This is a genomic window from Rhodohalobacter sp. (genome assembly GCF_034521535.1).
Classification (GTDB): Bacteria; Bacteroidota; Rhodothermia; order Balneolales; family Balneolaceae; genus Rhodohalobacter.
In genome coordinates this window covers 115344-173014 of sequence record NZ_JAXHMF010000001.1, presented here as the reverse complement: position 1 = coordinate 173014, position 57671 = coordinate 115344, and the positions used below count along the sequence as shown (strand labels likewise).

The 57671-nt window shown below is 41.3% G+C and carries 59 protein-coding genes, 1 tRNA gene and 1 pseudogene (2 of these 61 cut by a window edge); 21 read left to right on the top strand and 40 right to left on the bottom strand.

Translation table 11 applies throughout. From position 1 onward, the window contains the following. The 5 genes from nosZ to U5K35_RS00845 all read right to left on the bottom strand — a co-directional run. Window positions 1-562, bottom strand: partial view of a Sec-dependent nitrous-oxide reductase gene (nosZ, locus tag U5K35_RS00865; protein WP_322569579.1) — the 5' portion only. 1421 nt of this gene lie to the left of the window's left edge; only the first 562 of its 1983 coding nucleotides appear in the window; the start codon lies at window positions 560-562; its stop codon lies off the left edge, out of view. Window positions 563-582: 20 nt separating this feature from the next. Continuing rightward, a complete protein-coding gene (locus U5K35_RS00860; protein WP_322569578.1) occupies window positions 583-1068 on the bottom strand; it encodes a cytochrome c in 486 nt (161 codons plus the stop codon). 57 nt (window positions 1069-1125) lie between these two features. Then, on the bottom strand, window positions 1126-1590 hold the full coding sequence (locus U5K35_RS00855; protein WP_322569577.1) for an Rrf2 family transcriptional regulator: 465 nt from the start codon (window positions 1588-1590) through the stop codon (window positions 1126-1128). 333 nt (window positions 1591-1923) lie between these two features. Then, entirely contained in the window at window positions 1924-4500 is a 2577-nt protein-coding gene (locus U5K35_RS00850; protein ID WP_322569576.1) for a M14 family metallopeptidase, read from the bottom strand. Between the two features lie 488 nt (window positions 4501-4988). Next, a complete protein-coding gene (locus U5K35_RS00845; protein ID WP_322569575.1) occupies window positions 4989-6116 on the bottom strand; it encodes a hypothetical protein in 1128 nt (375 codons plus the stop codon). Window positions 6117-6326: 210 nt separating this feature from the next. Between U5K35_RS00845 and U5K35_RS00840 the strand changes: the two genes are divergently transcribed. Next, window positions 6327-9233 (top strand): hypothetical protein, encoded by a 2907-nt coding sequence (locus U5K35_RS00840; RefSeq protein WP_322569574.1) that lies wholly within the window; start codon window positions 6327-6329, stop codon window positions 9231-9233. Between the two features lie 8 nt (window positions 9234-9241). Here the strand turns inward: U5K35_RS00840 and U5K35_RS00835 are convergent, their stop codons facing one another. From U5K35_RS00835 to U5K35_RS00825, 3 genes are all read right to left on the bottom strand, one after another. Further along, window positions 9242-10345 carry an App1 family protein gene (locus tag U5K35_RS00835; RefSeq protein ID WP_322569573.1) on the bottom strand — a complete coding sequence of 368 codons (1104 nt, stop codon included), beginning with the start codon at window positions 10343-10345 and terminating at the stop codon, window positions 9242-9244. A gap of 58 nt (window positions 10346-10403) precedes the next feature. After that, on the bottom strand, window positions 10404-10985 hold the full coding sequence (locus U5K35_RS00830) for a hypothetical protein (protein ID WP_322569572.1): 582 nt from the start codon (window positions 10983-10985) through the stop codon (window positions 10404-10406). A 320-nt stretch (window positions 10986-11305) separates the two neighbouring features. Next, complete coding sequence (locus tag U5K35_RS00825) at window positions 11306-11938, bottom strand: hypothetical protein (RefSeq protein ID WP_322569571.1); 633 nt, start codon at window positions 11936-11938, stop codon at window positions 11306-11308. Window positions 11939-12232: 294 nt separating this feature from the next. On the opposite strand from U5K35_RS00825, the gene U5K35_RS00820 reads away from it, so the two are divergent. Next, on the top strand, window positions 12233-12451 hold the full coding sequence (locus U5K35_RS00820; RefSeq protein WP_322569570.1) for a hypothetical protein: 219 nt from the start codon (window positions 12233-12235) through the stop codon (window positions 12449-12451). Window positions 12452-12456: 5 nt separating this feature from the next. Here the strand turns inward: U5K35_RS00820 and queA are convergent, their stop codons facing one another. The 11 genes from queA to rpmB all read right to left on the bottom strand — a co-directional run bounded on the left by queA (window position 12457) and on the right by rpmB (window position 21878). Further along, the gene (gene queA, locus U5K35_RS00815) at window positions 12457-13458 is read right to left on the bottom strand and encodes a tRNA preQ1(34) S-adenosylmethionine ribosyltransferase-isomerase QueA (protein WP_322569569.1); all 1002 of its coding nucleotides are present in this window, start codon (window positions 13456-13458) and stop codon (window positions 12457-12459) included. 33 nt (window positions 13459-13491) lie between these two features. Further along, a complete protein-coding gene (gene dxs / locus U5K35_RS00810) occupies window positions 13492-15441 on the bottom strand; it encodes a 1-deoxy-D-xylulose-5-phosphate synthase (protein ID WP_322569568.1) in 1950 nt (649 codons plus the stop codon). A gap of 8 nt (window positions 15442-15449) precedes the next feature. Next, window positions 15450-15665 (bottom strand): exodeoxyribonuclease VII small subunit, encoded by a 216-nt coding sequence (gene xseB, locus U5K35_RS00805; RefSeq protein ID WP_322569567.1) that lies wholly within the window; start codon window positions 15663-15665, stop codon window positions 15450-15452. Window positions 15666-15949: 284 nt separating this feature from the next. Further along, a complete protein-coding gene (locus tag U5K35_RS00800) occupies window positions 15950-18370 on the bottom strand; it encodes a DNA internalization-related competence protein ComEC/Rec2 (RefSeq protein WP_322569566.1) in 2421 nt (806 codons plus the stop codon). A 51-nt stretch (window positions 18371-18421) separates the two neighbouring features. Beyond that, the gene (locus U5K35_RS00795; protein WP_322569565.1) at window positions 18422-18874 is read right to left on the bottom strand and encodes a MarR family transcriptional regulator; all 453 of its coding nucleotides are present in this window, start codon (window positions 18872-18874) and stop codon (window positions 18422-18424) included. A 62-nt stretch (window positions 18875-18936) separates the two neighbouring features. After that, window positions 18937-20151, bottom strand: a complete 1215-nt coding sequence (tyrS, locus tag U5K35_RS00790) for a tyrosine--tRNA ligase (RefSeq protein ID WP_322569564.1) — start codon at window positions 20149-20151, stop codon at window positions 18937-18939. Further along, complete coding sequence (locus tag U5K35_RS00785; RefSeq protein ID WP_322569563.1) at window positions 20148-20711, bottom strand: CvpA family protein; 564 nt, start codon at window positions 20709-20711, stop codon at window positions 20148-20150. Before U5K35_RS00785 ends, tyrS begins: the two co-directional genes overlap by 4 nt. Window positions 20712-20717: 6 nt before the next feature. Continuing rightward, window positions 20718-21176 carry a GatB/YqeY domain-containing protein gene (locus U5K35_RS00780; protein ID WP_322569562.1) on the bottom strand — a complete coding sequence of 153 codons (459 nt, stop codon included), beginning with the start codon at window positions 21174-21176 and terminating at the stop codon, window positions 20718-20720. Between the two features lie 109 nt (window positions 21177-21285). Then, window positions 21286-21456 carry a DUF4295 family protein gene (locus U5K35_RS00775; protein WP_322569561.1) on the bottom strand — a complete coding sequence of 57 codons (171 nt, stop codon included), beginning with the start codon at window positions 21454-21456 and terminating at the stop codon, window positions 21286-21288. An 8-nt stretch (window positions 21457-21464) separates the two neighbouring features. Beyond that, window positions 21465-21629, bottom strand: coding sequence for a 50S ribosomal protein L33 (gene rpmG / locus U5K35_RS00770; RefSeq protein WP_101074391.1), 165 nt, complete (start codon window positions 21627-21629; stop codon window positions 21465-21467). A 3-nt stretch (window positions 21630-21632) separates the two neighbouring features. Beyond that, on the bottom strand, window positions 21633-21878 hold the full coding sequence (gene rpmB, locus U5K35_RS00765) for a 50S ribosomal protein L28 (protein ID WP_069131487.1): 246 nt from the start codon (window positions 21876-21878) through the stop codon (window positions 21633-21635). A gap of 267 nt (window positions 21879-22145) precedes the next feature. Between rpmB and gyrB the strand changes: the two genes are divergently transcribed. Together gyrB and gyrA are read left to right on the top strand one after the other, a co-directional pair. Continuing rightward, window positions 22146-24086 carry a DNA topoisomerase (ATP-hydrolyzing) subunit B gene (gyrB, locus tag U5K35_RS00760; RefSeq protein WP_322569560.1) on the top strand — a complete coding sequence of 647 codons (1941 nt, stop codon included), beginning with the start codon at window positions 22146-22148 and terminating at the stop codon, window positions 24084-24086. Between the two features lie 28 nt (window positions 24087-24114). Continuing rightward, the gene (gyrA, locus tag U5K35_RS00755) at window positions 24115-26589 is read left to right on the top strand and encodes a DNA gyrase subunit A (RefSeq protein ID WP_322569559.1); all 2475 of its coding nucleotides are present in this window, start codon (window positions 24115-24117) and stop codon (window positions 26587-26589) included. Window positions 26590-26685: 96 nt separating this feature from the next. Here the strand turns inward: gyrA and U5K35_RS00750 are convergent, their stop codons facing one another. From U5K35_RS00750 to mnmG, 3 genes are all read right to left on the bottom strand, one after another. Further along, a complete protein-coding gene (locus tag U5K35_RS00750) occupies window positions 26686-27645 on the bottom strand; it encodes a YafY family protein (RefSeq protein WP_322569558.1) in 960 nt (319 codons plus the stop codon). Window positions 27646-27748: 103 nt separating this feature from the next. Then, the gene (locus tag U5K35_RS00745; RefSeq protein ID WP_322569557.1) at window positions 27749-28381 is read right to left on the bottom strand and encodes a 16S rRNA (guanine(527)-N(7))-methyltransferase RsmG; all 633 of its coding nucleotides are present in this window, start codon (window positions 28379-28381) and stop codon (window positions 27749-27751) included. 14 nt (window positions 28382-28395) lie between these two features. Beyond that, on the bottom strand, window positions 28396-30285 hold the full coding sequence (mnmG, locus tag U5K35_RS00740) for a tRNA uridine-5-carboxymethylaminomethyl(34) synthesis enzyme MnmG (protein WP_322569556.1): 1890 nt from the start codon (window positions 30283-30285) through the stop codon (window positions 28396-28398). Window positions 30286-30443: 158 nt separating this feature from the next. Between mnmG and U5K35_RS00735 the strand changes: the two genes are divergently transcribed. From U5K35_RS00735 to U5K35_RS00720, 4 genes are all read left to right on the top strand, one after another. Further along, the gene (locus tag U5K35_RS00735; RefSeq protein WP_322569555.1) at window positions 30444-31766 is read left to right on the top strand and encodes a R2-like ligand-binding oxidase; all 1323 of its coding nucleotides are present in this window, start codon (window positions 30444-30446) and stop codon (window positions 31764-31766) included. A gap of 130 nt (window positions 31767-31896) precedes the next feature. Beyond that, on the top strand, window positions 31897-32574 hold the full coding sequence (locus U5K35_RS00730; protein WP_322569554.1) for a response regulator transcription factor: 678 nt from the start codon (window positions 31897-31899) through the stop codon (window positions 32572-32574). Beyond that, window positions 32571-33845 carry a HAMP domain-containing sensor histidine kinase gene (locus U5K35_RS00725; protein ID WP_322569553.1) on the top strand — a complete coding sequence of 425 codons (1275 nt, stop codon included), beginning with the start codon at window positions 32571-32573 and terminating at the stop codon, window positions 33843-33845. The genes U5K35_RS00730 and U5K35_RS00725 overlap by 4 nt, the downstream gene beginning before the upstream one ends. A 303-nt stretch (window positions 33846-34148) precedes the next feature. Beyond that, window positions 34149-34598, top strand: coding sequence for a PepSY-like domain-containing protein (locus U5K35_RS00720; RefSeq protein ID WP_322569552.1), 450 nt, complete (start codon window positions 34149-34151; stop codon window positions 34596-34598). 255 nt (window positions 34599-34853) lie between these two features. Here U5K35_RS00720 and U5K35_RS00715 read toward each other — a convergent pair whose 3' ends face one another. The 7 genes from U5K35_RS00715 to U5K35_RS00685 all read right to left on the bottom strand — a co-directional run bounded on the left by U5K35_RS00715 (window position 34854) and on the right by U5K35_RS00685 (window position 38313). After that, window positions 34854-35576: a Panacea domain-containing protein gene (locus U5K35_RS00715; protein WP_322569551.1), complete on the bottom strand. Its 723-nt coding sequence runs from the start codon at window positions 35574-35576 to the stop codon at window positions 34854-34856. Then, a complete protein-coding gene (locus U5K35_RS00710) occupies window positions 35542-35841 on the bottom strand; it encodes a hypothetical protein (RefSeq protein ID WP_322569550.1) in 300 nt (99 codons plus the stop codon). The genes U5K35_RS00715 and U5K35_RS00710 overlap by 35 nt, the downstream gene beginning before the upstream one ends. Window positions 35842-35851: 10 nt before the next feature. After that, a complete protein-coding gene (locus U5K35_RS00705; RefSeq protein WP_322569549.1) occupies window positions 35852-36205 on the bottom strand; it encodes a hypothetical protein in 354 nt (117 codons plus the stop codon). Window positions 36206-36612: 407 nt separating this feature from the next. After that, window positions 36613-36888, bottom strand: a complete 276-nt coding sequence (locus tag U5K35_RS00700) for a GIY-YIG nuclease family protein (protein ID WP_322569548.1) — start codon at window positions 36886-36888, stop codon at window positions 36613-36615. A gap of 123 nt (window positions 36889-37011) precedes the next feature. Next, the gene (locus U5K35_RS00695; RefSeq protein ID WP_322569547.1) at window positions 37012-37287 is read right to left on the bottom strand and encodes a GIY-YIG nuclease family protein; all 276 of its coding nucleotides are present in this window, start codon (window positions 37285-37287) and stop codon (window positions 37012-37014) included. Between the two features lie 63 nt (window positions 37288-37350). Beyond that, a tRNA-Asp gene (locus U5K35_RS00690) sits at window positions 37351-37424 on the bottom strand. A gap of 352 nt (window positions 37425-37776) precedes the next feature. Next, entirely contained in the window at window positions 37777-38313 is a 537-nt protein-coding gene (locus tag U5K35_RS00685) for a glutathione peroxidase (protein ID WP_322569546.1), read from the bottom strand. Window positions 38314-38383: 70 nt separating this feature from the next. On the opposite strand from U5K35_RS00685, the gene U5K35_RS00680 reads away from it, so the two are divergent. Genes U5K35_RS00680 through U5K35_RS00670 form a run of 3 tightly spaced genes read left to right on the top strand, consistent with a single transcriptional unit; the run spans window position 38384 to window position 40166 of the window. Then, entirely contained in the window at window positions 38384-39109 is a 726-nt protein-coding gene (locus tag U5K35_RS00680) for a hypothetical protein (RefSeq protein ID WP_322569545.1), read from the top strand. After that, window positions 39109-39411: a hypothetical protein gene (locus U5K35_RS00675; protein ID WP_322569544.1), complete on the top strand. Its 303-nt coding sequence runs from the start codon at window positions 39109-39111 to the stop codon at window positions 39409-39411. Before U5K35_RS00680 ends, U5K35_RS00675 begins: the two co-directional genes overlap by 1 nt. Continuing rightward, the gene (locus U5K35_RS00670; protein ID WP_322569543.1) at window positions 39408-40166 is read left to right on the top strand and encodes an MBL fold metallo-hydrolase; all 759 of its coding nucleotides are present in this window, start codon (window positions 39408-39410) and stop codon (window positions 40164-40166) included. The genes U5K35_RS00675 and U5K35_RS00670 overlap by 4 nt, the downstream gene beginning before the upstream one ends. Here U5K35_RS00670 and U5K35_RS00665 read toward each other — a convergent pair whose 3' ends face one another. The 7 genes from U5K35_RS00665 to U5K35_RS00635 form a co-directional block, all read right to left on the bottom strand. Then, the gene (locus U5K35_RS00665) at window positions 40167-41243 is read right to left on the bottom strand and encodes a mannose-1-phosphate guanylyltransferase (RefSeq protein ID WP_322569542.1); all 1077 of its coding nucleotides are present in this window, start codon (window positions 41241-41243) and stop codon (window positions 40167-40169) included. Between the two features lie 60 nt (window positions 41244-41303). Beyond that, complete coding sequence (locus tag U5K35_RS00660) at window positions 41304-42365, bottom strand: sensor histidine kinase (protein ID WP_322569541.1); 1062 nt, start codon at window positions 42363-42365, stop codon at window positions 41304-41306. 12 nt (window positions 42366-42377) lie between these two features. Then, window positions 42378-43055, bottom strand: a complete 678-nt coding sequence (locus U5K35_RS00655; protein ID WP_322569540.1) for a response regulator transcription factor — start codon at window positions 43053-43055, stop codon at window positions 42378-42380. 84 nt (window positions 43056-43139) lie between these two features. Then, window positions 43140-43733, bottom strand: a complete 594-nt coding sequence (ruvA, locus tag U5K35_RS00650; protein ID WP_322569539.1) for a Holliday junction branch migration protein RuvA — start codon at window positions 43731-43733, stop codon at window positions 43140-43142. Between the two features lie 36 nt (window positions 43734-43769). Next, window positions 43770-44348 (bottom strand): crossover junction endodeoxyribonuclease RuvC, encoded by a 579-nt coding sequence (ruvC, locus tag U5K35_RS00645; RefSeq protein WP_322569538.1) that lies wholly within the window; start codon window positions 44346-44348, stop codon window positions 43770-43772. Between the two features lie 74 nt (window positions 44349-44422). Continuing rightward, window positions 44423-45259, bottom strand: coding sequence for an enoyl-ACP reductase (locus U5K35_RS00640; protein ID WP_322569537.1), 837 nt, complete (start codon window positions 45257-45259; stop codon window positions 44423-44425). A 583-nt stretch (window positions 45260-45842) separates the two neighbouring features. Continuing rightward, the gene (locus U5K35_RS00635) at window positions 45843-46715 is read right to left on the bottom strand and encodes a hypothetical protein (RefSeq protein ID WP_322569536.1); all 873 of its coding nucleotides are present in this window, start codon (window positions 46713-46715) and stop codon (window positions 45843-45845) included. A gap of 117 nt (window positions 46716-46832) precedes the next feature. Between U5K35_RS00635 and U5K35_RS00630 the strand changes: the two genes are divergently transcribed. From U5K35_RS00630 to U5K35_RS00600, 7 genes and pseudogenes are all read left to right on the top strand, one after another. Further along, window positions 46833-47636, top strand: a complete 804-nt coding sequence (locus U5K35_RS00630; protein ID WP_322569535.1) for a hypothetical protein — start codon at window positions 46833-46835, stop codon at window positions 47634-47636. 203 nt (window positions 47637-47839) lie between these two features. Beyond that, window positions 47840-49183, top strand: a complete 1344-nt coding sequence (gene ffh / locus U5K35_RS00625) for a signal recognition particle protein (protein ID WP_322569534.1) — start codon at window positions 47840-47842, stop codon at window positions 49181-49183. Between the two features lie 47 nt (window positions 49184-49230). Continuing rightward, on the top strand, window positions 49231-50280 hold the full coding sequence (rpsP, locus tag U5K35_RS19465) for a 30S ribosomal protein S16 (protein ID WP_416221568.1): 1050 nt from the start codon (window positions 49231-49233) through the stop codon (window positions 50278-50280). A gap of 15 nt (window positions 50281-50295) precedes the next feature. Then, a complete protein-coding gene (gene rimM, locus U5K35_RS00615) occupies window positions 50296-50841 on the top strand; it encodes a ribosome maturation factor RimM (protein ID WP_322569533.1) in 546 nt (181 codons plus the stop codon). Continuing rightward, window positions 50841-51536 (top strand): tRNA (guanosine(37)-N1)-methyltransferase TrmD, encoded by a 696-nt coding sequence (gene trmD, locus U5K35_RS00610; RefSeq protein ID WP_322569532.1) that lies wholly within the window; start codon window positions 50841-50843, stop codon window positions 51534-51536. Before rimM ends, trmD begins: the two co-directional genes overlap by 1 nt. Window positions 51537-51560: 24 nt before the next feature. Then, on the top strand, window positions 51561-51929 hold the full coding sequence (gene rplS / locus U5K35_RS00605; RefSeq protein ID WP_416221567.1) for a 50S ribosomal protein L19: 369 nt from the start codon (window positions 51561-51563) through the stop codon (window positions 51927-51929). 128 nt (window positions 51930-52057) lie between these two features. Next, window positions 52058-52613, top strand: a pseudogene (locus U5K35_RS00600) (adenylate kinase). Window positions 52614-52663: 50 nt separating this feature from the next. Here the strand turns inward: U5K35_RS00600 and U5K35_RS00595 are convergent. After that, the gene (locus U5K35_RS00595) at window positions 52664-53566 is read right to left on the bottom strand and encodes an alkaline phosphatase family protein (RefSeq protein WP_322569530.1); all 903 of its coding nucleotides are present in this window, start codon (window positions 53564-53566) and stop codon (window positions 52664-52666) included. Continuing rightward, the gene (gene dtd, locus U5K35_RS00590; protein ID WP_322569529.1) at window positions 53567-54007 is read right to left on the bottom strand and encodes a D-aminoacyl-tRNA deacylase; all 441 of its coding nucleotides are present in this window, start codon (window positions 54005-54007) and stop codon (window positions 53567-53569) included. A 463-nt stretch (window positions 54008-54470) separates the two neighbouring features. On the opposite strand from dtd, the gene purM reads away from it, so the two are divergent. The 3 genes from purM to U5K35_RS00575 are packed head-to-tail and all read left to right on the top strand — an operon-like array spanning window position 54471 to window position 56353. After that, window positions 54471-55475, top strand: coding sequence for a phosphoribosylformylglycinamidine cyclo-ligase (gene purM / locus U5K35_RS00585; RefSeq protein ID WP_322569528.1), 1005 nt, complete (start codon window positions 54471-54473; stop codon window positions 55473-55475). A 42-nt stretch (window positions 55476-55517) separates the two neighbouring features. Then, window positions 55518-55868: a hypothetical protein gene (locus tag U5K35_RS00580; RefSeq protein ID WP_322569527.1), complete on the top strand. Its 351-nt coding sequence runs from the start codon at window positions 55518-55520 to the stop codon at window positions 55866-55868. Further along, window positions 55868-56353, top strand: a complete 486-nt coding sequence (locus U5K35_RS00575; RefSeq protein WP_322569526.1) for a DoxX family protein — start codon at window positions 55868-55870, stop codon at window positions 56351-56353. Before U5K35_RS00580 ends, U5K35_RS00575 begins: the two co-directional genes overlap by 1 nt. On the opposite strand, the gene U5K35_RS00570 is transcribed toward U5K35_RS00575, so the two are convergent. Then, window positions 56350-57120: a hypothetical protein gene (locus U5K35_RS00570; protein WP_322569525.1), complete on the bottom strand. Its 771-nt coding sequence runs from the start codon at window positions 57118-57120 to the stop codon at window positions 56350-56352. The genes U5K35_RS00575 and U5K35_RS00570 overlap by 4 nt on opposite strands. Before the next feature lie 170 nt (window positions 57121-57290). After that, window positions 57291-57671, bottom strand: the 3' end of a protein-coding gene (locus U5K35_RS00565; RefSeq protein ID WP_322569524.1) for a purine-nucleoside phosphorylase. It continues 450 nt past the right edge of the window; the window shows 381 of its 831 coding nt (coding positions 451-831); the start codon falls outside the window, past its right edge; it ends in the stop codon at window positions 57291-57293.

Below are 57671 nucleotides of genomic sequence, written 5' to 3'. Positions count from 1 at the left end.
TCTCGTCCATCGGAATACTGAAACGAGTTGCAGCAGACACATATTCGGTATTAACCGTAACAAACGAGGATGCGTGGTTACCGGCTGAGTTCGGAATTTCAATGATCTCTGCCGTCTGGAAGTTCGTCAGATCTATGCGGGCAATACGGGGTGTATTATTTGCATTCATAAACACCCATCGTCCATCAAGTTCACCATTGGTTTGTGATCCTTCAGGGTGGTGAGCATCATCCCATGGAATATATCCATGGCTAGTCATAAGCATCGGTTTTGTTTCCTCATTATAACCATAACCATTTACAGCCGACTGCGTGAATACCGGAATGGTATAAAGGTGGCGACCCGATGGTAGTCCGTAAACGGGCATCTGTCCGCTATATCCGCCGGAAAACATTCCATAATATTCGTCATACTCTCCCGGAGCTACATATACTTTTTGCGCGGCATCGCTCGAGCCCGCCAAATTCTGCTGCGAAGGGCACCCATAAAAGGTGAACGCAAGTACAGCAATCAGTGGAACTGACCACCACACAAATCTTGATTTTTTCTTATTTGGTTCCATAGTTTGTATTGGTTTAGGTGTTATTGATTGGTTTCTTCTTCGTTTGGCATTTCAATGGTTCTGAAATATTCTACAATAGCTCTTGCCTGCTCAATCGATACGTTTTGATAGGGCATGGGAGACATATATTCCTGCATCATTTTCTTCCCTTCGGGATGTTTCTTAGTCATCTCGTCAGGGTTCATAATCATATTCATCGCATAGGTCGCAGACCGTCGGTCAAGTATTTCCCCTGAAGCAGGGCCAATATATCGCTCGGTTGGTTTATGGCATGCGGTGCATTTGGCTTCGAATACTTTCTTGCCTTCGGCTGCCAGTTCGGGATCTAGTTCACCAAGTTCAACCACCTCAGTTACCGGCCCAATACCATGCTCCAGCTCAAAATCACTCAGCCCTTCTTCTTGCTGATTCTCTGATGAAGCTTGTGATTCCTCTCCGGATCCACCTCCTGAACAGGCTGCAAAAATTAGAGTGAACGAGAAAAGTAATGTCAGTGATAATTTCATGGGTTTTAGTATTAAGTTAGAAGACTATTTTATCCTAATTATTGTTAAATTTTTTATTTATTCGTTATAAAGAAATTTTTCGAAACCGCCTTTTGCGGTTAATCGTAAATTCTCTTCTTTACCTTTCATGGCCAGTTCGGTTATTGTGGTACTTTCCATCATCTCCTTAATATTATCCCGGGTTTCCGCCCACTGATCGTGAAATGGACATGGTTTTTCAACCCCACAACCCGGCAACCCAAGTGCGCACTCTGTAAAGAGAGCCGGACCGTCTATCGCCATAACGATATCCATAAATGTAATTTCATCTCCAGATCTCTTTAAGCGAACACCTCCATTTGGCCCTTTAAAAGATTCCAAAATATCATCCGCTGTCAGCTGTTGTAAGATTTTTGTTAAGAAATGGAAAGAGATCTCCAAATCGTCACTCATCTTTCTTATGGGAGTAAAGTCATCAGTTTTTTTTGAAGCCAGGTAAAGAGACGCCCGTAAGCCGTAGATACAAGATTTTGAAAGCAGCATTATGATCCTAAAAGTAATTAAGAGTATTTAATCTTAAACTACGGCTGAGCAGCTTATTTGTCAAGTTATTTCGGAAGAATCTGTCTGAAATAACGCCAGTTCGAGATAAAGATGTCTCAATTAATGCAATACGTAACATTGAGCGCAATTTCGAGGGTGCTTTTTCCTGGGGATGGAGTCGAAATGTGTTTTCGACTTCGTTCCGACCAATAAAAGTCGAAACTGCGCTCAAACTGACGATCATCGTTAAAATTATATCGAACTCACGTTAAACAATAAAAAAGCCCGCACCCCAAAATTGAGGTACAGGCTTAAAGTGCTAAGAATCAATAACTAGTTTGCTGCAGAACGGCTAATTTGATCACCGAAAAACAGAGCGTTGGCAAACAGCTTATTGGTGCCAAACCAAAACGCCCTGAAATTAGGATTGTCAACAAAGCCAATTACACGGCCTGAACCGTAACTGCCTACCATGATGGATGCAGTATTCTTTATCAACTCACTATTCTCATCAGAAATATAACCGCTCACTAAAGGCTCATTAGTTAAATAGACCGGCGTAGCAGCCTGATTCTCTGTGATCTGAAGAAAGTTCGTGCTGTTTCTGAAGATGTGTATGCTATCATTTCGATAACCAAACAGCAGCGGATTCGTTATATCTACGTTGGCTTCAAAAATTGATCCACCGATACCTTGCGCCCCGCGGGCAGCAGAAAGATCTTCGTAGGCAATTCTCCTGTCGTCAGAAGATTCACTTTCCACAAGCTCGGCATTCAGTAACCCTTCGCTCATAGCCCAGTTTACGGCACTTTTCTGAACAATCAATGTTCCTCCGTTACTAACCCAGGATTTAATATCCGCTTTGGCATTTTCACTAAGATCACCGTATCCGCCATTGACTAAAATCAAACGATTGTAACGACTTAAGTCTGTTCGGCCCACTCTCTCTTTTTCAAGAACGGTAATTGGCATCTTATATCTTTGATCGAGCTGGTGCCAAACTTCGCCTGCCTCCAGATTGCTAACTCCGCTTCCTACCAAAATTGCCATGCTCGGTTTTTCCAGCGAATTAATATTAGGGCTTCCCAAATCTACACCACCGGTCGACAGCCCTGTTCGCAAACTGTATACATCAACACCGTCTTCTCGGGCTATGTTCTGCAAAGCTCTAAATATTTCCACTTCATCCACATCCTGTATGCCAAGCGGAATTATAATTGTACCGTAGTTAAACTCTTTGACTCCGGTAGATACAACCGTCTGAAATGTCTGAAAGGCCGCTTGAGTACGAACGCCCATGTTTTGCAGACGATAAAGAGCTCGCGGAGCGTAGTACTCATCCCACTCAAACGCATATGCGTAATTGCTTCTGCCGCCAACAAACTGTCCGGCCGGGATCTCCGGCGATTCTACCTTCTCACCCATAATATTATTGTTGAACTGACGCTGCGACAGTTCTGCATGAGGAATATTAAAGGCAGATGTGAGCGTCCAGGTTGACACATCATAAAAAAGACTGTCCGTAAATTCTGTTCGCTTCTCGAACATAGCCTCAAGAAACTTATACTCGGCCTGCTCCATCGGTATTACCCAAGCCTTGCCCCTTTCAAACTGCTGTCCATCCACTTCGAGATTTTGTGCCAGTTCATAAAGCTCAACATTGTGATGGTTCATAAGGTCGGCAAAATGGTAGTTTTTCCCGGAATCAAATCGGTCACCTACAACCATTGCTTTTACCGAGCTTCTCGAAGCTTCCTGCTGAACTTCCCTGTAAAACTCTCTCATGTTGTCGTGTAATTCCGTTCGAAGGCCGTTTGCCGCATTAACTGTAGATATGGAGGTTCTGAACTGATTCCGAACGGCAAAAGGAAAATCCACAACGCCGTGAATGCTTTCCTGAGCGTGTCCCCTTGAGCTTGCCTGTTCGAACAGTATACCTATGGTACCAAAGATATCCGGATAGGTAGATCCCTTTCCGTAGTAAAAATCATCAAACGACTCTTTCGTATAGTACAGACTTTGAATTTTATCAAGTTCATCCGCATGGTATTCCCCAATTGCAGAGGTTAAATCCTGGTTACGCTGCGGTGTAAGCGGGTGAGTTCTGGACGGGATTCCGGGCTGAAAGAAAAAAGTAGAGTTGGTTCCCATTTCATGGTGATCGGTCAAAACATTCGGTTTCCACTCGTGAAACATCTGAACTCTACCACGGCTCTCCGGATGGACAACCGGCATCCAGTCTCTGTTTAAATCAAACCAGTAGTGATTGGTTCTTCCTCCCGGCCAAACCTCATCAAACTCACGTGCTGCCGGATCTGTAACCGAGGTCGCACTTTTATGCATATTTACCCACGTTGAGAAGCGCTGCAGTCCATCGGGGTTGAAGGACGGATCCAGCAAAATGACGGTATTATTTAAAATTTCATCTATTTCAGAACCCTGTGCAGCAGCAAAGTGATATGCGCTTAACATGGAAGCATTCGATCCGCTGGCTTCATTGCCATGTACGCTATACCCCATATAGGTAACAACCGGCATGCTTTCCACATCCAGATTCCCGGATCGGGATGGATCTCTCAGCAAAGCATGATTTTCTTTAATCTGATCAATCGATGATTGATTATCGGGCGATGTAATAGTTAATAACAGCAATGGCCGATTTTCGTAAGTCCGTGCATACTCCTGAATGGTTACGCGATCAGATGATTCCGCAAGGGCATACATATACTGAACCAGCTTATCGTGAGTGATGTGCCACTCACCAACTTCGTGACCCACAACTTCTTTCGGGGTTGGAATGTCGGGGTTGTAGCTAACGTCTTCCGGCAGATAGTAATCCAGTTGAACCTGCGAAAACGCAATAGCAGGCACAATCAGGATAAGAGCAATAGATTGTAGTAGTGATTTCATGTGTAATGTTTATTGATTCAAAATGGCAAAGATTGCCAATATAGTAATCAATTAAGCGCACTCTTTGAAATCCCGGCTCCTTCTGAAACAACTTTTAACTCGGACTATTCACCAAGCCCAGAAAGCCTTCAAATTTGGGGAATGGGGTAAATTAAGTAAATAACCTGAGTTCGAGATAAAATCTCGATCTGAAAGTCCTTAAACATCATTTGTTCATAGAAATTAGTTAAATATTAGCCGCTGAAACACGAAAAAACAGAGATTATTCAGTGCCTTCCGTGTTTCCGTGGCTATCTTGCACTGAGAAACTGGTATAAGTCTTTTTTATGTAGAAGACATATCGAACTCACGTTAAATAACTAATTAACAATATTATGACGCCGAATAATATACTTCTTCGTGAATAATCCGGGTTAAAAGCTTCATAAAAAAAGCGGTATCGACTTTCGCCAATACCGCTCATTAAATATTAGGTTATGTTCAGAGATTTAGAATCTGAATTCAGCAGCTACCGTAGATCGCATTGGCATCTCTTCTTTTGGCAGCAGATAAACATTACTCCCGGTTTTCCGTCCGGTAATGGATAGCCAGTTCAGCAGTTCAATATCTCCATTTTTAGGCTTACTGCTGTAGTGAACCGTTTGCTCAGCCTCATCATAAACGCCCCATTTTTTCTCTTCGCGTGAAATGAATATCGTATGAGAACGACCCTGAATGGTAGCCTCAACTATATCGCCAAGGTTGTTGGATACTTTTCCATCGGCTTGTTCAGAAAATTTATCCAGTGAGTTGTACATATCCTTAAGGAAATGCTTTTGTATTACACTCCAGCCTTTATCCCGTATTTCCTGATCTGACAGCTCATCCGGATTGAACTCTACAACATCATCTACCAACCTGCCGTAATTGTTCACTTTTTTGTAGAGAGAAAGGTTGTCCTTCAAACCCATCATCACCAGCGGGTCATTTCTTTCGCGCATTACCTTTGTGACTTCTTTTTCAAATTCACGCAGAAATTGCTCAACGATAACCTTTTTGTCCTCTTCACTTGCGCCGTGCCCAAAATACATCGCCTGCTGAGATTTTGATCCCGTATGGAATTGGAGCTGTTTTTCCGGATCTACTTCAAGATAGTCCTCAACAGAAACCGAAACATCCGCAGGGGTTATATCTTCAACATCGTCGCGGGTGCACTTCAGAAGTTTAGCTTCCTGCCGACTAACGGCAACCACGCAAAAAGTACCGTCCATACTTAACATAGGAAGCAGAGGAGTAATTAAATGGTGATCATTTACATATACTTCACTATCCAATTTGTAGGGAAGTTTAAAAATATCCGATTCATCTTCACTGATATAAATTGCCAATCCCTTATCTGCATGCGCCCAAAACAGCGGCTTATCAAGCAGGTCGAAAGCTGATTTTAAATATTTTTCAGCATCAGATTCTTTTTTACCGTTCTCTTTCAAAATTGATACCGCTTCTGCCAATAGATTTTTTAATCGAATTGGGTCTTGTTTTGATTCTTCACCCGTTTTATGCGTTGGAAGAGTAATCGTCACCAAATCACTCCCATTTCTATTCACAAGCTTATTGATCTCTTTTTCACTTACCATCCTAACCTCATCTATTACTTTAGGTTATTTGTTACGACTGTTATAAAAACATAAAAAAATTTTGAATATAAAGGTTCCACGAACTCATCTGCCGTATACTATTTTCGCTATTTAAGCGATTAATATACTGTGGCCTCTACCAATCAACTTTTCTGTTTCTGAATGCTTTCAACTATATTTTATAACGTTTAGGCAACAATCTATTCATACATGAAAAATAGTCTTTTTGCGCTCATTCTGTTTAGTTTTTTCTTCACTGATTTAACTGCTCAGGTTTATTCAACTCAATATCGTTTACCCGGTTTGGAATGGCAGGAAATTCGTTCTGAACGTTTCAGGGTTATATACCCGGCAAACTACCGTGATGAAGCTATTCGATCACTCTCCATTCTTGAAGCGGAGTATGGTGACATAAAAAGTTATATCGGGGGTGAGCTGCAGGAGTTCCCATTTATTCTGAATCCTGAAAATGATCGTTCAAACGGATTTGTGACCCCCATTAACTTTCGCTCTGAAATTGAAATAGCGCCTATGCGAGGGAAAGCATTAAATCCGCAATCCGGCGACTGGCTTGAATCTGTTTTGCCACACGAGCTTGTGCATGCTCTGCACTTTAGCGTCAACCCACCGGCGCTCACGCGCGCGCTCGGCCTTTTTTCTCCGGACCTAAGAAGGTCTGTTCACGCTGCAGTTCCACTCGGTTTACATGAAGGAACTGCCGTGGAATACGAGAGCCACGGTACCATACCCAATTCCGGTCGCGGGAACTACCCCTACTTCACGCACCAGTTTAACAGTTTACTAAATACCTCAGACCAATGGTCGATGGGGCAACTCTTTCACACAACAGATTACACTCTTCCCTTCAACAGGCACTACGTGGGCGGGTATGAGTTTATTCACTGGCTGCAGGAAACCTATGGAGATAACACCGCAAGGGAATCCATTCGGTTTCACTACAAATATCCTTTTCTGGGATATGGTGTTGCCTTGAGATCAACCACAGGTAAATGGCCCTCAGCTCTTTACCGGGAATTTTCCGAATTTTCAATTGAAGCTGAAGAAAACAGAAGAGATGAACTGGCTGCATCAAATCCCGAACAGCCTGTTGAGTTAAATGGAAAATGCAGAAGAGCTAACCGCCCGCTCTGGATAAATGATAGTACGATTCTCTATTTCAGCCGATTTTGTAATAAACCTTCGGGGTTTTATACCTACAATTTGGACAACAATGAATCCACGCTGATTGAGGAGATCCAAATTACCGAAGATCATATTTTCAATTTCTCAAGTGACTCTACAAAAATATTCTATAGCCGGTACCATTCCGATGCCCGTTACGATAATGTGTTTCGGGGTGATCTTCATCAGTTTGACCTGGAAACTCAGCGCTCCACACGACTTACAAATAGAGAGAGACTTTTTTCACCCGTTCAAGCGGACAATGATCATCTCTATGCACTTCAAACAGAAGCGCATACTCAAAAACCGGTACTTGTAGACAAAGAATCCGGAGAGGTCGTCAAGGAGTTTGATAAGCCTGAAAACAGCACCGTCATCCAGATAGCCCCAAATCCAAACCAGCGGGATAGAATTGCTGTGATCGGCAGAATCAATAGCGTGCAAGGGGTTTGGTTTCAAAACAGCGATGAAACCACAAACTTGTTATCTGGCGATCCGGATCTTGTTTTTGATAACGGCTCTATTATCGACCTTCACTGGCATAGAAACGGTGATCAATTCCTTTTTGTAAGCGACCATTCCGGCGTGATGAATATCTATGAATATCATACCGGGCGAGCTGAAGTCAGGCAGATTACCCATGGGATAACAAACAGTTTTGAACCCTCCTATTCACCCGACGGGAATGCCATTGCATTTGTGAAGCAGGTTAGAAACGAATATCTGATTTCCACGCTGGCCTTAAACGAATCTCTGAATTACAATACGCTTGATAGTTCTGTTTTTTCGATGAATGAACGGATTTCCGAGAAGCTCAACCGACCACTCATGAACCGCGAGGTTAGTCCGGACACATCGTCCTGGAAGTTTGAAGAGTATCGAACCGGCGCAGGCTGGTTAAAACCTCGTTTATGGATTCCCGGTTATGAAAGAGAAAGCGGGTTTGATCGCATTTCAGTGAACGTTGAGAGTGTTGATCAGCTCAATCGCCAACGCTACAATATGGAGCTGTCGCACTACATGGACAGGCTCTGGTACGATTTGGAATACACTTACAAAGGCTTTTTCCCGGGCTTCAGAGTCAATGTTTATAACGATCCTAATCTCACTTCATTTAGAATCACTCAGAATGATGAACAATTTACCGTCCCTTTCCTGCAGCAATCCAGAGGAGCTTCTTTAAAAATTCCTTTCCGGTATTATCTGGAAAGGAATACCAGGTTTACATCTCTGCTCGTTGAACCCCAATTTTTTGTTAATCAGCTCAGGTTTTTAAACCCTAACAGTACTTCTCAGGCATATTCAGATTTTGGCACCCGCCATACCCTGGGACTGCGAACTGTTTTCAACTACAATATCAGACAGTTTATTCGGGATGTTCAACCCAATGCGGGATGGATATTCTTCACCGAATCGCGTTATGGGCTGAACCAAACTTCGCTGAATATTCAATCTGAACAGTTTAACGTCAATGCCAATTTAACCGACCGAAAGGGATTCAGAGGATACGTATCCACATTTTTAGCACCGCTATCCCGTTTTAACCAATCGCTTCGGTTAACGGCTCAGGTCATTACCCAAACAGATCTGCCCGTTTTCAACGTCTCCTCTCTCTATTCTGATAACTTTTCCGAGCTACCTCTTCCGGCGGTTAACAATGCCGGTATATTTAACACCCGTTATACAATCCCGGTTATTTACCCGGACGATGGCGGACTTCTGCTGCCCGCTTATCTCTCGAATATATATTTGGTTCTGTTTTCCCAAACGGTTGCGGATTTAGATCGCAGCAATTTGGCTAATGCGAGCCGAACCGTTTATGGCGCTGGTATTCGTTCAAAATTCAGGTTAAGCAACCTTCGTTTTGATATTGGGTTTTCTATAGGAGTAGAACCAAGACGCGGCAATATAACCTACCACTTCGGTTCTTTTTAAACGTAAGGCTATTTTGTAATCACGCTAGGTTGAATTGTAGGGGCAGGAATTACAGACATTCCCTCAAGACGTTCAGGACGGTTATTCCGATCATTGACCACATCTCTGATGATAATTTCTACAACCTGATCAGGAAAACGCCGTGATATCTCTCTGTAAACTTCCGGGTCTCGCTCTCCTGAATCCCCAACTAAAATAAATTCCCTCTCAGGAAAATGTCTGAATATTTGGCTTATCTGATCTATTTTTTGATTGTATGTTACATTTTCATTTGTAACCAGTTCGCTAAGCATCTTCCAGGTGCTTATACTCAATGGGTTTTTTGTAACCTGTTTCAAATGCATGCTACCCTCCGGAAACCCCGCACTCTCGCTAAAAAGAAAACTTTTTAACGGACGATACAATTGCCATGGTGAACCTGATACATAATGAAATACAGCCTCGTCCCATTTTCTGTACAACTCTGCCATTTGGGGAGCTGGTTTATACTCTTTAAAAAATGTATTTCTAATCACAACCCGCTCACCGGCAGGTAGTTGTGTAATTTTAACAGTATCATCGATATCAGATATTACTGATAACCCTTTCTTAGAAACCAACCTAATACGCCCGAACCCTGTATGCTCATCAGATACAGCATGAAAAGATAACCAACCATTTTTAGAGTTTTGACCATTTAACAACTCATTTGCCCTCTCTTTAGAAAGCCGTATTTCTCCAACCGTAAATCCATTGAGATTAGTTTTAAGGGGGTCCTCGTTTTCTTTTAAAGAGAATACTTTTTGATCGGGATCATTGTCAAAAATAAATTCAACAGTTTCACGTGACTCACTGTCTGCAATAAACTCCGAGATGCGCGATCTGAAAAGTTGCCTCTCATCTGCGTTTAAATCTTTAAATAAGTTTGCTAATCTAAGTGATAAATTTGTTGCTACTGATCTATTTTCCAACACATAGATTCGTAAAGGTATTACCCATTCTTCCCCATCCAAATAGCCATAGCTGTTATAAAAAATGACCTCTTCTTCAGTTGTTCCTTCTATGTCTGAATCTATTAAAAGATCAGATTCAACAATGAAACAGAAGAATAGAATTGAAATCAGAATATGCATTTACCCCATCACTATATTTTAAAAAGGAGGATTTTATTACAAAACCTCCCTCTTATTTTTATTGCTTTGTCAGCACTGCCCTGAATCTAGGCTCTTGATTTCTCTCTAAAGCGTACACCAATATTTCCTCTTCGGGATCATACTCCATCATCCAAACATTGTTTTCTGCTTCCGGTATAATTTCTGCCGTATACTCATCAGCGGGAAAATATTGTTGATATTCATTGCCGCTATCATTTGCGTAGCCGCCATACCCTGTCTGTGGTTCTTCCCCCTCTTCATACTCTTTGTCACCGATATGATCATGCGAAAGGTGCAGTCCGTCTTCTCGTTTTTCTAATATCCAGGTTGCGTGCCATGTATCTCCATCTCGCAGAAAATCTATCTTCACCTGTTCTTCTGTACAGGTCTCCACGGTTGCTCTCAGCTCTGTATCCACAAGGTCGTGATCCGGATCATCCGGAAATGTTGATTCTCCAATAAAGGTTTCTCCGCAAAGGCTAAACATATTTGCAAAAAATGCTTCCCGAGGCGTATCTGAAGGTAATTCCGGTGTCAGGTCAGTTTGACTTTCTCCATTGCCCCCACAAGCAGATAAAAACAGTGCAAGTGCCGATAATAGGTAAATATATTTCTTCATAGTCCTTTAATTTTGGTTAAGGTCTGCTTTTAAAACTCATTTTGAGCGGTTTAAATTCAGAAGTATTCTCTTTGGACTCAATATGCAATAAATGATTTTTCAAGTTTACTACAATGAAAACCTGGGTGGGCGTCATTAGGAATTCAAATAACCGACATCATCCGGTGCCCGCATTATCCCGGCCAAAAAGTAAAATCAAGAACGTCTAATGGTTCTATCACCAATCAATACAAAAAAAGCCGAAGAAGAAATTCTCCTTCGGCTTGCATAAAAAACACCCTCAAACTGTCAGCCTATTTTAGGGCGATATATTATCTAACTTATCGATTGGGACCAATCAAATGACCGGCAAAAAGCACATATCCGGGTTTTGCAGGCACCTCAAAACGGTCGCTATCAGGTGTAACAGTTAGTACAAAACTTACGCTTTCCTTTTTAGATCCTGCAACTTTTCTTCCCGCTTCTGCAACAGCTCTTTTCACACCATCCATTGAATTGAATAGGGTGTCAGGAAAAAAATAAGATTCTGATAAGAAAACTGAATCGGGGTAAAAGTTCGCGTCGGGAAATAAACGCTCGAATACTTGACCTAGTTCACTGATATTCATCAACCTTCCTAAATTGGCAGAACGTTCCGATGTTCGCATTCTCATGCCATGTTCCCCAACGATAGAACCTCGCTCATCGAGTACAAATACCGTTAATCTTGCACTACTAGGCAGGTCACCCAAATCTTCACCCGGTTTTAGGACGATAAAACGACCATTGCTACCAATCCAGCGTGCAAGCTCGTCTGCCGGAACACCCTTTTCACCGGCTCGTTCCTGCAACATTTTATAGTCATTTTGATTAAATGATAATTCATAGCGCACCCCCTCATCCTGCTGTGCTTTTAAATCCGTTAAACATATAAAGGTGAGTAGTATGGTAAGACTGAAACTTATTAGTTTCATGTTTCTCCTTGCTTTAGTTTAAATTATTTAATCAAATAGCCTGTTTATTGCTATCTATATCTATATGCGTGAATACGTTACCAATACCATCAAATAAATTTTTCTGGGTTATTCGGTTATTGAAATCATGTGGGATAGGATTTCTAAAAGGCAGGTAAATAACCATTCTAAGTGATAAGTTTGAACGGCATTTGAACAATAAACCCGTCAGAAAATTTGACTACCTTTCACCCAATAAAATAACTCTAGCACACCCCACAGTTATACTAATAACTAGAACACAGCTTTTTAAACATGAGCAAAGAAATAGACTCCTATAAACTGGGCAACATTCAGGTGGTCATTTCAGAAACAGATGATCCCAACAAATTCAATGTAGACTGTAATGACGGTACGTATCACTCAGAATTTACCGTTCGTAAGTATGAATATGAGAACTACAAACGGCACATGAACCAGAAAATAAAAAATGGTTACAAAGCTCAGTACGAGGAAGAGTCTACCGACAGTTAATTTAATTAGAGAAGAAGCATGGCGTCGCCAAAGGAGTAAAATCGGTACTTCTCTTGAATAGCGTGCTGATAAATTTTCTTCATTTCATCAAATCCAACAAAAGCAGAGATTAGCATCAGAAGTGTACTCTTGGGAAGATGAAAGTTTGTAATTAAATGATCGACCGTTTTAAAAGTATATCCCGGAGTGATAAAAATATCTGTTTCTCCGGAACAGGCTGTAAACTCTCCTTTCATTTTCTGAACAGACTCCAGCACCCTCACGCTGGTTGTGCCAACGGCTGTAATGCTTTTTGAACGGTTCAATGCTTGGGCCTGAGCTTCAGAAATCTGATACCACTCACTGTGCATGATGTGATCTTCGATCTTATCCGTCTTAACCGGCGCGAAAGTCCCCAGCCCCACGTGTAGTGTCACCTCCTTTTTTTCAATACCCTGATTTTCCAGCTTGCTGATTAGTTCCGGAGTAAAGTGAAGTCCGGCGGTCGGGGCTGCTTTGCTTCCTTCATCTTTGGCATATATGGTTTGATATCGATCTGCGAGTGATTCATCCCTCTCTATATATGGAGGAAACGGCGTGTGCTTATACTTTTCCGTAATGGGATCATCCAAAGACCGGCTTAATTCAATCGTTCGAATGCCGTCTTCTGCAATGTTCAGGGTTTTTGCACTCAATCCATCCGCAAGCTCAACTGTTTTACCCGGTTTGAATTTTTTCCCCGGCCGAACCATCGCCTCAACAACGCGATCATCTACGGCTTTGGTTACAAAAATCTCAATCTTGTCATCATTAAAAAGCAGGCGGCACTTTTCAACTTTGCTGTTGTTTACCACCAGCGAGGTATCGGCAGGTAGATATTTTCCAATATTGTAGAAGTAATCATCCCTGATAACACCGGTTTTACGATCAAAGATTAAAAGCCTGGAGTGGTCTCTTGGAATGGCGGGTTTTTGAGCAATAAGTTCTTCAGGCAGATGGTAGTCGAAGTCGTCGAGCGTGTAAGACAATGGAGTAGATATTTTTTCTGATCAATTAAACATTCAGAAACAAAGATAAGGATTTTGAATCAGGTAATTTTTATTCCCAGCAATATCTTTCACTGTTTTTATGATTCCATCCGGTCCTATGCCCACCTGGTCGTGCAACTCTCTTTGTGAACCGTGCTCAATGATTTCGTCCGGAACTCCCAAAATCTTCACCGGAATACCTACGCCCTTTTCAGCAACATATTCTGCTACCGCAGAGCCAAATCCACCAAGTTTTGTGCCATCTTCCAGTGTTATTATTTGATCATACGATTCGATTACAGAGTCGATCAAATCCGTATCGAGGGGTTTCGCGTATCGCATGTCATAGTGACCAATTTGAATATGATCTTCCTTCAGTCGTGCTGATGCTTCTTTCACATAATTTCCAATCGGGCCGAAACTCAATACAGCTACTGAATCTCCTTCTTCAATTTCCCGGCCTTTTCCTATTTCAACATCCTGAAATTCCTTCCGGGTTTTCATCCCGGTTGCCCTTCCTCTCGGGTATCGGATTGCCCAGGCGCCATCATTGTACTTTGAAGAGGAGTACATCATGTCACGGAGTTCCTGTTCATCCATCGGTGAAGATACAATCATGTTGGGTATGGCCCGCAGATACGAAATATCATAGAGTCCGTGGTGTGTGGGTCCGTCAGCTCCGACAAGCCCCGCCCTGTCGATACAGAAAACAACAGGCAGTTTCTGAATCGCCACATCATGAATAACCTGATCGTATGCCCGCTGCAAAAATGTAGAGTAGAGAGCCGCAAAGGCTTTCTTACCCTCTGTGGCTAGTCCCGCTGCAAATGTTACCGCATGCTGCTCAGCAATACCTACATCAAACGATCGGTCCGGATAGGCATTCATCATTGGCCAGAGACTCGAGCCGCTCGGCATTGCCGGCGTGATAGCTACAATATCTTTGTTATCATCAGCCAATTCGACCAAAGCGTCTCCAAATACGTCCTGATATTTCGGGGGGCGTTTATCCTTCGTTTTTGGTTTTGATAGGGGATTACCGGTTATCTTATCAAACGGACTGCTTTGGGCGTGCCATTTCGTTTGTTCACGTTCTGCAGGTGCAAACCCCTTCCCCTTCACGGTAACGATATGCAGTAATTTTGGTCCTGAAACAGTTTTCAGATCTTCTAAATGTCTTCGAAGTGCATCAACATTGTGTCCGTCTACGGGACCGTAGTATTTAAATCCCAGCGCCTGAAAAAGTGCTCCGGGTGTAATGGCGGCCGTCATAGCTTTTTCCAGCTTGGAAGCCACTTTTCGCATTTTTTCGCCGGCAGATTTAAAGTGTCCCAGCAGATCGTAAATTTCATCCCGCATCTTGTTGAACGTCTTGCTGGTGGTGATATCTGCCAAATATTCCTTCAGAGCACCAACATTGGGATCAATCGACATATTGTTATCATTCAAAACTACCAATATATCCGCCTTTTGAGCCCCGGCATTATTCAACGCTTCAAACGCCATACCGCCGGTCATAGCTCCATCACCAATTACTGCAACAGCCTTTTTACCCTCACTATTTAAATCTGAAGCAACGGCCATTCCTAATGCCGCTGAAATAGATGTACTCGAGTGGCCTACACCAAATGCATCGTATTCACTTTCGGATATTTTCGGAAAGCCGGATAGTCCGTTATACTTTCTGTTGGTGTGAAACTGCTCCCTTCTTCCGGTTAATATCTTATGGCCGTAAGCCTGATGCCCAACATCCCAAACCAGCTTATCCTTGGGTGTATCGTACACGTAATGCAAAGCTACCGTTAGCTCGACCACGCCCAGGCTGGCTCCAAAATGGCCACCATGTATAGATACCGAGTCGATGATATACTCTCTTAATTCATCACATACATCCTGAAGCTGTTTTGGAGAGAGCTTTTTCAGGTCATCTGGCGATGATATTTTTGCTAATAATGGGCCGGGAGTTGGCTTGTATGTTTCCATAATTACCGCTAATCATTCTCAGGGGCGCTTTTGGTCTGATCGATTTTTTCAATTTTTAACGCAGCGCTTTCCAATGTTTCTGAACATATTTTAGAAAGCTTCTGACCTTCTTCATACAAGGCCACAGACTCTTCGAGTGATATTTCCTTATCGTTGAGTTTTTCGACTATCGCTTCCAACTGTTTTAAAGCTTCTTCGAAACTCAGTCGTTCCTTATCTGACATAATTACTTATTCTTTAATTTTCTCACTTGATGAAATTACACCTTCGATCTCCAACGGTCAAACTTCTTTTTATGTGTTATTTCACAACTGTCCAAAATGATTAATGAATTTAAAAGAGGATGAAATACACCTAGTTCTTTTCTCGTAGATTTTCCGCGGGACTCAGCGGATTCATCTGCGTAAATCTGCGAGAATAAAAAAGAGGATTAGGATATCGTTTTAAACTATTTAAATAGAAACGAATATTTTCAAGGAATTCTAAAATATTTTGGACAGCTTTGGGGTTATTTCCATTCAACTTTCTGTAAATCTTTTCCATTTGTCTCAATAACAACGGCACCTTCTAAACTCGTATAGTAGTTCTCGTCACTAAAGTTGCTTGTGCGTGTCACTGCATCAAGATTGGGATGACGGAATCTGTTTCTGAATGCCAGCGATGCAACAGATATTTCAGGGTTTACTTTTTCCAGAAAGTTTTCTGTTGAGCTTGTTCGGCTGCCATGATGGCCCATTTTGTAGAGATCTGATTTTAAAAAATCTCCATAGACATTTACCAAGTCTGTCTCCTGCCCTTTTTCGGCATCTCCTGTTAATAAAACAGATCGATCGCCATACACCACTTTTACAACAACAGAATAATCATTTGGACTCGACGGTGTGGACATTTTTTCCATCGGTCCCAATATGTAAAAACGAAGGTTATCTTCTATTTCCAACTGCTCTCCGGCAAAAACATTTTTAACAGGTACACCCAACTCTTCAGCAGTCTTCATATAGCTACTGTAAAGCTGACTGTCATATTCGTAACTGCTTTGATAAATATTCGAGACATCAAATTCTTTCAGTACAGATTCTATTCCTCCAATATGATCGGCATGCGGATGTGATAGTATTATTGCGTCTATTCTATCCACACCGTTATGTTTCAAGTATGGTGTAATCGTTCTCGATCCACTGTCATATCCCGGACTCCATCGGCCAACATCCACTAAAATATGTCTATCGTGCGGTGTTTGAATATGTATGGCATCTCCCTGTCCGACATCCAGAAATGTTACCCTCAATGGATTTTGTTGAGATTTTTGAGTGATTTGTTCAACCAAAAACAGGTTAAACACGATTAGAACGCCAATTAACAATTTCCATCTCACTTCCGGTATTCTAATTGAGCCAAGAAACAGAATCGCCAACCCCCAAAACAGAAAGATCAGGAGCGACTCATTTGAAATTGACAAATAGCTCCACTCATTTCCTCCAATTCCTTTAGCCACGGTTTCAATCCAGATCAAACTCCATTCTACCGGAATTACCGTGTACGTTAAAACGGGATTCAGTGAAACAGGAAGCAGTGACATCAATAACCCTGCGGGTACTGTAATTGTCATAATTGGTATCACAAATGCATTTGCGATGGGTCCCGCTATTGAGAACTCGCCAAAGTAGTAGGTAAGAATTGGAAATAGTCCGGCCTGTACCACTACAGAAATAATCACAATTGTGGCAAATGCTCCAATTTTTCCATAGCGATATCGGCCGGGTATTATTCGCTGTGCTTCCGGCATCAGCAACAGTATTGTAAAGACCGCACCGAATGAAAGCTGAAATCCGACATCAAACAGTTGGTAGGGGTTTATCATGAGCAAAATGATGGCTGCACCTGCCGTCAAGTTTACAGAGTTACGAACCTTATTGAAGAGCTTTCCATAAGTAAGCAGCCATGCCATGAGTGATGCCCTGCTTACCGAAGCACTGAAACCCGTTAATCCTGAATAGCCCAATAACAGTACGGTCAATAGAATTAAACCTGCCCATTTTCCCCATCTTTTAGTCCATAAAAACGGGATAATAAACCAAATTGGAGCTACGATAAACCCAACATGCAAACCTGAAACCGCCATAATATGCGACAACCCTGATCTGGAGAAGTTTTGTCGTGTGTCTTCACTTATCTCCTCTTTATACCCCAAAAACAGAGCTTTTGCCATGGGTGCGGTCTGTGGACCAAAAAGCTCATCAATATTATTTTGAACATAGCCCCTTAATTTTATCCAGCTAAAAAACGTCTGTGCTTCTCTTTTTTCAATCAACTCCGTTATTTCACCGTGTGCTACTATTCGTTGACTGTGAAGCCAGCCTCCGTAATCAAAATCATGCGGATTTCTTCTCTCCGGAAATTCATATAGCCGAACTACTGCTCTGAACGAACTTCCTGTATGCAGATCTCTTGATTCAAATTGATCATCATACAATCTGATCCTGTAATTTTTGAACGATGATGCATCGTCTTCCAACCGGCTTTTATTTACTTCAGCCACATAAACCCTCTTACCGCTTGCTGTATATCCCTTTTCCTTTACGGTTCCTTCTATCTCTACGTCTTCCCAGGCATAGAGCTTCAAAAATTCTGCATCATCAATTGTTTTATGAAGATTATGGTTGGCCACTTTGAACGATAAAAAGGAAGCCAGAAATAGAATGAGCAGATAAAGAATAATTGAAAGACGAGATGAGAGGGTAATTTTAACCCTTCTCACTAAAAACTCTGTAACACCCCAAAACAGCAGAACTAAAGAGAATATCAGGGAAGAATAATACAGGTTTAGATTAGAAAAGTATCCGCAGGATATTCCCAACATCATCAAAATCATTACCCTTAGTGCAGGGTATGAGGCAGCGGGAAAACGGTATCTATCTGAGCCACTCATATCTGTAAGAAACAGGAAAGCGAACTTCCTTACAGATCTAGCAGCAACTCTTTAGCTATCTTCTTTAACTCCCAGTTTTTTACACAAACGGGCCAGCTCTTTTTTCTCTTTTTCTGTAAATACAGAGAACTCCTCTTTGATTTTTCCGAGGTGCTTGGGAAAAAACTCTTCAATAAATTTCTTTCCGGTTGGAGTAAGGTGTATCAGAACAGCACGGCGATCGTTGGGATCCTTTTTTCTTTTCACATAGCCCTGCTTCTCCAGATTATCCACAACCATGGTGATGTTTCCGCCACTCTTCAAGATTTTCTCACCTATTGAGCGCTGGTTCAGCGGCCCCAAATGGTGAAGTGCTTCCAGGGTACCGAATTGACTCTCCGTTAAATTTGCCTCCGCAAGATGCCGGTTCAGCCGGTTACTCAGCGAATCCGTTGCCCGCATAATCTTGATGAAGGCGTTCAGGGTATTTACTTCAGAATTTGATCCGGAAAAATGTGTTCCCATGGTTTATCGGGTTCGAAATAGGCCGGGTGAGTTTCAATCGGTTCCGGCTGCGTTTTTGTTATTTATTCTGCCTTTAATTTAGCAAAATTTCGCTTACCTACTTTCAGCGCAAATTCGTCGCCCGATTTAAAGGTGATTTCATGTCCCGGGCTCTTAATTTTATCATCATCCAAAGTAACTCCGCCCTGCTTCATCATCCGCTTGGTTTCACCGTTGCTGGATGTAAGATTGGCATCTGAAATAATATCTAAAAGCCTGTGGGTTGAACCGGCCTCAAAGGTAAGTTCGGGTGCATCATCGGGTACATTTTTGTTGATGACCGTCTGCTCAAAATATTTCCGGGCGTCTTTAGCAGCCTGTTCGCCATGGTACATTCGGGTGATGGTAAATGCCAGGTCGTGCTTCGTATTGCGGGGATCTTTCTCAATGCGTTCTTTAACCGAATCCAGTTCGTCTGTAGAGATGTCTGTAACCAGTTCGTAGTACGAATACATCAGGTCGTCCGGAATGGATAAAGACTTGCCGTACATGTCATTAGCGGGCTCATCAATTCCAATATAATTATCGTACGACTTACTCATTTTCATAGATCCATCCGTTCCAACAAGCAGCGGCATCATAAGACAAACCTGTGGATCCTGACCGTCATCTTTCTGCAAATCACGCCCGACCAGAAGGTTGAATTTCTGATCAGTTCCGCCAAGTTCCACATCAGACTTCAGATGCACAGAGTCCTGACCCTGCGCCAGCGGATAGAGAAATTCGTGCAGTGAAATCGACTCGTTGTTCTTATATCTCTTGGAGAAATCATCCCGTTCAATCATCCGGGCAACCGTCATTTTTGAACTGAGCAAAATTACATCCTGAAACTTCATGTCACCCAGCCAGTCTGAGTTATAAACGATCTCGGTTTTCTCACCGATCAGAATTTTTCCGGCCTGATCCAGGTAGGTTCTGGCGTTCTCTTTAATCTCCTCTTCTGTGAGTGACGGTCGGGTTTTGTTTTGGCCTGTTGGATCTCCAATCAGTGCAGTAAAATCACCGATTATGAGTATCACGTGGTGCCCCAGATCCTGAAACTGTCTCAGTTTTCTGAGAATTACGGAGTGGCCAAGATGTAAATCGGGTCGGGTGGGATCGCAGCCAAGTTTTATACGCAGAGGCTTGTTCTCCTTCCTCGATTTTTTCAGCTTTTCAATAAGATCGTCTTCAGGTACAATCTCTACTGTACCTCTTTTGATAACATTTAGTTGTTCTTCTACTGATGGAAAACTCATAAACTTAAATCTTCAAATATTGGTAATGATTTTATCGGATTATTTTCTTCGATTGTCTGATCAATCGTTTCAATAAAATTTTCAGCTCCCGGATAGACTGTTGACACTAAATCGAAAGCCATGGGAGCCATATAGATAACATAGGGGTAGGAAACGGATTCGTTTCTGCTCTCTTCTCCCGGCAGGTTTAAACCGGCCAATAACAAAAGTACACCACTCACTACTATTCCGGATTTTAATGCACCAAAAGCCAGGCCGGCTAGCCGGTTAATCATATTGAGCTTAATCACTTCAAGTAGCTTCTGTGTGACATATGCTATCGCCTGAACCGTTCCTACCGTTACCACAAATAAAAATATACCGGCGGCAACTACAGCATAATCGGGATTATCAAACAGAGGCCTGAACATGGGAGCTGCTTTATCCATGTATTTAAAGGTGATAAAAACGGCTAAAATTATACCCGCGATATTGAGCACTTCGTGAATAACTCCGCTCATAAAACCGCGATACGCAAAGTAGCCAATGGGTATCACGATAAAAAAATCGAGCAGGTTCATTTTTTTCTATTTGGATAGTTCCTCTTTGACAATTCGGCTTACATCCCCACCTTCCGCCTTGCCTTTCAGTTTAGACATCATAACGCCCATTACTTTACCCATATCGGCCATGGAAGTTGCCCCCATTTCTTCCATCTGTTTTCGAACCTCTTTTCTGATGGCATCTTCATCCATCATTTCAGGCAGGTACGTTTCAATAATGCTAAGTTCCTCTTTTTCTTTTTCAACAAGATCATCACGGCCGCCCTGCTCAAACTGATCGATAGACTCTTTTCGCTGTTTTGCCGCTTTCATCAGAACTTCAATCACCTGTTCATCAGTTATTGATGACTCACCGCCCTTTCGCTCACTGATCTCTTTTTCCAGAATTTTTGCTTTCATAGAGCGAAGCACGCGAAGCTTGTCAGCCTTCTGGGACTTCATAGCTTCCTTTAGATCGTTCATAATGGTCTCTTTAATACTCATAAAACGTTCTCATCTTTTTTAGAAGTTGAAACTACCGTCAAATGTAAGCAAAAAAAAAGGTTCCATCCGTTCGGGATGCAACCTTTTCTATAAAATCAATAATAAATCTTTACGATTTACTTTTACTGATAAAATCTTTTACGTCATTCTGGTCCATCATCGTTTCCCTGAACGCATACTTTCCACGCTCATTTTTAGTAGAGATGATAACCTTCGCCATTTTTCGCTGAGATTGTTTCAGCGCTTGAGCTTCTTCACCAAATGCTTGTCTTTTCGCCATGGTAGGGTTTATTTAATTTCTTTGTGGATTGTGTGCTTTCTAAGTACCGGGTTGTATTTTTTCAACTCCAGACGGTCTGTAGTATTCCGACGGTTCTTAGTCGTAACGTACCGCGAACTGCCCGGTTTTTCAGTACATTCCAAAATTACCTGAATGCGATTACCTTTCGCCATTGTTTATACCTCTTTTAAAAGTGTTCCTTTTTTTCTGGCCTCTTTCAAAACTGCAGAAATTCCCTTCTTGTTAATTGTACGGAGGGTTTTATTTGAAACCTTCAGTGTTACCCACCGATCTTCTTCAGGAATATAAAATCGCCGCTTTTTCAAATTCAAATGAAAACGGTGCTTTGTTTTGTTATTCGCTTTAGATGAGCGATAACCGTTCAGCGGCTTTTGTCCTGTAATATCGTCCTTGCGTGCCATAATTTGATTACTTAGCTGGTTTTTCGATAGACACCAAAATTAAGGGGAATTGATTTTAAATTCAATGCTTTTTTGCATATTATTTTTGTCTGCCTTTTTCAGACTAAACTCATCTCCACATCCGTCCTCCTTTATTCTCCAAAATCGCTCATTTTAAGGAGATATTACAAAAAGGCATATATACCCATTCCTTGTTTTGATTTTGCCCGATCTTGCGCTATTTTCCACCGTCTAAAAGGCTATTTTTAACCACACTCAACCCCATTTATGGCAAAGAAGAAAGGATCTGACTATAAAGCGTCTAATATTCAGGTATTAGAAGGTCTTGAAGCTGTTCGCAAACGCCCGTCTATGTATATCGGAGACACCGGCCAGCGCGGCCTTCACCATTTGATCAACGAAGTTGTTGACAACTCTATTGATGAGGCACTTGCAGGATATTGCGACCACATTAAGGTAATCATTCACAATGATGATTCAATTACCATTTCCGACAACGGACGTGGTATCCCTGTTGATACGCACTCCAAATTAAACATGCCTGCCGTTGAGGTTGTGCTAACCAAACTTCATGCAGGTGGTAAGTTTGATAAAGATTCATATAAAGTATCCGGTGGACTTCACGGTGTTGGTGTCAGTTGTGTAAATGCCCTTGCCATCGAGTTTAGCGCTGAAATTCATCGTGACGGTAAAATCTACCTGATGGAATTTGAGCGTGGTGCTACTAAAAAGCCACTGCAGGAAATCGGTAAAACAAAAGTTACCGGTACTACTATAAAGTTTAAACCAGATCCCGAGATATTTACTCAGACCACTGAGTTTAAGTTCAATATTATCGCGGATCGAATGCGAGAGCTCGCTTTTCTGAATCCGGAAATTTCCGTTGAAATTACTGACGAACGTGAGGAAGAAGACAGTGATACACATCATATTGAATTTCACTTTTCCGGCGGTGTTAAAGATTTTGTTCAATACCTGGATGAGTCTCGCGAGTCTTTGATGAATGAGCCGATGTATATTTCCGGTGAAGTCGAAAATGTACCGGTAGAACTGGCCATTCAGTATAACAACGGCTATTCCGAAAATGTGCACTCATACGTTAATAATATTAACACGCGCGAAGGCGGAACTCACATTTCAGGTTTTAGAAGAGCGCTAACCCGCTGTTTTAAAAACTATGCCGACAAAAACAACATCATCAAATCAAACAGTAAAATTCAGGTCTCCGGCGAAGATTTCCGGGAAGGCATGACCTGTGTTTTGAGTGTAAAAGTTGCCGAACCTCAGTTTGAGGGACAGACAAAAACTAAATTGGGTAACTCTGAGGTTCAAAGCGCCGTTGAAGTTATTGTTTATGAGAAACTCAATGACTATCTGGAGCAGAATCCCAAAACTGCCAAAAAGATTCTTAACAAAGTTATTGTAGCAGCTGAAGCACGTGAAGCTGCCCGCAAGGCTCGTCAGCTTATTCAACGAAAAAGTGTGATGAGTGGCGGCGGACTACCGGGAAAACTTGCGGATTGCTCCATCAAAGATCCTGCGCACAGTGAAGTTTACCTGGTTGAGGGTGACTCTGCGGGCGGATCTGCTAAAATGGGCCGAAACCGAAGTTTTCAGGCAATCCTCCCATTAAGAGGTAAAATCCTGAATGTTGAGAAAGCAAAAATCAACAAAATTCTCGAAAACAAAGAGATCCAGGCGATGATTACTGCACTCGGTACAGGTGTAGGTCACGAGGAGGAGTTTGAACTCGATAAGCTTCGCTATCACAAAATCATCATTATGACGGATGCGGATGTTGACGGATCTCATATTCGTACGCTGTTGCTCACCTTCTTCTACAGATATATGCATCCGCTCATCGAAAATGGATTTGTATATATTGCAACGCCACCTCTTTACAGAATCACATCCACACGTGGTCAAATCGACTACGCTTGGGATGATGACACCCGGGACAAAATGATTCGGGAATTGAAAAAGTCGAAGAAAAAATTCGACGTGTCACGATATAAAGGTCTAGGTGAGATGAACCCCGAACAGCTTTGGGAAACCACAATGGATCCCGAAACCCGTACGCTGCAACAGGTAACGGTAGAAAATGCTGCTGCTGCCGACAAAATGTTCTCCACATTAATGGGTGGCGATGTTGAACCTCGCCGGGAATTCATTGAAAGAAATTCCAAATACGCGCAACTCGATATCTAAGAAAATATTCATCTGATAAAACTGATTCATGGCTACAGAAAAAATTATACCTATTTCAATTGAAGATGAAATGAAATCATCCTACATCGATTATTCGATGTCTGTGATTGTTTCTCGAGCATTACCTGACGTGCGGGACGGTTTAAAACCTGTTCACCGTCGGATCCTTTACGGTATGAGTGATCTTGGGATGCTTCATAATCGGAATTTTAAAAAGAGTGCCCGTATTGTTGGTGAGGTTCTTGGTAAGTATCACCCGCACGGCGATTCTGCGGTATATGATTCCATTGTAAGGATGGTTCAGGAGTTTTCTCTCAGATACCCGCTCGTCAATGGTCAGGGTAACTTTGGCTCAATTGATGGTGATTCTGCCGCTGCGATGCGATATACCGAGGTTCGAATGCAGCGAATTGCTGAAGAACTTCTGGCAGACATCAACAAAGAGACGGTGGATTATCAAACAAACTTTGATGATACGCTCAATGAGCCTACAGTACTGCCGGCCATGTTACCCAACCTGCTTTTAAATGGTGCATCCGGTATCGCGGTTGGTATGGCTACAAACATGGCTCCTCATAACTTAACTGAAGTTATTGATGGAACCGTTGCCGTAATTGATAACCCCGATATTGAAATAGAAGAGCTGATGCAGCATATCACAGCTCCTGACTTTCCTACCGGCGGTATTATTTATGGATACGAGGGTGTGAAGGAAGCTTATACTACAGGTCGCGGCAAAATTACAATGCGCGCCCGTGCTAATGTAGAAGAGCTCAGAAATTCCAGGGAACAGATTGTAGTAACCGAAATTCCGTATCAGGTTAATAAAGCTACTCTGATTCAAAAAGTTGCCCAGCTCGTTGGTGATGAGAAGATTACAGAAATCTCTGAGATTCGTGATGAATCTGACCGCGAGGGAATGAGAATTGTAATTATTCTCAAACGAAGTGCTAATGCAGGAGTTGTACTTAATCAGCTTTACAAGTACACGCAGATGCAGCAAACGTTTGGAGTGATCAACCTTGCGCTCGTTAAGGGACGACCTAAAGTGATGTCGCTCAAAGAGTTAATTACTCGTTTTATTGAGCATCGCGTTGAGGTTATTATACGTCGTACGATTTATGATTTAGACCAGGCCGAAGCTCGCGCACACATTCTGGAAGGTCTTAAGATTGCACTCGATAATCTTGATGAAGTGATTAAGACTATTCGGGCATCAAAGAATCCACAGGAAGCGAATACAGAATTACGCAGAAAATTTGCCCTTACCGATATTCAGGCAAAAGCTATTCTGGATATGCGGCTTCAAAAACTGACCGGACTTGAGCGCGATAAGATTGATACAGAATATCAGGATATCGCATCTCAAATTTCTGATTACAGAGAAATTCTTTCTAATCGCGATGAACAAAATGCAATCATCAAAAAAGAGCTGCTTGAATTGAAAGACCGTTACGGTGATGAGAGACGAACACAGATTGTCTACTCTGCTGATGATTTCAATATTGAGGACATGATTGCCGATGAAGATGTGGTTGTTACCATCTCCAATAAAGGCTTCATTAAACGAATGCCGGTAAGCGGTTATCGCAGACAACGGCGCGGTGGCAAAGGAATGAAAGGTACCACCACCAAAGACGATGAATATGTAGAACATCTGTTTGTGGCCACAAATCACAATTACATTCTTTTCTTTACTGAAAAAGGAAACTGTTACTGGCTCAAGGTTTATGAAATTCCCGAAGGATCCAGACTGGCAAGAGGCCGGGCAATTGTCAACTTGATCGATATTGAGAAGGACGACTGTATAAAAACATTTGTACCCGTTAAGACACTTGATGATGAGGAGTACATAAAATCACACTCCATCATCATGTCCACAAAACAGGGACAGGTTAAAAAGACATCACTCGAAGCTTACAGCCGTCCGCGCCGTGATGGAATTATTGCTATTAACATTAAGGAAGGAGACAGCCTGCTTGAAGCTGCATTAACAAACGGGGAAAGCAATATTATTCTGGCCAATAAAAAAGGACGCGCCATACGTTTCCATGAAGAAGAAGCCAGGGAAATGGGTCGAAATACTTCAGGTGTTCGAGGTATGAATCTTGATAAAGATGATGAACTGGTAGACATGGTTGTTATCAAAAATACACATGAGGCAACGGTGTTGGCAATATCTGAAAACGGCTACGGAAAGCGATCTCTCGTTGATGATTACAGGGAGCAAAGTCGTGGCGGTAAAGGCGTGATTACATTGAAGGTAACGCCTAAAACCGGAAACCTGATCGCCCTTAAGGAAGTCTCAGACAAAGACGATCTGATGGTGATTACCGAGCGGGGTAAGATTATCCGAATGCAGTGTAAAGGGATCCGAACCATGGGCCGAAACACACAAGGTGTTCGAATCATGCGCCTCGACGAAGACGGAAAAATTGCAGCAGTCACAAGAGTTGTTAACGAGGAGGAAACTTCAGAAGAAGACGCTCCCACTGTTGAATAAAATCTGACTCAAATTCATATTAAAAAAGGCTCCCATTGCGGAGCCTTTTTTATTTAATCTGATTTTTTAATGCAAGCATTTATTCTCGAAAAAAATTTAGCTCCTCGTTTCACTTAACATTTCATTCAATATTTTTTCTCTCTTCTTTTTAAGACTCTCCGGACTTATAACTTTCACATTATTTCCGAACTGAAGTAACCAGTCATTCAAATAGTCCAAATTATCAAACCTAAATTCTACTTTAATTTTTTTACTACCATCCCTGTCTAACTTAATTATTTTAGTCGGTAGATTTGCTTTAAACGCACGCTCTGCCGATTTATCGATATAGACCCTTATTTTTTGTCCGGTTTCGTTAGAATTAAAAATTAGCCCCTCTACGTTAATTTCAGGATTTCCATCAAAATTTTCGTCTAAAATTTTGACCTTATCCATTCTGTCCAACACAAAATTCCTGACAGCATCTCTTTTGTGAGAAAATCCAATCAAATTCCAATGGTCTCTGTAAAACACCAAAAGATATGGGTCGACGGTCCGCCCGCTCACTACTCCATCCACTTTACTTTCGTAAATAAACTCAATTCTCTTTTTTTGTGAAATAGCGCTACTCAACAAATACCAGTTTCCTCCCTCCTTTTTGTCAGCTCCAAAATGCAAAAACGGATCCACCACCGTTCTGTCATCCAGTGATTCCATAAACTCTTTCAGATCATCAGGCAACACGTTTTTAATTTTCAGCTCTACACCCTTTGCATCATCTACAAGATTTTTATCAACTTGCGACTTCACGAAATTCAATCCAACCATAATAGTTGCCAGCTCTCTTGAATTAAACATCAAAGGCGGAATTTTGTATCCGTCAATCACGCCATATCCGCTGTACTCATCCCAGGTAACCGGCACATTTATATCTGACAGAAAGTTGAAATCCCTGAAAATTGTCCTTCGACTCACACCAAACTCTTCGGCCAAATCATTTACGGTCAGCTTCTTTTTAGAATCCTGAAGCATTAAAATCAATTTTAGCCGTCGTTCTGAACTTTTTAACCTGGACATATTAACCCTATATCTTTGAATTTATTTGTATCCATGCCTGTACTTTTACCAATCGGACACTTGTAAGATGTGCTCATTTTTCTAAAAATGAAAGGTTTGCGGCCTATTTTTCAAGTACAACCAACCCTTTTCCTTCGTAGAATTCATCATCAAAATGAAAAGAGTAGATCGTACATTTAATTTTTGAATGCACCCCCTCCATTTCTTTATACGCTCCTTCAACTCCCTTCCACATAACCGTCTTTTTCCATGGCTTTTTCTTCGTGAGACGAAGCAGGTCTTCAATCTTAAAGGCGTGTTTGGTCACAATTCCCGCTCCTGTTTTAAGCCCCACCAACGATATACTTTTTGCCAGAATCTCAATATTACCTAAGCTCAAAGACTCTTTGATATCGGATACAGCCTTCATCTTTTTCCGGACATTATCATTCAGATAGAACGTTTTATCCGGATGAACTATAGCTAAAGGTATTCCCGGCAACCCTCCCCCGGTCCCTGAATCCACCCATTCGTCAATATCAGACAAGAGACCCAATTCAATTGGAATAAGCGAATGAACAACATGTTCACGAACTGTTTCACGTGAAACATTGCGGCTTACAAGATTGATTTTTGCATTCCATTCAAGCAATTGATCAATATATTCCTCTAATTGATCGCTGTGTTTTGAATACAAATCTCTTGTTTTTCTAAGTACTTCTTTATCAACTTTTATCTCTTCAATTTGATGTTTCACGTGAAACAATCCTTTTAATTTTTTAGATAAATCATAAGCACAGCGATATCACTTGCAGATACACCGCTTATTCTGGAGGCCTGACCTATGGTCTCAGGCTGAACTTTACTGAGCTTACTTTGCCCTTCAGAAGAGAGGCTTTTGATTTTATGATAGTCGATCTTCTCGGGAATAGAGGCATCCTCTTTATTGCTGATCTCTTCAACCATTTCAAACTCCCGTTTGATATAGCCTTCATATTTGATCTGTATTTCCACCTGCTCTAAAACATCTCTGTTTGATGTAATTTCAGATGCTTTTTTGCCCAACTCTTCATCTGCAGCAAGCAGATCATCGAGAGTTAATTGTGGCCGTGGAATCAGGGTTCTGGCCTTCACAGGTTGAGAAAGTGTTGATGTCCCCTTCTCTTTTAACATGGGATCCATTTTTTCAGGACGAACCGTGTAGTTTTCTATCAAATCAAACAGCTGTTCAATCTCTTTCTTCTTTTTCGAGAATCGCTCAAAACGCTTGTCATCAACCAGTCCGATTTTTCGTCCTAATTCGGTAAGCCGCAAATCAGCGTTGTCTTGTCTCAACAAAATTCTGTGCTCAGCTCTGGACGTGAACATCCGGTAAGGCTCTTCGGTCCCTTTATTGATAAGATCATCAATCAATACACCGATATAACCTTCTGATCTTTTGATTACAAAAGGTTCTTTCTCCTGTACAAAAAGAGCCGAGTTTATTCCGGCAATGAGTCCCTGGCAAGCAGCTTCTTCATATCCGGTGGTTCCATTGATCTGTCCGGCAAAGAATAATCCGTTTACAATCTTGGTCTCCAAAGATCGCTTAACCTGGTGAGGTTGAAAGTAATCATACTCAATTGCATAACCGGGCCGAAGCATAACGGCCTCTTCAAAACCCGGAATAGTACGCAGTGCATGATATTGCACATCCTCGGGAAGTGATGTGGAAAAACCATTCAGATACATTTCGTAGGTGTTCCACCCTTCCGGCTCGAGAAATAACTGATGGCGATCTTTATCCGCAAACCGATTGATCTTGTCCTCTATGCTCGGGCAATATCGAGGGCCAACTGATTTGATTCTGCCATTAAACATTGGGCTTCTGTCGAACCCGGTTTTTAACATCTCATGAACATCATCATTCGTATACCCGATCCAGCATGTTAACTGCTCATCTACACCGGGCAATTCATTCGTCATAAAAGAAAAAGGACTCGGATCTTCATCACCGTACTGAACTTCAAGCTTTGAGTAATCAATCGACCTTCCATCAATTCTGGGAGGAGTTCCCGTTTTTAATCGCCCAACTTCAAATCCAAGCTTTTCAAGTGCAGACGAAATTCCAACAGATGCACGCTCACCGGATCTTCCGCCACCGTACTGACTTTCACCAATATGAATAACACCGTTTAAAAATGTGCCGCTCGTGAGAATAACAGATTTGGTTTCAAAGGTTTGGCCTGTTTGAGTTACAACACCTTTTATCTGCTTTCCGCTACTATCCGTTAAAATGTCTACAACGTTATCCTGTCGGAAATAGAGGTTGTCAATTTTTTCCAGATTCTCTCTCATTAACTTGGAATAAAGTGAGCGATCACTTTGGCAGCGGGGACTCCACATAGCAGGTCCCTTGCTTCGGTTCAGCATTCTGAACTGAACACCACTTTGATCACTGACAATACCGCTCAGCCCGCCAAGAGCGTCTATCTCTCTTACAAGTTGTCCTTTAGCCACTCCGCCCATCGCCGGATTACACGACATCTTCGCGATGGCATCCAGGTTCATAGTGATGAGAAGGGTTTTGGCGCCCATTTTAGCTGATGCGGCAGCCGCTTCACTTCCGGCATGGCCTGCTCCCACAACAATAACATCATATGTGGGATATAAACTTTTCATATCTAATTGTTTTTTATCTATTTATACTATTTTACAGTGTTTGGTATAGTCTTACAAAATACCGTTTATTATGGAGATTATAAATACTGCACAATTCTGTAGATTAGTAAGACACCAACGCATTCAAACAAGTAAAGATTTCACAAAAATATTGCAATATGTGGTTCGGTAAAAAGAGCAAAGAGAAAGAGACGGGATACTTTTCAGAGGATTGGTTGATACAGTGGAAAGAGAACATCAACAGCAGTAAAAATTACGCTAACCAGGGAAAATCGTGGAATGCCCCTATCATTCTAAAGATAACCTCTCCTACCGGCAGCTTTTTAAAAGAAGAGAATATTACGGGAATTTTTCTGGACTTGAAGTATGGGAAATGTGAGGAGATCCGATATTCAAAAAAGGAAGACGAAGTTAAAAGCGATGTAATCCTTAAAGCCAAAGAAGAAACATGGATTCGCTTAATCGAAAAAGACAGAGACCCCACCAAGCTGATTATGCTTGGTAAAATTAAGTTAGAGAAAGGAAGCCTTGTGATGCTATCCATCCAGAGAAAAGCTGCTATCGAATTGATAAAAGCCGCGCCTTCCTCATCCCGGATGCAGGTCAGTGACAAAGATGAAACCTCGCAGACAAGAGAAAAAAAATCACATAAGTCTTTCAAAACTACACAGGGAGGAATTAATCACAACAGCTTTCCGATGAAGCTCTTTCAAAAGGCGAAGCAATTCGGAATATGGAATCCATCCGATATTAATCTATCAACAGATGCTGAACAGTGGACCAAACTAACCCAGGATGAAAAAGAGATTATCCTGCACTTAACATCACTGTTTATTACCGGAGAAGAGGCCGTTACTTCAGATCTTCTTCCGCTCATGAAGGTGATCAGTAATGAGGGAAGGCTCGAAGAGGAAATTTTCCTTACATCGTTTTTATGGGAGGAAGCGAAACACGTGGAGTTTTTCTCTTTATACCAGCAGGAAGTATTTAAAAAACTACCTGATGCTAAAAAATTCCACGGCCCCTTTTACAAAACTATCTTTTACGAAAAACTTCCCGATGCGCTTTCAAATTTAGATCGTGATCCATCCCCTTTAAGCCAGTTAAAGGCATCCATCACATATAATATGATTGTAGAAGGAACACTGGCTGAAACGGGCTATGCTGCATTTTACAATATGCTCGAGGATAAAGATCTATTGCCGGGATTAAGAGAAGGATTGAATAAACTAAAACAGGATGAATCAAGACACATCGCTTTTGGGCTGTATTTGATTAACAGAATACTCGATGAAAATCCTGAGTACAAAGAGACTGCGGAAGATCTTTTAACAACTCTTTTGAATGACACAACCAATATCATCCATGAAATATTTGAGCCCTACGACGTAATCCCTTTCAACCTGGAGAAAGAGTGGTTTTTAAATTACGCGATCAAACAGTTTCAATTGAGGATAGATAAATTGGGAATATCCGTTTAGTAACTTCTAAGCTTATCAATAAAACACTAAACAAATTTCCTTTTTTAGATTTTTCGTAAATATGCCACTTAAAATTATTCATCATTCTAAATTCCAGAAAGTTTCAAAATTGTTCTGATATATTGACTGCATGAAAATTTTAGTAATTGAAGATGAACCCGGGTTGTTGAAGAGTATCAAGGACTCTCTGAAAAAGAATCATTATGTAGTGGAAACGGCATCTGATTATTTTACAGCCGTAGAGAAAGTGTTCGTATATGATTACGATTGCATCCTTCTTGATATCATGCTCCCTAACGGAAGCGGGCTTCAAATTCTTGAAAAGCTGAAAGAAAAGAAAAAAACTGAAAATGTCATCATCATTTCAGCAAAGGATTCACTTGATGACAAAATCAAAGGGCTCGAACTTGGCGCAGATGATTATCTCACAAAACCGTTTCACCTCGCAGAACTAACTGCACGCGTAAAAGCTGTTTTAAGACGCAATACGCTGGATGGAAAATCCACTATAGATTACGGAAACGTCAGCCTTGATCCCGATAACAGAGAGGTGACTATCAAAGATGTCCCCGTATCGTTAAACCGGAAAGAGTTTGATGTACTGAAATATTTTCTCATCAACAAAAACCGACTGATCACCCGAACCGGACTAGCCGAACATGTGTGGGGAGATCATATTGATAGAGCCGATAATTTCGATTTTATATACTATCAAATTACCAATCTCAGAAAAAAGCTTGAGGATGCCGGAGCATCTGTTGAAATTAAAGCCGTTTATGGCGTTGGCTATAAAATGGAAAAATCATGAGACTGCTAAATCGATCTCTGCAATACCTGGCCGTATCCATTTTGGTGGTAGTGGGAATTTGGTCGGTCATCTTTTATTTCGGCTTTCGTGATGAAGTGTACGACATTGTTGATGATAATCTTGAAGACCAACTTGAGCTGCTGGACGCTCGTGTGAAAGAAGATCTCTCACTATTAGAAAGCACAAGTTTTGAAGACGGTATGTTTTCGATCTCTCCAATTACATACGAGGAGGCACTGGTGTATCAGGAAGAGGTATTTCGGAATACACTTATGCCCCTCCCGTTTAGCAACGATCTTGAACAGGTTAGAATGTTGACAGAGGCTTATCAGGTGAACGGCCAATTTTACAAATACCAAGTGGTCTCCTCTACGGTGGAAGAAGATGATTTAGTTGAGAGTATGTTCTGGTTTATCATCTGGCTCTACATAGCACTTATTCTCACCATCGTACTCATCAACAATTGGGCTCTAAAAAAACTATGGTCACCTTTCTACAATATTTTAAAAGATCTAAAAAATTTTCGGGTTGAACAGAGCGCCGAACTTACAGATATCAATTCTACCACCACTGAATTTAAGGAGCTCAAACGCGTAGCAGATGAACTGATTGCAAGGACACGTCAATCGTACATCAACCAAAAACATTTTACTGAAAATGCAGCTCATGAACTTCAAACTCCAATTGCTGTCATTAATGGTAAACTTGAACTGCTTCTCGAAAAAGCTGAACTCAATGAGCAGGATGCCACAACAGTTGGTGAAATACTGGAGATTACATCGCGGCTTAACCAGCTTAACAAATCACTTCTCTTGCTCAGCCGTATCGATAATAACCAGTTTGTAGAAAACGAACGGATTTCACTCAATACCATGATTCACCGCCTAATGGAAAATCTTGAGGACCTTTCATCATACAAACATGTCACCATTCAAATCGAAGAAGATGATTCTTCGCTTTTTGTAGAAGCAAACCCATACCTCACTGAGGTTCTATTCCAAAACCTCTTGGTGAATGCCATTAATCACAATAAGCCAGACGGCAGCGTTAATATTTCAGTGGAGGAAAAATCCATAAAGATCTGTAATACATCCAAAGAAGATCAACTTGACAGTGAAAATTTATTTAAACGGTTTTCGAAAAGCCCGGGGGCAAAGCGCGGAAACGGCCTTGGCTTGGCTATTGTAAAAGCTATTTGTAACCTTTATGAATATAAAATTCGTTATTCGTTCAACGAGGGGATACACTGTTTTGATGTAAAAATAGAGTAATCTTTATTCATCATAAGTAAACTAAACTTTATAAAATCTTTCCTGAAACCAACGACTTGGGCTGTCTTATTGAATAATTTCCCCTCATTTGCTTGCCCTCATGAACCTCTACTGAGTAGAGAAACGTAATCCCCCTATCTTTTTGAAAAAAATTTTTTCTGCCAGGTATTTAATTCCAAAATGTTTCAAAATTTGGGTCTTATGTTAAAAGCAGACACTGAAACAAGCGGTCAAATTCTGATTTCTTCAAGGAATTGAAAGTCATGGATACACAGCCGCTAATAAATTATAAAGCATAGAACAATGAAATACTTACTCATAATTTTCGCCTGGACATTTTCAATTTTCGGAACGGTAAACGGACAAGATATTCCGGCTTCTCAAGTGCCCGATGCAGTGATAAACTCATTTTCCAATGATTTCTCTAACGGCAGGGATGTAGAATGGGAGAAAAAAACGGGTTATTTCGAGGTGGATTTTGAAACCGGGTGGGGCCGCGACCACGAAGCCAGGTATGATGAAGCGGGATCACTGCTCTATCATAAGGAAGAAATTCGCAACCGCGAACTGCCTGATATTGTAACAGATCGAATTCGATCAGAGTATAAAGATTACAACATTGATGATGCAGAACGAATCAAAGAAGGTGATGTAACGAAATACTTAGTCACACTCGACTCTCGAAGACTAAACGATCTGGATCTGCTTATTGATGACAAAGGAGAGATCATCAGCGAGGCCTACGACGACTAAACGTAAAAAAATCTCATGGACACACCCGGGCATAAATAGTCTCTTGCTCGGGTGTGATCTATTGCAACTGCCCAAAATGTAATCACTATGATCTTTAACTATTCTTCACAATTTTGTTTTCGCACAATTCTGAAAAATTCTATAATCTTTTTCTCTACTTTCAAATAGTCAACATTTGGGAAGCATACAGAACGTGATATAATTATCACTTATCTTTGCTCAACAAAAGTGGGCACTTCAATTCTACCCCAGTACCTAAACCCCGGGATGCTTCAAACTGAACGCAAAATTATAATCAATCAAGCTCTGTTCATCCTTATTCGAAAGCCAGGCCTCCTCTTCGTGGGATATTTCTATCAGCTCTTCGGTTTTCTTCGATGCCAGGGAGTCTTTTACCCACTTCACGGTATTCAATTCACTATCACTCAATGAATTAAACACTTCACTGTCCGGTGATGACACAAACCTCTCTCCTTCTCTTTCAGGAAATTTGACCAGTTCGATTGAAAAGGCATTATTTTCCGCGCCATACTCAAACAGTGATCCATACCGGTGCGGCACAGGCCCCATTGGAATTGCCTGATATGCAGCCCCGCTTATAGACTGTCCAAACTTTCTGAAATGGTGGAAATCAGCATAGAAGAGGAGCTTATTCATCTTCACTTTAAACACATTGGTGCTAAATGCCATATAAGCAACCATTGCGCTCAGCTTCTCTATAGACGGAGATTTATACCCGGTAAATTCATTCGGCTCCTGATATTTGAACAACCAACTAAATAACTTTTGCTCATTGGAGTAAACAGACTGAACTTTCTTTATAATCTTATCTTTCTTTGCTTCCTTTAAGCTGTCACAATCATTAACTAATTCAACAAAATGATCCGGGTTGGCAGCAAGGGAGATCAGCTTGGCGTTGGCCAGTTGAGGCACATCCCCATTTTCATAGTTGCGATATGTGTTGGGTCCTAATCCCAAGTATTTCTGACATCTTTGTTTGTGACAACTCATATCTAACCCGCATCCCTTTGATCTCTTCCGGGAAGGGTATGTTATGCTTTCTTCTATATGCGCTATGCAATAAGAGCATATTCAGTTCATCAATTTCACGGTTTGTGAACTCTTTACCCGTATCTATACATTTATAATTGTTGTATGATATGGTGAAAGTTTCCCCGCGAAACTCCAGCTCTTCTTTATTTGTCTGGCGAACGACTTCGCCTCCTGTATATGGACTTTTCATGTTGATTCTCCTACTTAAATGGATAATCCATTGGGTGTTCAGCAATGTGAAATGAAATGCATATTACTGAACTGTTCTTTCTCCCCAGTGTTATCTTGATATAGATCTCTCGGCTTTTTACGATTTTGCCAAAGACATACATTTCAGAATCGCCTCCAAAATAGTCCTCCGGCTTTGGTCCTTCTGAGTAATCATTAACGGATAGATTTTTAACAATCTCATCCCTTTCATAAGGCCTCAGTTCAAGTGTAGCTAATGTTTGTGCATTTTTAGGCCGATTGTCTTCATAAATGATATCGTAAAGTTCAATCTTAACCTCCAATCGTTTTAAAAACGACCTTACCTCATCCTTTGTTGTACTCATTTACAACTCTATGATTGAATATATAAACAATTATCTTTAATTAACAACTATACAGATTGTTTTTAACGCTTCTTATGATAGAATACCCCTACACCAATCAACAACTCACCTGACTCCACTTTCATTTGAAGGTACACTGGAAGAAGCAAACAACTATCAGTAAAAAACTGAAAATAAACTCCTATAGCTATACTGATAAGTCCCAATATTATTCCACCCCAACCTAACCAAATACTTTCTCTTCCGTATTTGAGTGAACTTTCAGCTTTCAGGTTGCTATTGTGTTTATTTATAAAAACTTCAATTCGTTGAATATTCTCTACATGGCAATAATAGTTTCATTCAAGCGATCCGGAAGGGGCTCGAGCCCTCGACTTTTCCGAGGCATCGGGACAGGCGTTTTTATCTTAACCACTATTTATAATCTCTTCTAAATCAATAACTCCTGAGATTATCTTTTCAATTACTATCCGGCTTTTCATTTTCTTGATCCAGTTTTCTGCCTGTATCGCCTGACGCTTCGTTGGAAATTCTACAACTCGCTTCAGCTCCCATGGAACACCCCGGTGCGTTGCTCGCGACGTTCCAGCATTATGTTTCTGAAGTCGATTATCTACATTCTTACTGTGCCCTGAGTAATATTGATCCAGCTTCTTACTATATAAAATGTATAGATAATGCACGTCTCTCTTCTCCATTTTCCACTAACAAAAAAAGCCACTCAAAATAAATTGAGCAGCTTTTTGCGATCCGGACGAGATTCGAACTCGCGACCTTCCCGAGGCATCGGGACAGGCGTTTATATCTTAACCACCATTTATAATCTCTTCTAAATCAATATCTCCTGAGATGATCTTTTCAATTACTATCCGGCTTTTCATTTTCTTGATCCAGTTTTCTGCCTGTATCGCCTGACGTTTCGTTGGAAATTCTACAACTCGCTTCAGCTCCCATGGAACACCCCGGTGCGTTGCCCGCGACATCCCACCATTATGTTTTTGTAGTCGATTATCTACATTCTTACTGTGACCTGAGTAATATTGATCCAGCTTCTTACTATATAAAATGTATAGATAATGCACGTCTCTCTTCTCCATTTTCCACTAACAAAAAAAGCCACCCAAAATAAATTGAGCAGCTTTTTGCGATCCGGACGAGATTCGAACTCGCGACCTCCTGCGTGACAGGCAGGCGTTCTAACCAGCTGAACTACCGGACCATTATTTCAAACTTTTTTTTATCAATTCAACAACTCGAACTCGCGACCTTCCCGAGGCATCGGGACTGGCGTTCTAACCAGCTGAACTACCGGACCATTATTTCAATAATTTTAAATGTTACAAATTCCGGTGATTCGAATTCGCGAACTTCCCAACGGATCGGGACATGCATTCTAATCCCAAAATTATCGGGAAACAACCGGACTATGTTCCATTTTTGAACAGATTTAAATATAGGGAGCCTTACGATACGAAGTCAAGGAGGAATGTAACTTTTTTCGGAAAAATAAAAGGGCTACAGGTTTCAACTGTAGCCCTTTATCGGGATGGTGATGGGATGTATGTAAGTTCTTATAAAAGTTCTTCGAGCGACTGAGTAAGTTTATCACCCATTGGAGTTACATTACTTTTAAACCTTCTGACAATATTTCCGTTCCGATCAACCAGGAATTTTTCGAAATTCCACCCTATTTCTCCTGTAAAATCCGGGTTATCCACTTGTGTCAGATAATTGTAAAGTGGATGCTGATCATCTCCTTTAACCGATATTTTTGAGAACATCGGAAATGTAACACCGTAATTTAGTTCACAGAACTGAGCAATCTCTTCATCCGAACCCGGCTCCTGTCCGCCAAAATTGTTTGCAGGAAAACCTAATACATAGAATCCTTTATCGTTGTAGGTTTCATAGAGCTCTTGCAGCTCTTTATACTGCGGAGTGTAACCACATTCAGACGCTGTATTTACGATTAAAAGAACATTGCCTTCAAACTCTGACAAAGATATCTCTTCACCGGAAAGGGAATTTAACTCAAAGTCATAAATTGACGTATCGGCTGAAATACTCATAAATAATAGTGAACCAATTATTAAAGATATTGTTTTCATAGATGACTACATTTTGTTTATAGTTGAACCATTCGCTATTCAAGAATCATTCCTTGTAATTTAAAATATCATGAAGAACTTTATCTCATTAGCTCTGTTTCTTTTTTTTATTCCCCTAAGCGGTTATAGCCAGATGTTTTCTGTTGATGACTCCTCACCTGTTCGTCAACAACAGCTTGGAACAGCTACAACTTTAAGCATTGGCTGGGAAATGGGTGAATTTGAAAACAAAAATAGTAATCTGGTTGATATTGAAGACTACAGCTTTGACGACAACATATTAAGGCTTCGGCTCGAAACCCCGGGGTTGGATATTGGAATGGGACTGGGCGGCTCTATTACCGGAATGAATAACAATAGCTATTTAAATATTTTAGGACGGCTTCATAACAATATCAATGTCTACATGAGTGATGAGAGAAACTTCATGTTTCAAATTCCTATTCAAATCACTACAGATTTAAAAAGAGTTCAGCGCAATAACACCGAATCTGAGTTCCAACTGAGCTCATTTATTGTCGGTTCCGGAGTCCGAACGGTGGCAAGACTCAGTGAGAGATTTGATTTTTCCTTAAAAGCCACACCCAACTATGGATTCAGTTTTTCGCAGGGAAACCTATTTGGCGGCAGTCTGTTCCGATTTGACGGATCCTCACAACTGTTGATTAGGAATGTATTTGGGGACAGAGGTTTGGCTCTTGGATATCACTTTGATTTTAGAAGATACGACGTTGACGGCAACCGAAATGATTACGATTATACATCCCACTCAATTTCAATCGGGGTTACTTTTTAATGAAAACTGAAACTCTTTTAATGGAACTGGAAACTCTCTGTGAAAAAGGCGGATACTCCATTCGCAAAGAGAGAGGATCGTTCCGCGGGGATCAATGCATAATAGAGGGTGATAAATTAATTGTCATCAACAAAAATAAGCCTCCTGAATCTCAGGCTGCAATATTAGCGAAGGTGCTAAAAAATATGAGTCCGGACGACACCTACATCAAGCCTGCCGTTAGAAAAGAGCTCGAAAAGATCTGGACGCGGCTTGATCGATTTAATGACGATGATGTAACAGAAGAAATTCAGGAATCATGAAGTGTACTTTTTTAGGAACCGGAACATCAATGGGCGTGCCTGTTGCCGGTGGATTTGGATCAGAACATATTAAGGGCGATCCTCGAAACCAGCGAACACGCTGTTCAGTATGGATTCAAACCAATCAATCCTCAGTAGTTATAGACACAGGCCCGGAGTTTAGAATTCAAACCATACGTTCCGGCGTAAAGAGAATCGACCTGGTTCTGATTACACACGAACACATGGATCACGTTGCCGGCCTGGACGACCTGCGTGCTTTCAATTATGCTCAGCAGGGATCTATTCCGCTCTATACGTCTAAACAAGCACTTCAGTCTATTCAGTCGAGGTTTGACTATATGTTCGGTAAAAATAAATATCCCGGCTCCACTTCCATTGATCTCTCATTAATTGACAGTGAAACCAAATTTCAGGATCTGAATATTACTCCTCTTCCCTATAATCATGGAAAAATCCAGGTGCAGGGATATCGTGTAAACGACTTCTCCTACATGACGGACGTCAAGGCTATTCCCGAATCAACAAAGGAGTTGGTGAAAGGAAGCAAAGTATTGGTCTTAAGCGGGTTGCGTTGGAACCCTGAACACCCGACGCATTTAACCATTCCTGAAGCTGTACAAATTGCCGATGAACTGGAGATTCCTCAAACGTATCTCATTCATATGAACGGCTACGTAGATCATGAGGAGTCTAACAAAAAACTCCCCAGTCACGTACAGCTGGCTTTTGATCAAATGGAGATTATACTCTGATCAAAGGAAATCCTTCAATTCCGGATTAGACTTAAGCTCTTCCACCACTTCTTTCACACCCTGTGCCTTTTTCAGGTTTACAACCAGGATTGCTTTGTCGGTTTCAACCACGGCTACGTTGTCTACTCCAACCAGTGAAACCAGTTTGCCGCTTTCGGTATGAATTAAATTCTGCGTAGAGTCGACGATTGAGATTTTTGCATTTCCAATCGCGTTTCCATATTCATCTTTTTCGGATAGCTCATGAACGGCCGTCCAGCTTCCAACATCATTCCAGCCAAATTCTCCCGGAACCACATGAACCGTTTCGGCTTTCTCCATAATACCGTAATCAATAGAGATGGAAGGGCATGCCTGGTAAAACTGATTGATATCTTCCTGCGTTAAATCGGATGCCTGCAGTTTTTCCGTCAGCTTAAAAACATCCGGCAAAAACTTTTTAAATGCCTTGAGTACGGTCTCCGTTTTCCAAACAAACATCCCGCTGTTCCACAGATAGTTACCCGAATCCAGGAACTCCTCCGCCTTTTCGCGATTTGGCTTCTCTGTGAAGTTTTTCACGGAATAAACCGGATTGCCGTCTTTTTTCAACTCACTGTTCTCATCGTAACAGATATACCCGTACCCGGTTTCCGGTCGGTTTGGTTCAATGCCAATGGTTACCAGCGAATTTTCGCTTTTTGCAGTTTCAACCGCAGAATTTAAAATATCCAGAAAAGCTTCTCTGTTTGTAATTTGATGATCGGCCGGCAGAACAACCATAACGGAGTCCGGGTCCAGCTTATTCATGATTGCAGCTGCTGCGGCAACACAAGGGGCCGTATTTTTAGCAACCGGCTCTCCTATAATATGATCCTTGCGAACTTCGGGGAGCTGAGCTTCAACAATGGAAACGTAGTTATCATTGGTAACAACCAGCACATTTTCCGGCTCAATATGGCCTTTCAATCGCTTTACCGTTTCCTGAATCATTGTTTTCTCGCCAAAAAGATTCAAAAACTGTTTGGGTAGAGCTTTGGTACTTTTAGGCCAAAATCTTGTGCCGGATCCTCCGGCCATTATCACTGCATAGGTCATTTCTGATGATCTTGATTTTAAATGGATTAAAATTTCATCAGAAAGGTAGAAAAAAGGGGATCAAACTGAAACGTGAGAAACCTTGGTTAGTGTAAAACGGAAAACAGAGCCTTCGTCAGGTTTGCTTTCTATGGTAAGCTTTTCCCCGTGTGCCTCGATGATATGCTTTACGATGGACAGGCCGAGTCCGGTTCCGCCCCTCTCCCTTGACCGGGATTTATCAACCCTGAAAAAACGCTCTGTTACTCTTTCAATATCATTCGGATCAATGCCTATACCGGTATCTTTCACGAACATTTCAACCTTGCTTTCGCCAAGATCTTTCATTCCAATTTCTACCTTGCCATTCTCCTTATTGTACTTGATCGCATTCTCAATAAGATTGATAAGCACCTGTTTGATCTGGTTCCGGTCTGCCCTTATTTGAATATTTTTATCGAAATCATGAACAATCAGCTCAATATTCTCGTCTTCCGTCTTGTACTGAAGATTTTCTACAACATCGAGGACAACATCCCTCAAAAACATCTCCTGCATATTTGATTTCAGCTCGCCTGTTTCCAGTCTGGAGATTTCCATCAAGTCCTTAGTCAGATAAGTTAGGCGATTTACATTTTTCATGGCCTTATGCAGAAAAACCTCATTCACTTCACCATCGTGAATTGCACCATTCAGAAGCGTTTCAATAAAACCCTGGATCGCAAAAATGGGTGTTTTCAGTTCGTGCGAAATATCTCCGATAAACTCCTTCCGGTAGTTCTCAATTTTGTTGAGCCGAATCAGCTCCTTCTCTACCATTTTGCTGGCGCGAATTGTTTGTTTAATCAGCTCGTCCAGTTCGTCATTATTCTCAACATCTATATCATCATAATTCTCAAACTGTTTATTTGAGACGTTCTTTATGATACGAGTCATTTTATTCAGCCTGGAATTGTGCAGGTATGCTGAAACAAAGTAGGTAATTGCAAATACTATCGCGAAGAGAAGTATAAAAAGAAGGAGTGCTTCAAATGATCCCAGCCCGGTTATATACCACATCAGAAGTGAGATAGTGGGGGCAGTGACCAGCGAAGAAATACTCGCTGTTCGCAGGGATATGGCAGAAAATAAGTTTTTTCTCAAGAATGCAGCTATTTATTCTTTAAATCGGTAACCGACACCTTTCACGGTTTCAATATAGTGATCGCCCAGCTTTTCCCGAATTTTTCGCACATGCACATCCACAGTTCGATCCACAACGTAAATATTATCTCCCCAAACCTTATTTAAGAGGGTTTGCCTGTCGCGAACCTTTCCTTTCCGGCTGGCCAGGTAGTAGAGCAGTTCAAACTCTTTCCGGGGAAGCTGAAACTCTTCCTCACCCCTTGTAACGATATATCGGTCCTTATCAATTTCAAGATCGTGCACAACCAATCGGTTCACTTCTTCTTCGGTCTCATCATACCTTCGAAGCACCGCTTTAATTCTGGAGAGTAGTTTCGTTGTGCTTATCGGCTTGGTTATAAAATCGTCGGCACCAATATCCAGTCCTTCCACTTCTGTTTTTTCATCACTTCTGGCGGTCAGAAAAATAACAGGTATGGGTTTCAGGTCGGGATTCGCCCTCATTTTCTCACAAACCTGGATGCCGTCCAGCTTAGGCATCATAATATCGAGCAGTATAAGATTAGGCTTGTACTCTTTTGCCATTTCCAATCCCTGAACGCCATTTTCGGCTTTCAGTACATTGTATCCCTCTTTTTTAAGATTGTACTCTATCAGGTCGAGTAGGTCCTGTTCATCATCAACAACGAGAATTGTTTGTTTTGACAAATCAACTTGGCTTTAGTTTCGATTCAGCCTTCACATAACGGTGTGAAGCTTAGTTCAAAGTAACCATTCAGTGTTAAGTTAATATTATCTATTCATAGAGCTTAGCGCACTCTTCACAATATCGGAAACTGAAAATTTCGGATTGGTAGCCGCAATTTTTTGAACCGATTGTTCGGCATCCCTCTTTTTGAAACCAAGCGCTTCAAGGGCAGAGACGGCCTCTTCATGTTTGCTTCGCTGTTCTGTTGAACCCGTGGCAACAGAAGGTTGGGTTTCATCAAACAGTTTATCTTTCAGCTCAAGGCACATACGCTCGGCTGTTTTCTTGCCTATTCCGGAAATTTTTGAGAGCGCCACCGTATTTTGCGTTACAATAGCTTCCATCAAATTGGCAGCCGGCATTCCCGACAAAATGGTAAGTCCCAGCTTTGGACCTATTCCTTTTACGGTAATCAATCGTTCAAAAAGATTTTTTTCCTTGGATGTTGCAAAACCGAACAGCCTCTGATCGTTATCGGTAATGTGATGATAAATCATAATCCGTATCTCTTTTCCGGTCTCAGGCAAAGTTTGCAGGGTTTGATTCGATATTTCTACCCGATAGCCCACTCCCTGAACATCTACAATGCACTCTTCTTCCGATTTACTGTGTAAAATTCCGTTCAGAAAGGCGATCATAGCGTTTTAAATATTTTGATGTTTAGTTGGTAGAGATCAGTGCTTTTTAACACGATCGGGATTGGCATCTACAAAAGCTGCCCAGCTGTTCTTGCTGTTGTTTTGATGCATTTTCTTCTTCAACTGATTGGCAGGAAGATGTCCCGTTTTTGTGTGATGGCACCAGGCAACAGCCAGGGCATCCGTGGCATCATCCTTCAGCTTTTTATCGGGCAAGGTCATAACCCGCTCCAGCATAAATGCAACCTGCTCTTTACTTGCATTTCCATTACCGGTGATCGCTTTTTTTACCGCTTTGGGGTAGTATTCCGATACGGGAATTTTTTGATTGGTGATGGCCAGAATTGCAGCGGCCTGGGCGCGTCCCAGTTTGAGCATCGCCAAAGGGTCCACTCCGTAAACCGGGGTTTCTATGGCGCACTGGGTAGGTTTGTGCTCCTTGATCAGTTTTGTGATCTCATCAAAAATAAACTGCAGGCGATCGTTGTGATCGTCCATTTTAGCCATTCGGATCACATCGCACACCTCTGCCCGGTATTTTCCATCCTCCTCTTCAAGAATGGCAAATCCCGTAGTTCGTGAACCCGGGTCGATACCGAGGATTTTTATGGACATGAGAAATCAATTAAATCAAAAATTAAAACCCTCCCAACTTTCTGTGTGAAAATAGGGAGGGCTTAGGTAATAACTTACTCTTCGTCTGCGTAGAGTTTCATAAGTCCGTCGATCATCTCTTCCGAAATACCGTTGGTCACAAAACCGCCGTCATGATAGAGATTTTGCATGGTCACTTTTCGGGTTAGGTCAGAGAAAAGCGTTACGCAATAATCTGCACACTCGTCTGCCGTAGGATTACCAAGAGGCGCAATTTTATCCGCAAAAGTATACATACCGTCAAAACCTTTAATTCCGGTTCCGGCCGAAGTTTTTGTTGGCGCCTGTGAAACCGTATTTACACGAATTCCGCGATTGGCCAGGCGACTTCCGTAATTTCTGGCAATGCTCTCAAGCAGTGCTTTAGCATCATTCATATCAGAATATTTAGAGAAAATTCTATGAGCTCCGATATAGGATAGAGCAATCACACTGGCTCCATCATTAATTACATCTGTTTTTTCTGCATAATTGAGAACTTTATGCAGTGATATTGCAGAGATATCCAAGGTCTGGTTCAGCCACTCATAGTTCAAATCGTTGTATTCTTTCTTCTTTCGAACATTTGGAGACATACCGATCGCGTGCAGAATAAAATCTACCCCGCCCAGCTCTTCTTTTGTCTCTTTCATCAGCTTTTCAACTTCCTCTTCACTGCTAACATCGCACGGTATAATTTTCGAGTTGGTCTCTTCGCCCAATGCATCCAATGTACCCAGACGGAGAGCAACAGGAGCGTTACTCAATATAAAATCAGCTCCTTCACGTTTACAGGCCAAGGCAATTCTCCAGGCAATGCTTCGCTCGTCCAAAGCCCCAAAAATAATCCCCTTTTTACCTTTTAATAATCCATATCCTTTTTCCTGAGACATATCTGTTCTACTAATTTATAGGTTGATTGCTGTTATTTTGATGAAAATAACTACTTCGTCCCTCACATCGAAATATAAAAAGAGAGGCAACCTCAAAACCTCACTCTATAGCAGGTTTATTCATTTTTTAAAGGTAAAGTGTAACGGCCCGCCTTGTTTACAATTTTTTGATTCCGGCATATACTTTTTACAATCTTGCGGGATTCTTCTAAGGTGTAGTTGAATCGACAACTCCATAGAACAATCCAAATTCCATATTTGCCACGGCTCATCTTTTGACGCGAAGCGAAACGCAGAAAATTCCATGCATTTCCGTGTTTTCGTGGCATTATTCAAACGCATTTGGAAAAAGAGGTTTATTTCCAGAGTGCACTTTAATCTGCGCCAGTTCTGCATCTACTTTAGCCTGTTCAGCAAGAGGAGCCGCTTCATCATAATCTTCTTCATTATACAGCTCGGGCTTATTCCAATTTCTGTCTGGCCTGACGAATAACCGTTTCAGTTTTGGTAAGTTGCTGAGTGGGTGGATTTATTGAAGCACATGCTCCTGTGAGAAAAAGCAAAATGGGATTGTTTTAAACTGTTACCTGCCAAAAGGTATCGTAACGCCAACCCATGGAATACCTATAACGTCTCCTCCACCATCGGTGGGTCGGAAGAGTCCAAAGTCGACCGCAAACTGCTCAGTTGTCCAGCGTGCACCTGCAGAAAGAATTCCGCCTGCATCCGCCTCAGGGATAAAATAGTTCTCTGTCAGCAAAAAGAGCCTGCGGCTTACGCGTACCATACCGCTAATGTTAATTAAAGGAGTTCGGGATATTTCGTCACCGGCATATCCGTAACCAATTCCAACCGTCATATTATTATCCCTGCTTCCAACTGTACCCACACCGTAAAAGAGGCCCAGCGTTTCAGACTCCTCTCCTACCAATCCGCCAAACATGGCTCCGGCTCCGAGGTGAAACCGATCACTTGAAATCGGAATAGATACTTTGGGCAAAATCCAGATCGGGGTTGTATTGGCACCAAATAGAAACAGGGGAACAATCCCTCCGCCCAGGGAAAAGTTGTCCGTAATTCCATAATTCACATTGTTAAAGAAGATCCACGTGTTCTGATAGTAACCCTCCCCCTTTTTAAGGCCGAGTGCATTGGGTGCAAAAAAGTATCGTGTAGCCTGAGGGTTGTCGTACCAGTGAGATCCATCTTTAATTCGATCAGGATCTATTTGAGTCATACTTCGAATATTCTCTCTCAGAATAGTTATTTCACCTACCGACTCAACATTGAGTACTACAGATTGTTCATCCTCGGAGATCAGATAGCCAAAGAAAACATTGCCTTCAACCGTTTCAACTCTATACCATTCCCTCTCTTCTGCCTGACCTTGTGCCGGTGCGCACCAAATAACCAGCAATAAACTGAAACAAATAATTAATTGTACAACTGTTTTCATAACTGAAACCCCTGTTATTTAGATTTATCGAATCATACACTATTTACTGCTATTAATCCTAACGTATTTTAAACATACATTTGTGTTTAAGTATTTCCCTATGATTAAATTATTAAAATGACGCAAAATCGTATCATACCAGTTTTGTCTGTTTTTGCAGGTGTTTTACTTATAATAGGCGGACTTTCTCTGATTGGATCCTACATCTATACCGTAGTCCAATCTGTTGGTCAGGCTGACTCCTCTCTTATTTTCTGGTATATACCGATTGTCTTATTTGGAGTGTTACTGAGCGCCGCCGGTGCTTTTTTCATCGCCATTGGATATAAGGCGCGTACCAAACCGGCACTGCAGAAGCTTTCCAAAAATTCACTTATCGTCCTTCTCTTTACACTAATAATAACGATCACGTTTGTCTGGATCGGAGAGTTCAGGGCAGATCAAACAAGAAAAGAACTTCAAGCGCAGCAAAGGATTCTATCTGAACTCATGGAAATTGAAAAAGTTGAAATCCGGAATCTTACCACAGACTCATTCTCTATATATATTCATGCAGCCGGAGAACAAACCGGTGATTACGAGATGACTGTAAATATCTATGATTCACAAGATGAGCTCTATCAATTTTCTGAACTTCACTCACTAAACAGTACGGAAAATGAAATCGTCACCGATCTTACATTTGATGATATTTTTGAAGTATGCAGAGACGCCACTTCCATGAACCGCTCCTATTTCTGTGTAGATAATGCCGGAACGAGCAATACAAAATTGAACATCAAAATTACATTAAAGCCACGCAGCCTGAACAATGTTGAATTACAACCGGAAGATGTGGAAACATCGTGGACAACTTCGTTACTGCTAGACACCATGACCCGAAATGGCTTGGTAAATGTGGAAAGTATAAAAGAGGAATAACAGACAAGACACCTCTTTTAAGCCGTTTTAAACGGCTATTAAACACATTTATATTTTTTAAATCTGATTCTTTCTACACTTTTTATGCAGAAACAGAATTATTCACACATTCTGTGTTGATAATTCAGGGGAATGTCCGTATCATTTGAGACTCTGCATCATGCGATGCTTTTATTGATATTCTAATTAAACGTGACTGTGTAATGTTTGAAGATTTGTCTTCTAAAATAGAATCAGCCGTACAGTCCTTGAAGGGGCAGTCGAAAATCACCGATGTAAATATCGCTGAGACCGTACGTGAGATTCGCCGTGCCCTGCTTGATGCAGATGTAAACCTGGAAGTTGCCCGTAAATTTACAGACGATGTAAAAGAACGGGTTATGGGATCCGATGTTCTTACCGCCGTGAATCCCGGCCAGCAGTTCACCAAGATTGTTTACGATGAGATGGTGAAAATGCTCGGCGAAGAGCGATCTGACCTGGCTGTTGCAAACACTCCCCCCACCGTAATTTTGATCGCAGGTCTGCAGGGATCCGGTAAAACCACTTTTGTTGCAAAACTTGCCCGTTATCTCAAACAAGATAATAACCGAAATCCAATTTTGGCTGCCGCCGACGTTTATCGTCCCGCAGCGATTGATCAACTTAAAACGCTGGCCTCAGAAATTGATGTGCCGGTTTATTCCATCAATCAGAAAGATCCGGTTCGTGTAGCCAAAGAAGCCGTATCGATGGCAAAGAGCCTGGCGCTCGATACCGTAATTATTGATACGGCCGGCCGCCTGCATGTGGATGAAAAGATGATGGACGAAGTTGCCGAAATCAAGAAGGCAGTCAATCCTGATGAAATTTTATTTGTCGTTGACGCTATGACCGGACAGGATGCGGTCAATACTGCAAAAGCGTTTAACGAAACAATCAATTTTGATGGTGTAGTATTAACAAAGATGGATGGCGATACCCGCGGGGGTGCAGCCCTTTCAATCCGATCTGTTGTTGAAAAACCTATCAAATTTATGAGCACCGGCGAAAAACTGGATGCTCTCTCCCCGTTCTATCCCGATCGTCTGGCACAGCGAATTTTGGGTATGGGTGATGTAGTTTCACTGGTTGAAAAAGCTCAGAAGGAGTATGACGAAGAGCAGGCCCAGAAACTGCAGAAAAAGATCAAGTCGGATAAGTTCGACCTGGTCGACTTTTATGATCAGATCCAGAAGATCAAAAAGATGGGAAATCTGACCGATCTGGTTGGAATGATTCCCGGTGCCGACAAAGCCATGAAGGATCAGGATTTGGACGAAGATTCGTTTAAACCTATCGAAGCCATTATCAATTCCATGACACCGGAAGAACGTCATGATCCTTCACTGTTAAATGGAGCCCGTCGTCGTAGAATTGCAAAAGGATCCGGCACATCTGTTCGTGAAATCAATGAGTTGATGAAGCAGTTTGAGCAGATGAAGAAGATGATGAAGACGATGAGCAAAATGAATAAAGTAGGCCGTGCAATGGAAGGGTTGAAAAACCTCCCTTTTGGACGCCAGTAAACATCAATAAGAATATATACTAAACAAAACCTTAAAGGAGTACATCATTGATTAAAATACGCTTACAACGAAAAGGAAGAAAGAAACGACCTTTTTACCACATCGTGGTAGCTGACAGCCGTTCTCCTCGTGATGGCCGAATTATTGAACAACTTGGCCGTTTTGATAACGTGAGTGAAAGTAAACAACTCACGTATGACGAAGAACGAGTAATGCACTGGTTAAAGATCGGTGCTCAGCCCAGCGATACCGTTCGCAGCATTTTCAAAAAAGAGGGAATCCTCTACAAAATGCACCTGATGCGATGGGGTAAAAGTGACGAAGAGATTGAAGCTGCTCTTGAAGAGTGGAAACAAGCTCGCGAAGAGAAAAGTAAAGATGACGATGTTAGCCGAAGAGCTAAGCAGAAGGAAATTCTGAAAGCTGAAGAGAAAGAGTACAAAAAACAGCTTGAAGAGAAAGCTGCTGCTGCAGCTAAAGAGCTTGAAAGAAAGAAAGCTAAGGAAGAGGCTGCTAAAGCAGAAGCTGAGGCTGAAGCGAAAGAAGCCGCTGAAGAAGAAAAAGCCGAAGCTGCAGAAGAAACTGCTGATGAAGTGAAGGAAGAAGAGCAGGAAGCTGCCGCTGAAGACACTGCAAAAGCTGAAGCTGACGAAAAAGAAGAAGTTAAAGCTGAGGAACCTGAAGAGGCTCCTGCTGAAGAGAAGAAAGAAGCTAAGGCAGAGGAAACCGAAGAAGCTCCTGCTGAAGAGAAGAAAGAAGCTAAGGCAGAGAAAACCGAAGAAGCTCCCGCTAAAGAAGAAGCAAAAGCTGATGACTCTGAAGAAGAGGAAAAAGCCGAAGCAAAAGAGGAAGCCGCTAAGGAAGAATCCAAGGAAGAGCCGGCTAAAGCTGAGGAGAAAAAAGAAGCTGCTCCGAAAGAGGAGGAAAAAGCTGAAGAAAAAGAAGAAGCCCCTTCACAGGTTTCAACTGATATGAATGCTACCGAAGCAATTGACCATATTAAAAATACCCCGCTTGAAGATCTGAAAGGATTTGTTCCTGAAGATGAAGACCGTGTTACAGTACAGCGTGCATGGGAAAGCAAGCAGGAAGAGTAATTAGCTAGACCGGTTATGAGTAATTTAGTGATTAACCGGTTTATCGAAATTGGCCGCTTTGGCAGGCCAAGAGGATTGGATGGCGACATCCGTTTTCAGCCAAATGAAAAATTTGTTGATGGACTTTTTGACCGGATCAATCTCTACTATATGAGAAATAAACGATCCGATCTAATTCCCGCAAGAATTGAATCTTACCGGGTTGAAAAGAAGAGAAATCAACATACGTTCTTTGTAAAATTTGATTTAATCGCTAATCGGGATGATGCCGATGAGGCTATGAATAAAGCTCTTTTTGTAGTAAATGAAGAGCTTGAAAACCTCACCGATAAACAGGAAGCTGACTCAGTAGATATGATCGGCTATCACGTTTATTCAGAAAATCGGGAAGTGGGAGAAGTACTGGATCTTTTTGAAAATCCGGCTCACCCAATTCTTGAAATAAAGTATCAATCCGGTTCGCTCCTTATTCCAATGGTGGATGAGTATATTGATCGTGTCGATCACGAACGTGGTTCAGTTTACTGCAAAAACCTCAATCAATTAACAGAAGAAGGTTAATGCTTAGAATTGACATCATATCAGGTGTTCCTGAACTGCTTCGAAGTCCGCTCGATCACAGTATCGTAGGACGAGCCAGGGAAAACAACCTGGTTGAGATTTACACACACGATCTGCGGGAATATTCTGAGGATAAACATCACAAAATTGATGATGCACCATATGGAGGAGGAGCAGGAATGGTGATGACAGCACAGCCAATTTTTTCCTGTATACGTAAACTGCAAAGTGAAAGAACATATGATGATGTACTCTTTACAGCTGCAGACGGGAAGAAGTTTGAACAGAAGGATGCAAATAAGCTGTCGCTGAAAAAAAACATTGTCATTCTTTGTGGACACTATAAAGGAGTCGATCAGCGGGTTCGCGACGAACTCATTACCGGTGAATTTTCTATCGGTGATTTCGTACTTTCAGGCGGTGAACTTCCGGCATTGGTTATGACAGATGCCATTGTGCGTCTACTGCCCGGAGTACTTGGTGATGCCGAAAGTGCGCTGACAGATTCCTTTCAGGATGATCTTCTGGAACCTCCGGTCTACACCAGGCCGGCTGAGTTTGAAGGCATGGAAGTTCCGGATATTTTACGATCCGGAGATCATAAGAAAATTGCTGAATGGCGGTCCGATATGGCGATTGAACGAACCAAACAGAGACGACCAGATTTATACAAAAAATTTAATAAGAAAAACTAAAAGCCCAGTAACGAGGACAATATCATGGATAAATTGAAACTTGTAGAACAGACCGTTGTACGCGACGATCTACCGGAATTTACAGCCGGAGATACCGTAAACGTTCACTATCGTGTTCGTGAAGGGGATAAAGAGCGAATTCAGCAGTATCAAGGCGTTGTTATTAACGAACGCGGAAGTGGTGCTAATAAAACGTTTACCGTGCGTAAAATGTCGGGCAGCGTGGGCGTAGAAAGAATTTTCCCTCTTTACTCACCATTTATCGCTAAAATTGAGATTAAGAAAAAAGGACGCGTACGTCGTTCCAAGCTTTTCTACCTTCGGGATCGAAGAGGTAAAGCAGCCAGAATCCGTGAAAAAGATTCAACAAACGCTACTAACAAAAAGAAGTAGTTCTTATTTTAAAAAGGCGATGCATAAATGTATCGCCTTTTTTTTGACACCTAAATTGTCATTACTAATCAGCTCTTCCTGATCTTTTCAGAGAGACCTTGAGCTAACTATAAACACAATAGGGTATTATGAATATTATTATTTTCGGCCCTCCGGGAGCCGGTAAAGGTACTCAGGCAAAAAAAATTAAAACCCATTTTGAGATTCCTCATCTCTCTACGGGCAATATTTTCAGAGAAAACATCAAAAACGAAACCCCTCTGGGCAAAAAGGTTAAATCGATCCTGGATGCCGGAGAACTCGTTCCCGATGAAACTGTAGTTGATCTGGTAAAAGATGAACTGAGTAAAGAAAAATACGACGATGGCGTAATTCTGGACGGATTTCCAAGAACTGTGGCTCAGGCTGAAGCTTTGGATTCATTTTTCGAGAAAAACGAAAAGAAAATCGATGCTTTTCTGACCCTCTCTGTTCCTGAAGATGAATTAGTTGAAAGAATTTTAAGCCGCGGCGAAGGACGTTCTGATGACACCCCTGAAAAAGTAAAAAACAGGCTGAGCGTTTATCATCAAAGAGACAGCTCCAGTTCTCAACTACTATAAAGAGAAAGGTGCTGTAAAAGAGATTAACGGCGTTGGTTCTATTGATGAAATATTCAACAGAATCGAAAAAACTCTCTCCTAATTGTCTTTTAAAACAACTTTCAAAAAGCTCCTGTATTCCGGGAGCTTTTTTTATTTACGCCCTCTTTTCAGCGTTTCAACAATTGCCGGTGTCACATCCAAAATAGAAGCTGCCTTTTTAAACGCATAGGTATCTCCCATAACAAACAACGGGACTGGATTTCGGGTATGAGTCTTTGTGGAAAGATCCTCAATATTTCCATGATCACTGGAAATAACCAGGGTATCTCCCTCCTTTAAATTTTCAATGATCTCTACTAGAAAGCGATCCAGAACTCCCAGTACTTTGCTTGCTTTCTCACTATCCATTTCATGGCCGGCTTTATCAGTCAAATAGTACTCATACAGCACCAAGTCATATTCCAACAAAGAGCTTAATGCTCTTTCAGCTGCATCTTCAGGTGTTATTTTAGGTACATCCAGGTTCAAACTGTTCCGCCAGGCATCCTGTATAATTTCTGCAGTCAGTGATTTATTATCTAATAAGCTTTCCAACCCGTTCAGTTTAATTCCCGCCGATTTTGTCATAAGGGTTGTGCACGTCCATCGATTCCTTTTCTTTGATTTTTCAAAAAAAATATCAGGATATGCATTTAAAAAATGAGGTTTAAAACCTTCTATTTGAGCTTTATGAAATAGACTCTTCTCTTTTAACAAAAACTTGGTTTTAGAATAGGGAAACGGACCAAAATGTTTACCTGCAATTTTCGAAGCATTTTCTCCTGAAAAAAGGGATGCCTGTCCCGTACCACTTTGCGGCAAGCCTTCTATATCCAGATTAGCATCGATTGGCAAATACAGTTTATCACTTTTGATGGAAGGTTGGATACCACTATGCAGACCATCACCTTCAGTGAAATAGGAGAAAGATTTTAAGTTTTGGTCAGATAGAGGGTTAAATTCAGACTTTTCGCCAACACCTACTCCATCAATAAATACAAAAAATACAGACATTTATTTTTCTACTATTATAGTGACCGGTCCATCATTGATTAACTCTACATCCATCATTGCTCCAAACTTACCTTCCTGTACGTTTAAATTCGTAATTTTTTTAAAACGTTCTACCATATAATCGTAAAGCGGTTCTGCTACATCCGGTTTGGCAGCTTCAATAAAGCTTGGACGCGTGCCCTTTCGCGTATTTCCGTAAAGTGTGAATTGGGATACTGCTAAAATTCCACCCTCTACATCCTGTACCGAATGGTTCATTTTACCTTCCTCATCCTCAAAAATTCTTAGCTTGGATATTTTTCTGCAGCACCAGTCAATCTCTTCTTTACTGTCCGATTCATGGATCCCTATAAGAAGTAAAAGACCATGATTAATACTTCCGGTTACGCTACCATCTACAGTAACGGATGCTCTTTTCACGCGCTGAACTACAATCTTCATATGTTGATAAAACTGTTAATAAGTCGATTTTAATTTGTTAACAACCGGGAAGTCAGAATTTTGATCAGATCTTTCCACATCAATCAACAAAAATTCTGGTTTATACACATCCAAAAAGAATAACTTTTGATGTGGAAGGATGAAAACATAAAGATAGGTGTGATACGTATAAAATGTTAATTACTTTATAAAAGGATAATTAAGTAATTGATTTTACTTGTTTATTTATCCACAATGTTATTCACATAATACAAAACTTATCTACCTGGGTTTTGATAAATAAGTTGTAAACATATCCACACTCCCTACTATTAAAAGACTAAATAAAAATCTCATCTTACTCGTATATACCTGTGGATAACAAGCAGAATAATTCAAAATCAGTTCTCTCTTTCTTTCTATATTTAAACAAATCTGAATTTCAGATGTTCAATTTTTTAAATGCTAAAAATTCTCTTTTACGGTGAGTAAAAAATCATTCAGTTACAAAGACTCCGGTGTAGATATTAAAGCAGGTGAAGAACTTGTTGATTCAATTAAAGATGTTGTTAAAGAAACTCACAACAAAAATGTGCTAACCAATATTGGTGGTTTTGGAGCTCTCTTTAATGCTGACTTTTCAAGCTATGATGAACCGGTGCTGGTTAGCAGCGTTGATGGTGTTGGAACCAAATTGATTGTAGCTTTCAAGGCAGGTAAATATGATACCGTTGGCCAGGATCTGGTTAACCACTGCGTGAATGATATTGCCGTTTGTGGTGCAACACCCTTGTTTTTCCTGGATTATTTTTCAACCGGTAAACTGGAACAGGAAGTCGGTTATAATGTGATCAAAGGATTTTCAAAAGCCTGTAAAGAGAATGGAGTTGCACTGATTGGCGGCGAAACCGCTGAAATGCCGGATATCTATCAGAAAGGGGAATTTGATCTGGCCGGTACCATTGTTGGAGTTGTAGACAAAAGTAAACTTATCGACGGTTCAAAAATTCAAAAAGGTGATAAGCTGATCGGCTTCAAAAGCAACGGACTTCACACCAACGGTTATTCACTGGCCAGAAGTGTTCTGTTTAGCGAATATGAAATTAATGATATACCCGGTAAGCTGGACTGTTCAGTTGCAGAAGAGTTATTAAAGGTTCATAAATCTTATCTTTCGCTGATTACAGAATTGAAATTGATTGATGGCGTAAACGGATTTTCACACATAACAGGTGGCGGTATTATTGGCAATACAAAACGGGTAGTTCCGGATGGATTATCAATTGAGATGAATTGGGATACCTGGGAAAGACCTGCTATTTTTGATCTGATTCAGGAGACAGGAAATGTGGATGAAGAAGATATGCGACAAACGTTTAATTTAGGTATTGGTTTGATTGCTGTTGTAAATCCGGATTCGTTGAATAAACTGAAGAGTGTATCGGAAAAACTTGGAGAAGAGATGTTTGAGATTGGTTCTGTAAAATGAACAAATCGGTCTAAACCATAACGTGAAAAAAAAATTAATAAAATGGCTACTGTAAAACTACTTGAACTGGCTCACGGCCGCAGCGGAGACAAAGGAAATGGAAGTAATGTTGGAATCATTGCGCGTCATCCTGACATCTATGAATTTCTGAAAAAAGAACTTACTGCAGACAGGGTAAAAGAGTATATGAAGCACATCTGCAAAGGCGAGGTTGAGCGTTATGAGATGGATAATATCGGTGCCCTGAACTTTATTCTGAATGAAAGTCTTGGCGGCGGTGGAACAGTATCTCTGAAACTTGATGCACAGGGAAAAACTCACGCTTCCACCCTCTTGCGCATGGATATCGATGCTCCGGAAGAGCTGATCGAGAAAGCAAAAGCGACTAACTAATGAATCTTAGAAAATATCTCACAACAGGAAAAGAGAAGACAACGATTTTAATTCGATTTCTGGTAGGTGTGGTATTTTTGGCTGAAGGAATTCAAAAATTTCTTTACCCTAGTCTAAGAGGACCTGGACGTTTTGAAAGTATCGGTATTCCTTTCCCCGAATTTTCTGGCTACATGGTGGGTGGATTTGAAACGGTCTGTGGATTACTGGTTCTGCTGGGATTATTTACAAGGTATGCCTCGATTCCACTCATTATAATCATGGTTGTGGCAATTATAACCACTAAAATTCCAATCCTTTTTGGAACTGAGATGATGGGATTTAGTCTGAGAAACCTGGAATATTACGGTTTGCTTAGCATGATCCATGAATCCAGAAATGATATGGCAATGCTAGTAGGCTCTATTTTTCTCCTGATAAAAGGAGGTGGAATGTATTCACTTGATCTAAAATTGTTTGGATCGGGAGATCCGGATCATCACTAATCCATTCCGGTATTGAAACGGTCTCTAAGCTCCTGCACGTAAATTCCAATGTTATTTCGAATTTCAAAGAGTCGGTTATGAAATTCAAAATAAAGCTCACTGTCCAGCAGTTTACCTTTCTTTAGCTTCTGCAGATTTATGAGAGCTTCGTTTGCACTGTAGAGAGCTTTCTTTGTGTAGGCAATGTTACCACCCAATACATCCAGATCGAAACCGAATGAGTAGCCCCCTGCGAGTTTTGCGGAGATGGTAAGTGTATTACTTACAAAATCATGAACCGGTTTAGACTGATAGTGCGGATTGATAGACTCTCCCCATTTCAATACATCAACGGCAAAATTTCTGGACTCTTTGTAAACGGATAGATTTTCAATGGAACCAAACTCATCCATCGAATAATCTTCGCTTAATTCCTTCCAGCTTTCTCCGCTTTCATAATCGTCTTCATCATCCTGATCAAATGGGAAATCCTCGTCAAGGAAGAAAAAGTCATCGTCATCCCACTCATCTTCATCATCTTCCCAGTCGTCTTCATCTTCAGGGAAATAGGCGTCATCTAAAAGAAGCTCTTCTTCGATAAACGTTTCCACAGCATCCAGCTCATCGATACTCTCCTGGAGAAGAATAAGCCAGCGCGGGGTGTTTCCATTAGGATCAGAAGTGATGAATTGTCGAAGTTGTTCGCTTCTTTTCTCGATCTCGTTTAGGTGGGACTCCCATTGAAACTCATTCCAAATAGGGCCGTCGTCAAAATCGTGAAAGCTCATACGCAATGATGTGCTAAAGAATTATAGGTTATTGTATTTAATCAAAAAACAGTGTTAAATACAAGTATAAAAATACGACTTTTTATATTAAAAGTAACTACAAGAACGGTGTGGTTTTAAGTTTCTTACAACCTTAAAAATATTTAATTAAACCTATAATAATTAGCTATTTAAAGCTTTTCCAAAACTTTAATAATTACTTTTGTCATTTTAGGTTCAGCCATACCTGCCGCCTCCAATATATCTTCAATTACAACAGGCTGGAGCGAGTCGGGAAAACATTCATCAGTAATTACAGAAATACCAAGAACTTCCATGCCCATATGAACCGCCGAAATAACTTCCGGAATCGTGCTCATTCCAATTACATCAGCACCAATAAGCTTTAAAAAACGATACTCTGATTTTGTTTCGAGCATTGGCCCGCTCATAGCTGCGTAAACTCCTTGGTGCATAAAAATATTTTCTTCGAGAGCCACAGTCTGCGCAATGTCTGTCAAACGCTCTGTATAAGGTTCACTCATATCAGGAAAGCGCGGTCCCAGTTCGTC

Excerpts from the sequence above, each read along its gene's own strand:
- U5K35_RS00860 (WP_322569578.1), bottom strand. The coding sequence starts at position 1,068 with ATGAAATTATCACTGACATTACTTTTCTCGTTCACTCTAATTTTTGCA.
- U5K35_RS00855 (WP_322569577.1), bottom strand. The coding sequence starts at position 1,590 with ATGCTGCTTTCAAAATCTTGTATCTACGGCTTACGGGCGTCTCTTTAC.
- U5K35_RS00850 (WP_322569576.1), bottom strand. The coding sequence starts at position 4,500 with ATGAAATCACTACTACAATCTATTGCTCTTATCCTGATTGTGCCTGCT.
- U5K35_RS00845 (WP_322569575.1), bottom strand. The coding sequence starts at position 6,116 with ATGGTAAGTGAAAAAGAGATCAATAAGCTTGTGAATAGAAATGGGAGT.
- U5K35_RS00840 (WP_322569574.1), top strand. The coding sequence starts at position 6,327 with ATGAAAAATAGTCTTTTTGCGCTCATTCTGTTTAGTTTTTTCTTCACT.
- U5K35_RS00835 (WP_322569573.1), bottom strand. The coding sequence starts at position 10,345 with ATGCATATTCTGATTTCAATTCTATTCTTCTGTTTCATTGTTGAATCT.
- U5K35_RS00830 (WP_322569572.1), bottom strand. The coding sequence starts at position 10,985 with ATGAAGAAATATATTTACCTATTATCGGCACTTGCACTGTTTTTATCT.
- U5K35_RS00825 (WP_322569571.1), bottom strand. The coding sequence starts at position 11,938 with ATGAAACTAATAAGTTTCAGTCTTACCATACTACTCACCTTTATATGT.
- U5K35_RS00820 (WP_322569570.1), top strand. The coding sequence starts at position 12,233 with ATGAGCAAAGAAATAGACTCCTATAAACTGGGCAACATTCAGGTGGTC.
- dxs (WP_322569568.1), bottom strand. The coding sequence starts at position 15,441 with ATGGAAACATACAAGCCAACTCCCGGCCCATTATTAGCAAAAATATCA.
- xseB (WP_322569567.1), bottom strand. The coding sequence starts at position 15,665 with ATGTCAGATAAGGAACGACTGAGTTTCGAAGAAGCTTTAAAACAGTTG.
- U5K35_RS00800 (WP_322569566.1), bottom strand. The coding sequence starts at position 18,370 with ATGAGTGGCTCAGATAGATACCGTTTTCCCGCTGCCTCATACCCTGCA.
- U5K35_RS00795 (WP_322569565.1), bottom strand. The coding sequence starts at position 18,874 with ATGGGAACACATTTTTCCGGATCAAATTCTGAAGTAAATACCCTGAAC.
- tyrS (WP_322569564.1), bottom strand. The coding sequence starts at position 20,151 with ATGAGTTTTCCATCAGTAGAAGAACAACTAAATGTTATCAAAAGAGGT.
- U5K35_RS00785 (WP_322569563.1), bottom strand. The coding sequence starts at position 20,711 with ATGAACCTGCTCGATTTTTTTATCGTGATACCCATTGGCTACTTTGCG.
- U5K35_RS00780 (WP_322569562.1), bottom strand. The coding sequence starts at position 21,176 with ATGAGTATTAAAGAGACCATTATGAACGATCTAAAGGAAGCTATGAAG.
- U5K35_RS00775 (WP_322569561.1), bottom strand. The coding sequence starts at position 21,456 with ATGGCGAAAAGACAAGCATTTGGTGAAGAAGCTCAAGCGCTGAAACAA.
- rpmG (WP_101074391.1), bottom strand. The coding sequence starts at position 21,629 with ATGGCGAAAGGTAATCGCATTCAGGTAATTTTGGAATGTACTGAAAAA.
- rpmB (WP_069131487.1), bottom strand. The coding sequence starts at position 21,878 with ATGGCACGCAAGGACGATATTACAGGACAAAAGCCGCTGAACGGTTAT.
- gyrB (WP_322569560.1), top strand. The coding sequence starts at position 22,146 with ATGGCAAAGAAGAAAGGATCTGACTATAAAGCGTCTAATATTCAGGTA.
- gyrA (WP_322569559.1), top strand. The coding sequence starts at position 24,115 with ATGGCTACAGAAAAAATTATACCTATTTCAATTGAAGATGAAATGAAA.
- U5K35_RS00750 (WP_322569558.1), bottom strand. The coding sequence starts at position 27,645 with ATGTCCAGGTTAAAAAGTTCAGAACGACGGCTAAAATTGATTTTAATG.
- mnmG (WP_322569556.1), bottom strand. The coding sequence starts at position 30,285 with ATGAAAAGTTTATATCCCACATATGATGTTATTGTTGTGGGAGCAGGC.
- U5K35_RS00735 (WP_322569555.1), top strand. The coding sequence starts at position 30,444 with ATGTGGTTCGGTAAAAAGAGCAAAGAGAAAGAGACGGGATACTTTTCA.
- U5K35_RS00730 (WP_322569554.1), top strand. The coding sequence starts at position 31,897 with ATGAAAATTTTAGTAATTGAAGATGAACCCGGGTTGTTGAAGAGTATC.
- U5K35_RS00725 (WP_322569553.1), top strand. The coding sequence starts at position 32,571 with ATGAGACTGCTAAATCGATCTCTGCAATACCTGGCCGTATCCATTTTG.
- U5K35_RS00720 (WP_322569552.1), top strand. The coding sequence starts at position 34,149 with ATGAAATACTTACTCATAATTTTCGCCTGGACATTTTCAATTTTCGGA.
- U5K35_RS00710 (WP_322569550.1), bottom strand. The coding sequence starts at position 35,841 with ATGAAAAGTCCATATACAGGAGGCGAAGTCGTTCGCCAGACAAATAAA.
- U5K35_RS00705 (WP_322569549.1), bottom strand. The coding sequence starts at position 36,205 with ATGAGTACAACAAAGGATGAGGTAAGGTCGTTTTTAAAACGATTGGAG.
- U5K35_RS00685 (WP_322569546.1), bottom strand. The coding sequence starts at position 38,313 with ATGAAAACAATATCTTTAATAATTGGTTCACTATTATTTATGAGTATT.
- U5K35_RS00680 (WP_322569545.1), top strand. The coding sequence starts at position 38,384 with ATGAAGAACTTTATCTCATTAGCTCTGTTTCTTTTTTTTATTCCCCTA.
- U5K35_RS00675 (WP_322569544.1), top strand. The coding sequence starts at position 39,109 with ATGAAAACTGAAACTCTTTTAATGGAACTGGAAACTCTCTGTGAAAAA.
- U5K35_RS00670 (WP_322569543.1), top strand. The coding sequence starts at position 39,408 with ATGAAGTGTACTTTTTTAGGAACCGGAACATCAATGGGCGTGCCTGTT.
- U5K35_RS00665 (WP_322569542.1), bottom strand. The coding sequence starts at position 41,243 with ATGACCTATGCAGTGATAATGGCCGGAGGATCCGGCACAAGATTTTGG.
- ruvA (WP_322569539.1), bottom strand. The coding sequence starts at position 43,733 with ATGATCGCCTTTCTGAACGGAATTTTACACAGTAAATCGGAAGAAGAG.
- ruvC (WP_322569538.1), bottom strand. The coding sequence starts at position 44,348 with ATGTCCATAAAAATCCTCGGTATCGACCCGGGTTCACGAACTACGGGA.
- U5K35_RS00640 (WP_322569537.1), bottom strand. The coding sequence starts at position 45,259 with ATGTCTCAGGAAAAAGGATATGGATTATTAAAAGGTAAAAAGGGGATT.
- U5K35_RS00635 (WP_322569536.1), bottom strand. The coding sequence starts at position 46,715 with ATGAAAACAGTTGTACAATTAATTATTTGTTTCAGTTTATTGCTGGTT.
- U5K35_RS00630 (WP_322569535.1), top strand. The coding sequence starts at position 46,833 with ATGACGCAAAATCGTATCATACCAGTTTTGTCTGTTTTTGCAGGTGTT.
- ffh (WP_322569534.1), top strand. The coding sequence starts at position 47,840 with ATGTTTGAAGATTTGTCTTCTAAAATAGAATCAGCCGTACAGTCCTTG.
- rimM (WP_322569533.1), top strand. The coding sequence starts at position 50,296 with ATGAGTAATTTAGTGATTAACCGGTTTATCGAAATTGGCCGCTTTGGC.
- trmD (WP_322569532.1), top strand. The coding sequence starts at position 50,841 with ATGCTTAGAATTGACATCATATCAGGTGTTCCTGAACTGCTTCGAAGT.
- rplS (WP_416221567.1), top strand. The coding sequence starts at position 51,561 with ATGGATAAATTGAAACTTGTAGAACAGACCGTTGTACGCGACGATCTA.
- U5K35_RS00595 (WP_322569530.1), bottom strand. The coding sequence starts at position 53,566 with ATGTCTGTATTTTTTGTATTTATTGATGGAGTAGGTGTTGGCGAAAAG.
- dtd (WP_322569529.1), bottom strand. The coding sequence starts at position 54,007 with ATGAAGATTGTAGTTCAGCGCGTGAAAAGAGCATCCGTTACTGTAGAT.
- U5K35_RS00580 (WP_322569527.1), top strand. The coding sequence starts at position 55,518 with ATGGCTACTGTAAAACTACTTGAACTGGCTCACGGCCGCAGCGGAGAC.
- U5K35_RS00575 (WP_322569526.1), top strand. The coding sequence starts at position 55,868 with ATGAATCTTAGAAAATATCTCACAACAGGAAAAGAGAAGACAACGATT.
- U5K35_RS00570 (WP_322569525.1), bottom strand. The coding sequence starts at position 57,120 with ATGAGCTTTCACGATTTTGACGACGGCCCTATTTGGAATGAGTTTCAA.